Source organism: Bacillus sp. J33 (assembly GCF_000518885.1).
GTDB lineage: Bacteria > Bacillota > Bacilli > Bacillales > Cytobacillaceae > Cytobacillus.
The window spans coordinates 90,645-148,315 of the sequence record NZ_KI912519.1 but is presented as its reverse complement, the minus strand read 5'-3'; the positions used below and the strand labels follow the sequence as shown (position 1 = coordinate 148,315).

At 41.9% G+C, this 57,671-nt stretch carries 50 protein-coding genes (2 of these 50 cut by a window edge); 49 read left to right on the top strand and 1 reads right to left on the bottom strand.

The genetic code is table 11. The features are described 5' to 3' along the window. From L634_RS0130185 to ftsY, 10 genes are all read left to right on the top strand, one after another. Positions 1-1,143: the 3' portion of a DAK2 domain-containing protein gene (locus L634_RS0130185; protein WP_026585583.1), read on the top strand. Its footprint begins 534 nt before the window's first position; only the last 1,143 of its 1,677 coding nucleotides appear in the window; its start codon lies off the left edge, out of view; its stop codon occupies positions 1,141-1,143. Between the two features lie 287 nt (positions 1,144-1,430). Beyond that, positions 1,431-3,479 (top strand): ATP-dependent DNA helicase RecG, encoded by a 2,049-nt coding sequence (gene recG, locus L634_RS0130180; RefSeq protein ID WP_026585582.1) that lies wholly within the window; start codon positions 1,431-1,433, stop codon positions 3,477-3,479. 381 nt (positions 3,480-3,860) lie between these two features. Further along, positions 3,861-4,421, top strand: coding sequence for a transcription factor FapR (gene fapR, locus L634_RS0130170; RefSeq protein ID WP_026585581.1), 561 nt, complete (start codon positions 3,861-3,863; stop codon positions 4,419-4,421). A 20-nt stretch (positions 4,422-4,441) separates the two neighbouring features. Further along, positions 4,442-5,446 carry a phosphate acyltransferase PlsX gene (gene plsX / locus L634_RS0130165; protein WP_026585580.1) on the top strand — a complete coding sequence of 335 codons (1,005 nt, stop codon included), beginning with the start codon at positions 4,442-4,444 and terminating at the stop codon, positions 5,444-5,446. A gap of 102 nt (positions 5,447-5,548) precedes the next feature. Continuing rightward, on the top strand, positions 5,549-6,496 hold the full coding sequence (gene fabD, locus L634_RS0130160) for an ACP S-malonyltransferase (protein ID WP_026585579.1): 948 nt from the start codon (positions 5,549-5,551) through the stop codon (positions 6,494-6,496). Then, positions 6,493-7,236: a 3-oxoacyl-[acyl-carrier-protein] reductase gene (fabG, locus tag L634_RS0130155; RefSeq protein WP_026585578.1), complete on the top strand. Its 744-nt coding sequence runs from the start codon at positions 6,493-6,495 to the stop codon at positions 7,234-7,236. The genes fabD and fabG overlap by 4 nt, the downstream gene beginning before the upstream one ends. Before the next feature lie 90 nt (positions 7,237-7,326). Continuing rightward, positions 7,327-7,560, top strand: coding sequence for an acyl carrier protein (locus L634_RS0130150; protein ID WP_026585577.1), 234 nt, complete (start codon positions 7,327-7,329; stop codon positions 7,558-7,560). 347 nt (positions 7,561-7,907) lie between these two features. Beyond that, positions 7,908-8,651: a ribonuclease III gene (gene rnc / locus L634_RS0130145; RefSeq protein WP_026585576.1), complete on the top strand. Its 744-nt coding sequence runs from the start codon at positions 7,908-7,910 to the stop codon at positions 8,649-8,651. Between the two features lie 270 nt (positions 8,652-8,921). Next, positions 8,922-12,488, top strand: a complete 3,567-nt coding sequence (smc, locus tag L634_RS0130140; protein WP_026585575.1) for a chromosome segregation protein SMC — start codon at positions 8,922-8,924, stop codon at positions 12,486-12,488. Positions 12,489-12,564: 76 nt separating this feature from the next. Further along, complete coding sequence (gene ftsY / locus L634_RS0130135) at positions 12,565-13,566, top strand: signal recognition particle-docking protein FtsY (protein ID WP_026585574.1); 1,002 nt, start codon at positions 12,565-12,567, stop codon at positions 13,564-13,566. A gap of 207 nt (positions 13,567-13,773) precedes the next feature. On the opposite strand, the gene L634_RS32095 is transcribed toward ftsY, so the two are convergent. After that, on the bottom strand, positions 13,774-15,276 hold the full coding sequence (locus tag L634_RS32095) for an NCS2 family permease (protein ID WP_198029848.1): 1,503 nt from the start codon (positions 15,274-15,276) through the stop codon (positions 13,774-13,776). A gap of 456 nt (positions 15,277-15,732) precedes the next feature. Between L634_RS32095 and L634_RS0130120 the strand changes: the two genes are divergently transcribed. The 39 genes from L634_RS0130120 to fliJ all read left to right on the top strand — a co-directional run. Then, positions 15,733-18,117 (top strand): hypothetical protein, encoded by a 2,385-nt coding sequence (locus L634_RS0130120; RefSeq protein WP_026585573.1) that lies wholly within the window; start codon positions 15,733-15,735, stop codon positions 18,115-18,117. Beyond that, on the top strand, positions 18,114-19,049 hold the full coding sequence (locus L634_RS0130115) for an ABC transporter ATP-binding protein (RefSeq protein ID WP_026585572.1): 936 nt from the start codon (positions 18,114-18,116) through the stop codon (positions 19,047-19,049). The genes L634_RS0130120 and L634_RS0130115 overlap by 4 nt, the downstream gene beginning before the upstream one ends. Then, positions 19,046-19,894, top strand: a complete 849-nt coding sequence (locus tag L634_RS0130110) for an ABC transporter permease (RefSeq protein ID WP_026585571.1) — start codon at positions 19,046-19,048, stop codon at positions 19,892-19,894. Before L634_RS0130115 ends, L634_RS0130110 begins: the two co-directional genes overlap by 4 nt. Before the next feature lie 87 nt (positions 19,895-19,981). After that, positions 19,982-21,562, top strand: a complete 1,581-nt coding sequence (locus tag L634_RS0130105; RefSeq protein ID WP_232233873.1) for a hypothetical protein — start codon at positions 19,982-19,984, stop codon at positions 21,560-21,562. A 5-nt stretch (positions 21,563-21,567) separates the two neighbouring features. Continuing rightward, complete coding sequence (locus L634_RS0130100; RefSeq protein WP_026585569.1) at positions 21,568-22,572, top strand: AAA family ATPase; 1,005 nt, start codon at positions 21,568-21,570, stop codon at positions 22,570-22,572. Further along, positions 22,572-23,438: a DUF58 domain-containing protein gene (locus L634_RS0130095; protein ID WP_026585568.1), complete on the top strand. Its 867-nt coding sequence runs from the start codon at positions 22,572-22,574 to the stop codon at positions 23,436-23,438. The genes L634_RS0130100 and L634_RS0130095 overlap by 1 nt, the downstream gene beginning before the upstream one ends. A gap of 7 nt (positions 23,439-23,445) precedes the next feature. Further along, positions 23,446-25,218 (top strand): vWA domain-containing protein, encoded by a 1,773-nt coding sequence (locus L634_RS0130090; protein WP_026585567.1) that lies wholly within the window; start codon positions 23,446-23,448, stop codon positions 25,216-25,218. Next, positions 25,202-27,991: a VWA domain-containing protein gene (locus L634_RS0130085; protein WP_026585566.1), complete on the top strand. Its 2,790-nt coding sequence runs from the start codon at positions 25,202-25,204 to the stop codon at positions 27,989-27,991. Before L634_RS0130090 ends, L634_RS0130085 begins: the two co-directional genes overlap by 17 nt. 453 nt (positions 27,992-28,444) lie before the next feature. After that, positions 28,445-28,777 carry a putative DNA-binding protein gene (locus L634_RS0130080; RefSeq protein WP_026585565.1) on the top strand — a complete coding sequence of 111 codons (333 nt, stop codon included), beginning with the start codon at positions 28,445-28,447 and terminating at the stop codon, positions 28,775-28,777. Positions 28,778-28,790: 13 nt separating this feature from the next. After that, entirely contained in the window at positions 28,791-30,143 is a 1,353-nt protein-coding gene (ffh, locus tag L634_RS0130075) for a signal recognition particle protein (protein WP_026585564.1), read from the top strand. A gap of 408 nt (positions 30,144-30,551) precedes the next feature. After that, positions 30,552-30,824 (top strand): 30S ribosomal protein S16, encoded by a 273-nt coding sequence (rpsP, locus tag L634_RS0130070; protein WP_026585563.1) that lies wholly within the window; start codon positions 30,552-30,554, stop codon positions 30,822-30,824. A gap of 11 nt (positions 30,825-30,835) precedes the next feature. Next, positions 30,836-31,066, top strand: coding sequence for a KH domain-containing protein (locus tag L634_RS0130065; protein ID WP_026585562.1), 231 nt, complete (start codon positions 30,836-30,838; stop codon positions 31,064-31,066). A gap of 423 nt (positions 31,067-31,489) precedes the next feature. Beyond that, positions 31,490-31,876: a YlqD family protein gene (locus L634_RS0130060; protein WP_026585561.1), complete on the top strand. Its 387-nt coding sequence runs from the start codon at positions 31,490-31,492 to the stop codon at positions 31,874-31,876. Between the two features lie 14 nt (positions 31,877-31,890). Next, the gene (gene rimM / locus L634_RS0130055) at positions 31,891-32,412 is read left to right on the top strand and encodes a ribosome maturation factor RimM (RefSeq protein ID WP_026585560.1); all 522 of its coding nucleotides are present in this window, start codon (positions 31,891-31,893) and stop codon (positions 32,410-32,412) included. Further along, positions 32,412-33,161: a tRNA (guanosine(37)-N1)-methyltransferase TrmD gene (gene trmD, locus L634_RS0130050; RefSeq protein WP_026585559.1), complete on the top strand. Its 750-nt coding sequence runs from the start codon at positions 32,412-32,414 to the stop codon at positions 33,159-33,161. Before rimM ends, trmD begins: the two co-directional genes overlap by 1 nt. Positions 33,162-33,417: 256 nt before the next feature. Then, complete coding sequence (rplS, locus tag L634_RS0130045; RefSeq protein WP_026585558.1) at positions 33,418-33,762, top strand: 50S ribosomal protein L19; 345 nt, start codon at positions 33,418-33,420, stop codon at positions 33,760-33,762. 219 nt (positions 33,763-33,981) lie between these two features. After that, positions 33,982-34,533 carry a signal peptidase I gene (gene lepB, locus L634_RS0130040; RefSeq protein ID WP_026585557.1) on the top strand — a complete coding sequence of 184 codons (552 nt, stop codon included), beginning with the start codon at positions 33,982-33,984 and terminating at the stop codon, positions 34,531-34,533. After that, the gene (locus tag L634_RS33700; RefSeq protein WP_157452485.1) at positions 34,523-34,678 is read left to right on the top strand and encodes a hypothetical protein; all 156 of its coding nucleotides are present in this window, start codon (positions 34,523-34,525) and stop codon (positions 34,676-34,678) included. The genes lepB and L634_RS33700 overlap by 11 nt, the downstream gene beginning before the upstream one ends. A gap of 95 nt (positions 34,679-34,773) precedes the next feature. Then, complete coding sequence (gene ylqF, locus L634_RS0130030) at positions 34,774-35,646, top strand: ribosome biogenesis GTPase YlqF (RefSeq protein ID WP_026585556.1); 873 nt, start codon at positions 34,774-34,776, stop codon at positions 35,644-35,646. A gap of 281 nt (positions 35,647-35,927) precedes the next feature. Further along, positions 35,928-36,707, top strand: coding sequence for a ribonuclease HII (locus L634_RS0130025; protein ID WP_026585555.1), 780 nt, complete (start codon positions 35,928-35,930; stop codon positions 36,705-36,707). Positions 36,708-36,718: 11 nt separating this feature from the next. After that, positions 36,719-38,623 (top strand): hypothetical protein, encoded by a 1,905-nt coding sequence (locus tag L634_RS0130020; RefSeq protein ID WP_026585554.1) that lies wholly within the window; start codon positions 36,719-36,721, stop codon positions 38,621-38,623. Continuing rightward, on the top strand, positions 38,620-38,916 hold the full coding sequence (locus tag L634_RS0130015; RefSeq protein WP_026585553.1) for an EscU/YscU/HrcU family type III secretion system export apparatus switch protein: 297 nt from the start codon (positions 38,620-38,622) through the stop codon (positions 38,914-38,916). The genes L634_RS0130020 and L634_RS0130015 overlap by 4 nt, the downstream gene beginning before the upstream one ends. A 313-nt stretch (positions 38,917-39,229) precedes the next feature. Continuing rightward, the gene (gene sucC / locus L634_RS0130010; RefSeq protein WP_026585552.1) at positions 39,230-40,390 is read left to right on the top strand and encodes an ADP-forming succinate--CoA ligase subunit beta; all 1,161 of its coding nucleotides are present in this window, start codon (positions 39,230-39,232) and stop codon (positions 40,388-40,390) included. A 125-nt stretch (positions 40,391-40,515) separates the two neighbouring features. Next, positions 40,516-41,418, top strand: a complete 903-nt coding sequence (gene sucD, locus L634_RS0130005; RefSeq protein WP_026585551.1) for a succinate--CoA ligase subunit alpha — start codon at positions 40,516-40,518, stop codon at positions 41,416-41,418. A 147-nt stretch (positions 41,419-41,565) separates the two neighbouring features. Then, positions 41,566-42,441 (top strand): DNA-processing protein DprA, encoded by an 876-nt coding sequence (gene dprA, locus L634_RS0130000; protein ID WP_026585550.1) that lies wholly within the window; start codon positions 41,566-41,568, stop codon positions 42,439-42,441. A gap of 776 nt (positions 42,442-43,217) precedes the next feature. Beyond that, positions 43,218-45,293, top strand: a complete 2,076-nt coding sequence (gene topA / locus L634_RS0129990) for a type I DNA topoisomerase (RefSeq protein WP_026585548.1) — start codon at positions 43,218-43,220, stop codon at positions 45,291-45,293. Between the two features lie 407 nt (positions 45,294-45,700). Beyond that, a complete protein-coding gene (trmFO, locus tag L634_RS0129985; RefSeq protein WP_026585547.1) occupies positions 45,701-47,008 on the top strand; it encodes an FADH(2)-oxidizing methylenetetrahydrofolate--tRNA-(uracil(54)-C(5))-methyltransferase TrmFO in 1,308 nt (435 codons plus the stop codon). A 63-nt stretch (positions 47,009-47,071) separates the two neighbouring features. Beyond that, positions 47,072-47,974, top strand: a complete 903-nt coding sequence (gene xerC, locus L634_RS0129980; protein WP_026585546.1) for a tyrosine recombinase XerC — start codon at positions 47,072-47,074, stop codon at positions 47,972-47,974. Positions 47,975-48,293: 319 nt separating this feature from the next. Continuing rightward, positions 48,294-48,836: an ATP-dependent protease subunit HslV gene (gene hslV / locus L634_RS0129970; RefSeq protein WP_026585544.1), complete on the top strand. Its 543-nt coding sequence runs from the start codon at positions 48,294-48,296 to the stop codon at positions 48,834-48,836. Between the two features lie 18 nt (positions 48,837-48,854). Further along, positions 48,855-50,261: an HslU--HslV peptidase ATPase subunit gene (hslU, locus tag L634_RS0129965; RefSeq protein ID WP_026585543.1), complete on the top strand. Its 1,407-nt coding sequence runs from the start codon at positions 48,855-48,857 to the stop codon at positions 50,259-50,261. A gap of 135 nt (positions 50,262-50,396) precedes the next feature. Further along, positions 50,397-51,176 carry a GTP-sensing pleiotropic transcriptional regulator CodY gene (gene codY, locus L634_RS0129960; RefSeq protein ID WP_026585542.1) on the top strand — a complete coding sequence of 260 codons (780 nt, stop codon included), beginning with the start codon at positions 50,397-50,399 and terminating at the stop codon, positions 51,174-51,176. Positions 51,177-51,585: 409 nt separating this feature from the next. Next, a complete protein-coding gene (gene flgB, locus L634_RS0129955) occupies positions 51,586-51,981 on the top strand; it encodes a flagellar basal body rod protein FlgB (RefSeq protein WP_026585541.1) in 396 nt (131 codons plus the stop codon). A 2-nt stretch (positions 51,982-51,983) separates the two neighbouring features. After that, on the top strand, positions 51,984-52,433 hold the full coding sequence (flgC, locus tag L634_RS0129950) for a flagellar basal body rod protein FlgC (RefSeq protein ID WP_026585540.1): 450 nt from the start codon (positions 51,984-51,986) through the stop codon (positions 52,431-52,433). Between the two features lie 12 nt (positions 52,434-52,445). Continuing rightward, positions 52,446-52,751 (top strand): flagellar hook-basal body complex protein FliE, encoded by a 306-nt coding sequence (gene fliE / locus L634_RS0129945; protein WP_026585539.1) that lies wholly within the window; start codon positions 52,446-52,448, stop codon positions 52,749-52,751. A 173-nt stretch (positions 52,752-52,924) separates the two neighbouring features. Continuing rightward, positions 52,925-54,517, top strand: coding sequence for a flagellar basal-body MS-ring/collar protein FliF (fliF, locus tag L634_RS0129940; RefSeq protein ID WP_026585538.1), 1,593 nt, complete (start codon positions 52,925-52,927; stop codon positions 54,515-54,517). 12 nt (positions 54,518-54,529) lie between these two features. After that, positions 54,530-55,546, top strand: coding sequence for a flagellar motor switch protein FliG (gene fliG, locus L634_RS0129935; RefSeq protein ID WP_026585537.1), 1,017 nt, complete (start codon positions 54,530-54,532; stop codon positions 55,544-55,546). Next, positions 55,530-56,315 (top strand): flagellar assembly protein FliH, encoded by a 786-nt coding sequence (fliH, locus tag L634_RS0129930; RefSeq protein WP_051428447.1) that lies wholly within the window; start codon positions 55,530-55,532, stop codon positions 56,313-56,315. The genes fliG and fliH overlap by 17 nt, the downstream gene beginning before the upstream one ends. Beyond that, positions 56,312-57,628 carry a flagellar protein export ATPase FliI gene (gene fliI / locus L634_RS0129925; protein WP_026585535.1) on the top strand — a complete coding sequence of 439 codons (1,317 nt, stop codon included), beginning with the start codon at positions 56,312-56,314 and terminating at the stop codon, positions 57,626-57,628. Before fliH ends, fliI begins: the two co-directional genes overlap by 4 nt. A 4-nt stretch (positions 57,629-57,632) precedes the next feature. Next, a protein-coding gene (fliJ, locus tag L634_RS0129920) for a flagellar export protein FliJ (RefSeq protein WP_026585534.1) crosses the window boundary here: on the top strand, positions 57,633-57,671 show its 5' end (the start). It continues 405 nt past the right edge of the window; the window shows 39 of its 444 coding nt (coding positions 1-39); it begins with the start codon at positions 57,633-57,635; its stop codon lies off the right edge, out of view.

Below are 57,671 nucleotides of genomic sequence, written 5' to 3'. Positions count from 1 at the left end.
CTAAAAGAAGTAGGAGTAGTAGACAGCGGCGGCCAAGGCCTTGTTTTCGTTTATGAAGGCTTCCTTGCAGAGCTTAAAGGCGAAAAGCTACCGGATACACCGGCTGCCCTTCCTAAAATGGACGACCTGGTAAGCGCCGAGCACCACAAAAATGTGCATGGTTTTATGAATACTGAAGATATTGAATTCGGTTATTGTACAGAATTTATGGTGAAGTTTGAAAGTGAAAAACTTTCTGCGAACCCTTTCTCAGAAGAAAAGTTCCGTCAGGATTTAAGCCAATATGGCGATTCTCTTCTGGTGATTGCCGATGACCAGCTAGTTAAAGTACATATTCACTCGGAACAGCCTGGAGATTGCTTAACTTACGGCCAGCGCTACGGCAGCTTAATCAATATGAAGATTGAGAATATGCGCCAGCAGCATACAAACTTGGTTGAGGACGTCCAGACTCCTTTAGCTGCTGAAGCAAAGCCGAAAGAAAAGCTAGAGTATGGAATCGTTACTGTATCAATGGGCAGCGGAATCGCCGATCTTTTCCGCAGCATTGGAGCACATGCAGTCATTGAGGGCGGCCAAACGATGAACCCAAGCACGGAGGATATCGTAAAAGCCATCAAAGAAGTGAATGCGAAGAAAGTCATTATTTTGCCAAACAATAAAAACATTATTATGGCTGCCCAGCAGGCTGCGGAAGTTACAGAGGAAGAAGCTGCAGTTGTACCTTCCAAAACTGTTCCCCAAGGTATGGCGGCACTTCTTGCCTTTAATCCAAGTGCAAGCCTTGGCCAAAATGAGGAATTGATGACGGATGCCCTTCAGCATGTAAAAACAGGCCAAATTACATTTGCTGTCCGCGATACCAGCATTGACGGCCTTGAAATTGAAAAAGATGATTTTATGGGCATAGCGGATGGGAAAATCGTTGTAAAAAACAAAGATAGAGTGCAGGCCGCCAAAGGGCTTCTTGATCAGATGATTGACGAAGACTCTGAAATCCTAACCATTTTAAAAGGGGAAGATGCGGCAGAAGAAGAGGTAGATGCACTTATCAGCTATATTGAAGAAAAGTATGAAGATATTGAAGTGGAAGTACATGATGGAAAACAGCCGCTATATTCTTTCATCTTTTCAATTGAATAACAACTATTAAAGCGAGGGCGCTGCCTTCGCTTTTAACCGTTTTAAAGCTTTTTCTGCTCTCCATGCTTTAGGGTGCAATGTAAATGTGCCGGGAATCTTCTGAAGACTGCTACTACCAGTGACATGTCCAAAGCTGCCCAGGAGTGATTTACTTATTTGCACATTCCAATTAAAATGTGCTAGTTATAAAGTAGGCGTAAATTATGCCTCCGGAATTGAAGAAACTGCGCAGGGAGGGTTGGCGGCATGCTAAAGAAAAAAACTTATTGGTGTGCTGCTCAAAAAACGTGAATCAAAACTTAATCCAGTCTGTTACGGCTGTTAAAGGAATCGGTGAGGAAACGGCAGAATCACTGGCCGAAATGAATATACTGACTGTCAGGGACTTGCTTGAGCATTTTCCGTACAGGTATGAGGATTACAGGCTTAAGGACCTTGCTGAAATAAAGCATGATGAAAGAGTGACCGTGATAGGGAAGGTTCATAGTGAACCTTCCCTGGCCTATTACGGCAGGAAGCGTTCCAGGCTGACTGTCAGAGTTCTTGTTGACCGATATTTGATACAAGTTATCTTGTTTAATCAGCCATATTTGAAAAATAAAATTGCTCTAAATGAAACGGTGATAGTCACCGGCAAATGGGACCAGCATCGGCAGGTCATTACGGCAAATGAATTGAAAATGGGGACAGCTTCAAATAACAAGGATTTCGAGCCTGTTTATGCTGTTAAAGGAAAAATCACCGTAAAGGGATTCAGACGTTTTATCAATCTTGCTTTCTCACAGTACGGAACTGATATAGAAGAAACATTGCCTGAACGCTACTTATTGCAGTATAGACTCTTGAATAGAAGAGATGCAATGCGGTCTCTTCATTTTCCAGCAAACGATGATGAGCTGAAGCAGGGAAGGCGGCGGTTTGTTTATGAGGAATTCTTCTACTTTCAATTAAAAATGCAAGCGCTGCGAAAGATTGAGAGGGAGCAGTCAAAGGGGATTGTACAAGCTTATAATCTTCCTAGATTAATGGAATTTATAGAATCTCTACCATTTGCATTAACCAATGCCCAAAAAAGGGTTGTCAATGAAATCCTGGCCGATATGAAATCTCCGTACCGGATGAACAGGCTTTTACAAGGGGACGTCGGATCCGGGAAAACGGCAGTTGCGGCTATCGCACTATTTGCCAGCAGGACTGCAGATTTTCAAGGGGCTCTAATGGTTCCGACTGAAATCCTTGCAGAACAGCACGCAGAATCTTTAAAAGCCATGCTTGAACCGTTTCATCTGCGCTGTGAGCTGCTGACCAGCTCAGTAAAAGGTAAACGGAGAAGGGAAATTCTTCAGGAGCTTAAAGATGGGGAGATTGATGTTCTTATAGGGACACACGCACTCATCCAGGAGGAAGTTGAATTTAATAAGCTGGGACTTGTCATTACTGACGAGCAGCACAGGTTTGGCGTGGGACAGCGCCGGATACTCAGGGAAAAAGGAGAAAATCCGGATGTGCTGTTTATGACTGCCACACCAATTCCGAGAACTTTGGCTATCACTGTCTTTGGGGAAATGGATGTATCCATAATCGATGAAATGCCTGCGGGAAGAAAAGCAATTGAAACATATTGGGCAAAGCCTGAAATGCTGGACAGGGTCCTTGGTTTTATGGAAAAGGAGCTTTCAGCTGGCCAGCAAGTCTATGTAATATGTCCTCTGATTGAAGAATCAGACAAACTGGATGTCCAAAATGCTATAGATGTCCATGCGACTCTAATGCATCATTTTCATGGCAGGTATGATGTCGGCCTCATGCATGGAAGGCTGCATCCAGATGAAAAAGAAAATGTGATGAAAGCATTCAGCAAAAATGAAATACAAATACTTGTTTCAACCACGGTTGTCGAGGTTGGTGTAAATGTACCTAATGCAACCATGATGGTTATCTATGACGCAGAACGGTTTGGGCTTGCACAGCTCCACCAATTAAGGGGCAGAGTTGGCAGGGGGGATAAGCAATCATACTGTATTCTCCTTGCTGATCCAAAATCGGAAGTAGGAAAAGAACGTATGAAAATCATGACAGAAACAAATGATGGATTTGCCCTAAGTGAAAAGGATTTAGAACTCAGAGGTCCCGGAGACTTTTTCGGAAAAAAACAAAGCGGACTGCCTGAATTTAAAGTGGCAGATATGGTCCATGATTACCGGGCGCTCGAAACTGCCAGAAACGATGCAGCATCGCTTGTCGAATCAGATGAATTCTGGCATTCGGATGAATACCTGCCATTGAGGGATTACCTGAAGGAAACGGGAGTACTCGAAGGCGAAAAGCTGGACTAAAAGGGCTTGGTTCTATTAATGGCAGCAGCGGCTGGTGTTTTTATAGGCGCTGGGGAAACGTAAATGAATCGCATTAAACTGCTTGAAATAGGGCAATTCCTCCGAAGTGGCGGGAAGTGGCTCCAAAGCACTCAATGGATACAGCTTCTGCGAGGAAAATAGTGAAGAAGCAGCATTAATTAATTCGCATGAAACACTTTTCTAATAAATCGAGATGGATATGTATAATCCCCCTAAAAAGCAACATTATTGATAGAAATTCCAATCCTTCTAATGACGAATGAAAGCAGATTGCAGTAAAGTTCTGTCTTGCAATCTGCTTTTTTTGATTATATACTACTATTAGTACCTAGTCTTAATATCTCGGACGGTGGGATCTTAATGAAAAGAAATAAAAAAGAACGCCAGCATTTATTAACGGACACAATAAAAGAGAATCCTTTTGTCACAGATGAAGAGCTTGCAGAGAAATTTTCGGTGAGTGTCCAGACAATCAGGCTCGACCGCCTTGAATTATCTATCCCGGAATTACGAGAAAGAATTAAGCACGTAGCTGAGAAAAGATTTGAGGACGAAGTCCGTTCTTTGCCTATAGAAGAAATAATCGGTGAAATAATAGATATTGAATTGGATAAAACCGCAATATCCATTTTTGATGTAAAAGAAGAGCATGTTTTCAAGCGTAATCAAATAGCCCGCGGGCACCATATGTTTGCACAGGCCAATTCGCTGGCGGTGGCTGTAATAAATGATGAACTTGCTTTAACTGCAAAAGCAAATATTCAATTTACAAGGCCAGTTAAACTGAATGAACGTGTAATTGCAAAAGCAAAAGTTATTGCCATCGATAAAGACAGCGGAAGAACGATTGTCGAGGTAAACAGCTTTGTCAATAACGAACTGGTTTTCAAAGGCGAATTTGATATGTTCAGAAAAAAATAATCACTAAAGGATGAATCATCATGAAAATTGCTATTGATGCAATGGGAGGCGACAATGCTCCAAAGGAAATAGTAATTGGAGCAATGAAAGCTGCAGCAGAGTACAAAGATGTGAACATAACCCTTGTGGGGGACGAGTCTAAAATAAAGGAATACCTCTCTGCTAATGAACGAATTGAAATTTTACATACAGATGAAGTCATTTTGCCGGATGATGAACCAGTAAAGGCTGTACGGAGAAAGAAAAATGCTTCAATGGTGCTCTCAGCGCAGCTCGTTTCAGACGGCAAAGCAGATGCGTGCATTTCAGCTGGCAATACAGGCGCACTTATGGCAGCTGGCCTTTTTGTAGTAGGCAGGATCGAAGGGATCGAGCGGCCTGCATTATCACCAACCCTGCCAACGATTGGCGGGGAGGGTTTCCTTCTCCTTGATGTAGGGGCGAATGTGGATGCGAAGCCAGAACATCTTCTTCAATATGCCATCATGGGATCCATCTATACAGAAAAAGTACGGGGAGTGTCCAATCCAAGAGTCGGTCTTTTAAATATTGGGACGGAAGAGAAAAAAGGCAATGAACTGGCTAAAACCACCTTCGATATGTTGAAAAATGCGGATATTAATTTTATTGGAAATGTGGAAGCGCGCGACTTGCTTGAGGGTGTTGCCGATGTCGTCGTAACAGACGGTTTTACCGGAAATATGGTGCTTAAAACCATTGAAGGTACAGCACTTTCGGTTTTTAAAATGCTAAAATCAGCATTAACAAGCAGCTTTAAAACGAAGCTGGCTGCTGCCGCATTAAAGCCGGATTTATATGAGCTTAAATCAAAAATGGATTATTCGGAATATGGCGGCGCGGGATTATTCGGACTAAAGGCGCCGGTTATTAAAGCTCATGGCTCCTCTGATGCAACTGCTCTATTCAGCGCGGTAAGACAGACCAGAAATATGGTTGAGAACAATGTTGCCGAAACGATTAAGGCAGCAATTGAGAAGGAAGCTGGCAAAAACACTGTTAAATAATTGGCTGTGATAAAGCTCTTTGAAGTTTTTTACGCTGTAGCGCAAATCAGCTGGCAAATTTAACAGAACCAATAATAAACAATTAACTTGGGGGGAATCACTTTGGGTAAGATCGCCTTCTTGTTCCCGGGTCAGGGATCACAGACAGCTGGAATGGGAAAATCATTAGCAGAGCAAGATGAAAAGGTAAAATCCTTCTTTGAAAGTGCTGATCAAAAGCTTGGCTTTTCGCTTTCATCACTTATTTTTGAAGGGCCACAGGAAAAACTGACTTTAACAACAAATGCACAGCCTGCACTTCTGACTACAAGCATTGCAATATTGGAATACTTTAAAAGGTCTGGCTTAAAACCTGATTATGTGGCTGGCCATAGTCTTGGAGAATATACAGCGCTTGTTGCAGCTGAGGCAATTTCCTTTGAAGACGGTGTATATGCCGTCCGAAAAAGAGGAGAATTTATGGAAGAAGCTGTTCCGAATGGTGAAGGAACCATGGCTGCAGTTTTAGGACTTGACAGGGACAAGCTTACTGCAGTCACGGAAGAGGTAAGCAAAGGCGGGAATCAGGTTCAGCTTGCAAACCTGAATTGTCCTGGACAGATCGTGATTTCAGGTTCAAGAGCGGGTGTTGAACAAGCTTCCGCAAAAGCTAAGGAAGCAGGTGCCAAGCGCGTTCTTCCTTTAGATGTAAGCGGGCCTTTCCATTCTGAGCTAATGAAGCCGGCTGCGGAAAAGTTTAAACAAATCCTGGATGAGATTGAAATTAAGGATGCCGCTGTACCTGTTATTGCAAACGTTACTGCCTCTGAAATGACGTCTGCTTCCGAAATTAACAGCAGATTGATTGAACAGCTATATTCTCCTGTACTCTGGGAGGATACGATCCGCAAAATGGTTGACCTTGGAGTGGATACATTTATCGAAATAGGACCTGGTAAAGTGCTGTCTGGATTAGTTAAAAAAGTTGACCGTTCCCTTAAGACTTATGCGGTTTCAGATGCAGAAACTTGTGAGGCAGTGACAGAGTCCCTGAAGGAGGAATTAAGATGAAGCTAGAAGGAAAAGCTGCTTTAGTTACTGGAGCTTCCCGCGGGATTGGAAGGGAAATCGCTCTTGGCCTTGCCAGGCAGGGTGCAGATATTGCCGTTAACTATTCAGGCAGTGAACAAAGAGCAAATGAAGTAGTCGATGAAATTAAAGCGTTAGGCAGAAATGCATTCGCTGTCCAGTGTGATGTTTCCAACGGTGAATCTGTGGCTAATATGGTAAAAGAAACTGTTGAAAAGTTTGGCAAGCTTGATATTCTTGTTAATAATGCAGGTATTACGAAGGACAACCTGCTTATGAGAATGAAGGAAGACGAATGGGATGATGTCATAAACATTAACCTTAAAGGTGTTTTCCTTTGTACTAAAGCTGTTACAAGGCAAATGATGAAACAGCGCAGCGGACGCATAATTAATATTTCCTCAATTGTTGGTGTTAGCGGAAATCCTGGACAGGCTAACTATGTGGCTGCCAAATCAGGAGTTATTGGCCTTACAAAAACATCAGCAAAGGAGCTTGCATCCCGAGGAATCACGGTTAATGCCATTGCCCCAGGTTTTATCACAACGGATATGACTGATAAGCTGAACGATGAAGTTAGAGATCAAATGCTCAAACAAATTCCTTTGGCGCGTTTCGGCGACCCGGCTGACATTGCAAATGTTGCCGTATTCCTTGCTTCTGAGGACAGCCGCTATATGACAGGCCAAACCCTTCATGTTGATGGCGGAATGATTATGTAATTGTAACAGGCTTGTAATGCAAATTTTTTTATAAAACCTTTCAATTAAGGCTAAAAATACTCTATAATACTTGAGGGGAGGTGAACAAGCATGGCAGAAGTATTAGAACGTGTAACAAAGATCATCGTAGACCGTCTTGGTGTTGAAGAATCTGAAGTGAAATTAGAGGCTTCTTTCAAAGATGATCTTGGTGCTGATTCCCTTGATGTAGTAGAATTAGTAATGGAATTGGAAGATGAGTTCGACATGGAAATTTCTGACGATGACGCTGAGAAAATCGCAACAGTCGGTGACGCTGTAAATTACATAAAAGCTAACCAATAATCGTTAGGTCAACCAACCCTGCAGTGAGGGAAACTCCCTCGCTGCAGAAAATTTTATCAGTGGATGTTTACTGTCCGTTGTTACCTGTTCCAAAGGCCATTGACAGCTTTCGGGTAGCTGTGGACAGTAAATATGTTTCAGCAAAAGCTCCGTTTTAATAACGGGGCTTTCTTCTGTGAAAATGGACTTATCTATTTTTATTTGAAACAGAGGGTTCAAAGCACCGGAGTTTCTTTGCGTTTTTTAGGTTTATTACGTAAACTTAGGGAAGACAATAGTAAGGTTCTATCCTCAGCAATTTCTTGATATAGAACGAGAATATAATATTTAAGCAAGGTGGATGCATTATGCGCAGTAATAATAAAGACAAGGAAAGAAAATCATTTCGCGCAATTGAAAAGCAATTTAAAGAATTTCAGGAAAAGATCGGAATTAAATTTGATAATGAAAAGCTTTTAAAACAAGCTTTTACCCATTCATCTTATGTGAATGAGCATCGGAGAAAACCCTATGAAGATAATGAAAGACTGGAATTCCTGGGCGATGCTGTCCTTGAATTGACTGTTTCGAAGTTTCTTTATCTTAAATATCCAATGATGAGTGAAGGAGAATTAACAAAATTGAGGGCAGCTGTTGTTTGTGAACCATCCCTGGTCTCTTTTGCTCATGCTTTATCCTTCGGAAACCTTGTCCTGCTTGGAAAAGGCGAAGAAATGACAGGCGGTAGATCTCGGCCAGCCCTGCTCGCAGATGTTTTCGAAGCTTTTATTGGCGCATTATATTTGGATAAAGGGTTGGATACGGTTGTCAGCTTTTTGGATAAAGTCGTTTTTCCAAAGATTGATTCAGGTGCTTTTTCGCATGTGATGGATTTTAAAAGCCAGCTTCAGGAGCTGGTGCAGCGTGATGGTGCTGGTGCCATTGAATATAAAATACTTCAGGAAAAAGGGCCTGCACATAATCGTGAATTTGTTTCCACAGTTTCCTTAAATGGCAGGGAGCTTGGGACAGGCACAGGCCGTTCAAAGAAGGAAGCTGAACAGCATGCTGCTCAAATGGCTCTTGAAGTATTGAAAAACCATATAAAGTGAACCAAATTCCAGAGTCAGTAAGTATACAGCAGCGCTGTAAACAACAGATATTACGAACCTGGTTGGTTCAACTTTTTCTCCGAAAGAATCAAAGGTATGTTTTTTACTTTATTTCACGAATCGGGCCTTATGGGCAGTTATGATCCGCTAATAATATATAGAGGAAAATATGCTAACAGCTATTAGTAGGGTTTACTGCCCGTTAGACTGCGATCAAATAAACTCTGACAGCAAAGAATAAGTACTCAAGGAGACAGAGGGGGAGCAAGGTTGTTTTTAAAACGGCTCGATGTAGTTGGATTTAAGTCATTTGCTGAGAGAATAACAGTGGATTTTGTCCCTGGTGTAACTGCTGTTGTAGGCCCGAATGGCAGCGGCAAAAGCAATATAACGGATGCTATACGCTGGGTTTTGGGCGAACAATCGGCTAAATCCCTTCGCGGCGCTAAAATGGAGGATGTCATTTTTGCAGGCAGTGATTCACGCAAGGCACAAAATTTCGCTGAAGTCACCTTGACACTTGATAACGGTGATCAGGGATTGCCGGTTGATTACAGTGAAGTTAGCGTGACACGAAGGGTATACCGTTCAGGCGACAGTGAATACTTAATTAACAAGCAAACATGCAGACTTAAAGACATTGTAGATTTATTTATGGATTCCGGCCTTGGGAGAGAAGCCTTTTCGATCATAAGCCAGGGCAGAGTTGAAGAAATCTTAAACAGCAAAGCAGAAGAACGCCGAACGATTTTCGAGGAAGCGGCAGGCGTACTGAAATATAAAACAAGAAAGAAAAAAGCGGAAACCAAGCTATCTGAAACACAGGATAATTTAAATCGTGTTAATGATATTTTACATGAGCTGGAAAGTCAGGTAGAGCCTCTGAAAATGCAGGCTTCCATTGCCAAGGATTATTTGCAGCAGAAGGAAGAGCTGGAAAAAATAGAAGTTGCACTTACTGTCTATGAGATAGAAGACCTGCATTCAAAATGGGAGCAGCTTTCGCGCCAGCTTGAGCAGCATACTGAGGACGAAATGAAGCTCTCGGCGGTTTTACAGAACAAAGAGGCGAAAATCGAAGAGTTAAAAGATCATATTGCTGCTATTGATGAGTCGGTAAATGACTTGCAGGAGGTGCTTCTTCATGCCAGTGAAGAGCTTGAAAAGCTTGAAGGCAGAAAAGAGGTACTGAAGGAACGAAAGAAAAATGCAAACCAAAATAAAGACCAGCTCCAAAGAAATTTGGAGGAGCTATCCTTAAAAATAACCGATTTAAAAGAGAAAAAAGAAAAACAAGCAGCTCTGAAGGAAGAGGTAAAGGCTGAGGCGCTTAAGCTTCAAAAAGCTTTAAAAAATAAGCAGGAACAGCTCAAGCTATTCAGTGAAAATACAGAAGAAAAGATCGAATCGCTTAAAAGTGATTATATTGAAGTACTAAACAGACAAGCAGCTTCAAGGAATGAACTGCAAAATATTGAACAGCAGCTAAGCCAGCAGGGAGAGCGCAGCTCCAAGCTTGAGACAGACAATGAAAAGTACATTTCAGAGCGCAAGAAAATTGAAGAGAAAAAGCAATCCATTCAATCCAATCTGGAAAAACTGCAGAAGGAATTAGAAGATCAAGTGCATCTGTTCCGCAATGAAGACCGCAAGCTTGAATCGCTGAAAAACAACTATCAAAAGCAGGAAAAAACCTTGTATCAGGCATACCAGTACATGCAGCAGGCTAAATCAAGGCAGGAAATGCTTGAAGAAATGGAAGAAGACTATTCCGGGTTTTTCCAGGGCGTAAAAGAAATCCTGAAAGCCCGCGGCGATAAGCTTCAGGGGATTGAAGGAGCAGTGGCCGAGCTAATTCAAGTTCCAAAGGAGTACGAAACAGCGATTGAAACGGCACTTGGCGGAGCCATGCAGCATATCATCGTACAAACTGAACTGGATGGACGAAATGCGATTCAATACTTAAAAAAGAACTCATTTGGAAGAGCGACTTTCCTCCCGTTAAGCGTAGTTAAAGGGAAAAAGTTAAATTCTGGCCAATTGCAATCTATTAAAGGACATCCTGCGTTTATTGGGGAAGCTGCTTCACTTATTCAGTTTGAAGCCAAGCACCAGCCTGCCGTTGATAATTTGCTGGGCAATGTTGTTATTGCGAAGGACTTAAAAGGTGCCAATGAGCTGGCAAAGCTGCTTCAGTATCGAGTGAGGCTTGTAACGGTCGATGGAGATGTGGTCAACCCTGGCGGCTCCATGACTGGAGGAGCTGTAAAGCAGAAAAGCTCTTCGATTCTATCCCGTAAAGGTGAACTTGAAGAGCTGAAAGACCGGATAGCAGACATGGAATCTAAAACTGCTAAACTGGAGAAGCAAGTTAAACTCCAAAAAAGCGATATTGTAAAACAGGAAAGCCATATCGAAAAGCTTAGAAAAATTGGTGAAGAGCTTCGGTTAAAGGAACAAGCTGTAAAAGGCGAGCTTCTGGAAGTGGAATTTGAAGAGAAAAGCATTAATGAGCGGCTGTCTCTTTATGATTTGGATAAAGCACAGTTTTCTGAGGACAGGGAAAGGCTTTTGAAAAGAAAGAATGAGCTTTCAGGTTTGTTGGAAGAGCAGCAAAAACAAATTGCCAATTTGGATCAGGAAATAAAAGAATTAACTCTTCGCAAAAATACACAGCAAACTTCAAAGGAAACCCTCTTGGCTGAAATTAATGAACTGAAGATCAGCTTTGCTTCAAAATCCGAGCAATTGAACCATGCAGAGGATAAGCTCGCAGCAGTATTGGCAGAACTCAGTTCCAATGAAGAAAAGCTAAAGACGGTGAAAGAGGATCTGGAACTCTTATCTTCCGAAATGACCAATAGTACGTCCGGTGAACAGCATTTGGAGGAATCTGCACAGCAGAAACTCAAAGAAAAAACGGAAACTCTTGAATTAATCGCTTCAAGGCGGGATGAACGCTTAAAGCTTCAAACAGCTTTGGAGGATCTTGAGCTGGAAACCAAAGAATTGAAGCGCCAGCACAAAGGGATGGTAGAAGTGCTGAAAGATGAGGAAGTCAAGCAAAACCGTCTTGATGTAGAACTCGAAAACAGGCTAAACCATTTAAGGGAAGAATATTTGCTGTCCTTTGAAGCGGCTAAAGACGAATACCCGCTATTAATTGAAGTGGACGAAGCCCGCAAAAAGGTAAAACTTATAAAGCTTGCTATTGAAGAATTGGGCTCTGTAAACCTTGGCGCAATTGATGAGTATGAACGCGTCTCTGAGCGCTATGAATTTCTGCTGGAACAAAAAACAGATCTGCAGGAAGCGAAGGATACTTTATTCCAGGTTATTGATGAAATGGATGTTGAAATGAAAAGGCGATTTGAAGAAACCTTCGAAGGGATCCGTTTCCATTTTGAGTCCGTTTTCCAATCTTTATTCGGTGGCGGAAAAGCAGACTTAAGACTGACACAGCCGAATGATTTATTAAATACTGGCGTGGAAATCGTGGCCCAGCCCCCAGGGAAGAAACTGCAGAACCTTGGCCTGTTATCAGGCGGAGAAAGAGCGCTAACTGCAATTGCACTCTTGTTCTCAATTCTGAAAGTCCGTCCGGTTCCATTCTGTATCCTTGATGAGGTTGAGGCAGCGCTTGATGAAGCGAATGTACAGAGGTTCAGCCAGTACTTAAAGAGGTACAGCGATGAAACACAATTCATCGTTATTACTCACCGGAAAGGAACAATGGAAGAAGCAGATGTTCTTTATGGTGTTACGATGCAGGAATCTGGAGTTTCCAAGCTTGTTTCGGTCCGGCTTGAAGAAACGAAAGAATTGATTCCTCAATAGTATACTTTTTGTGGATCAGCTTTTTATTAGCTGTTCCACACTCATACATATTTAGCCCTCAAAAGGAAGTGAGAAAATGAGTTTTTTTAAAAAGTTGAAAGAAAAAATTACAAAGCAAACAGACACAGTTACCGAAAAGTTTAAGGATGGATTAACGAAAACCCGTGATAACTTTTCAAATAAGGTAAATGACCTTGTTGCCAGGTACCGCAAAGTTGATGAAGAATTTTTTGAGGAACTGGAAGAGATCCTGATTCAAGCAGATGTCGGCTTTGACACTGTTATGGAATTGGTGGAAGAGCTTAGGATTGAGGTAAAGCGCAAAAATATCCAGGATCCGCGCGAGGTGCAAGCTGTTATTTCAGAAAAGCTTGTGCAAATTTATGAAAGCGCTGGCGAAGCCTCTCCAGAATTGAATATTCAGCCTGATGGGCTTACGGTGATTCTGTTTGTTGGAGTAAATGGTGTAGGAAAAACGACTACAATCGGAAAGCTTGCCCATAAGTTTAAGCAGGAAGGCAAAAACGTATTGCTTGCTGCAGGCGATACATTCCGTGCCGGGGCGATTGAACAGCTTGAAGTGTGGGGAGAACGCGTCGGTGTGGATGTAATCAAGCAGGGGGCAGGTTCAGATCCAGCTGCTGTCATGTATGATGCAGTTCAATCTGCGAAGTCGCGCAAAGCGGATATCTTGATTTGCGATACAGCAGGGCGACTGCAAAACAAGGTCAATTTAATGAAGGAATTAGAAAAGGTTAAGCGTGTCATTGAAAGGGAAGTACCAGGTGCTCCTCACGAGGTGTTGCTCGTGCTGGATGCTACAACAGGACAAAATGCCATGATCCAGGCGAAAACCTTCAAGGAAGCAACAGATGTTTCCGGTATTGTCCTTACAAAGCTTGATGGTACTGCAAAAGGGGGCATTGTTCTGGCAATTAGAAACGAGCTGGAAATCCCGGTTAAATTTGTAGGGCTTGGAGAGAAAATGGATGACCTGCAGGAATTCAATGCAGAACAATATGTATACGGCCTATTTGCTGACTTGGTAGAAAAAGAAGCAGAAGAGGAAGAAGAATAAGAAAGTACAAACAGCCGGAGTTTTTTCCGGCTGTTTTCTTTGTACGCCCGGGAAGGGTGCAGTCTATAGGGGGCAAGTCAGGACCTGTAAAGGTATTTGTCCTGCCTGCGAGTCCCTAAACCGTCTCTTTGAAACTAAAAATTGATCTGAACCACTATTCGATGAGGAATAAATACACGCTTTGGCCATGTTATACAGTATTACAAGTTAGTCTGAAAGAAAGCTGTTTTGTTTTTTCTCTGCATTAGCATTGGAGAAAATATAATAGACAAAGAAAAGCCCCATGATGATATAGCCCAGAGCAAAGTCATTTGCTGCACCAAAAGCGAGTGATGGAGCATGCATCAGCCCGAAGAAGGAGAATAATGCTCCAATAAATGAAAATAAACTTGCCTTTTTATAATTTCGATCAATGATAGAAACGGCAATTGCCCCAAGGATTATACCGGTAAACATAGCTCCCTGGCCAAGTGGGACAATTCCTGAAGAGACGCCTTCCACAACCTCTGCAGCCTTACCGTTAAAACGGGTCATCGTGTAGTTAGCGAAATAAGGGAGCATAGCCAGCGCAATAGCTGGATAATATTTTACTTCGTTTGATTGGTAGGCAGTTGCAACCATTGAAATGCCGACAAATACAAGTATAGGCGCAATTACGGCTACCGGAATAATAGCAGACATTGCGGCTATTAATCCAAACATCGCGGCTCCTATATAAACAATTGAATTAAGGATGCTGTATCCCCTGCCAGCATTCATCCATTTTGAACCGACAGAAGCAATATAGACAGTTGTTGGGAAAGCTCCTCCAAATAGGGCGCCAATCATAGTGCCAACCCCATCGACAGCCTGGCATTCACGCACATCATAGCTATCCCCGGCGGCAGACATCGCCTCAACATTATTCATGGTTTCGATAGCATTATAAATGGTGATGGGAAGTACTACGGCGAAAAGGGCAATGAGAGGACCAAACAGAAAGGACATTCCTTCAAAGGAGCCTAGAGTTGGAAGGATAGGATAAAAGCCGACATGGGACAGGCCTTCTGTAATTTTGGCTGTGTCTGCCTGCCCTAGAGAATAGGCTAATACTGTTCCAAGAATAATAGCGAATAAGGAGGATGGAATTTTAAAAGGCATGCTGATTTTCCCAATAATACCAACAATAATAATGGCTAGGACAAGCAGTCCTACAACAGGCAGTTCAAAGGTCTTAAATAACATCTCACCTGCAATGAAAGTAAGTGCTACTCCGGCAAGGGCACCGAGCATTGATGCACGCGGAAGGTTGCTGCGTATCCAATTCCCGGAAAGACTTACTATAACTTCAATAATTCCACTGATTAAGCAAGCCGCCAATCCGATTTTCCATGCTAATTCTGGATCATTTGTTAATTCCTTGGCTGGCAGCAAAACCCCAAAAAGAAAAATAAACATAACAGGCGTACTAATTCCATATGAAAGTGCAGTTACATCTGTTCTGCCTTCCTTTTGAGCTAAACGGTTTGCTGAATAAGCATAGTATAAATTCCCAACTAATACAGCAATAGCTGCACCAGGTATTACCTTTCCAAAAACAATGTCTTCAGGAAATCCCATTCCCAGCATGCTGACAGCAATAACGACAAAATTGGCAAGATTATTTTGAAATAGGGCAAAGAAAGCGTCGGTATCCTCTTTTTTATACCAGGGGTAGTGAACTTTATTCATGTTCAACAGTATTCCTCCTTTTTCTATGGTGATAATTTAATTTTGTAAATCAGGGAAACCTTCTCTTACTTCATTGGTTGTACAATAAATATTATTGTATTTTATGTATGAATATTCTGAATAATTAGTTGTTTATTATCATTAGTTGCTTATTATATTGACAAATGGATATTTGGGTGTAAAATTACACTGATTATTATGATAATTGTTTAAATACTGACAATTGAACAATTATTTGAATCAACAAATACTTGGCTTTCATAAAGACTTTTAAAGTTTGCAGGAACTTTTTGGTTTTTTTCTCCGTCTTTATTTATGGAAGCAAACATCGTTTTTATTTGCCTTTATAAATAGCAGGCAAGTGTAAAAGGTTGTTTTTAGTACCCGGATAAACAAAAAGATATAGTTATTCTGGGTTTAATCGATGTTTTATATTTTTAATTGGGGGAGATTGGGTTGCACACAAAATTAAAGGTGTTCGTTTTGGCTCTTTTATGTTTATTGCTGTTAGTTAATCCCTTGCAATCTGCAGCAGCGGCAAACGCAGAAATAAGGGTAACTGTTGATGAAGGTTTTGACGGTAAAGTAAAAAGGGGAAAAGGTTTTCCTCTCCGGATTAAGCTGGAAAATGGGGGGGGATCATTTAGCGGTGATTTGTTAATAAGCTATCATCCTTCCTACAATACAGGCGGTGCAGTTACAGTGGATGTCGAGCTTCCTGCAGGGACGGCTAAGGAATATCTGGTCTCCATTCCTGGCATTACAGAGGACCATCCCGCCATGTATCAAAATATTCCTTCACTGGCTCTATATGAAGGGGATTGGAAAGACGGGAAAAAAGTTAGTTTCAAAGGCGAAGATACTTTAAAGCCAAAGTTTGTAGATATGAATTCCAAAGTAATGGGTGTCTTGAGCGAAAAATATGACCGTTTAAAAGAGCTTAGGACACTGCCTTCCATGTCTGCTCAGTTGATTGAGCTAGAGAAAGAAGAAATTCCAAATAGGGCAACAGGCCTCGAAACACTTGATTATTTGCTGATAGATGAATATAAAATTTCTCAGCTGAATGAACAGCAGCAAAAGGCCATCAAGGATTGGATATACAACGGAGGGGTTTTAATTGCCGGGGCAGCTCCTGATGCTAGCCAATCCTATGGAGACCTATATTCTCTGCTTCCAATGAAATTTAATAGTGAGTCAGTTGGCGCCTCTGATTTCCTGCAGGGCACTAAGGCTGAAAAACCTGAATTTAAAGAGATGAACTTATTTACAGGTCCGGTAGATAAAGATTCTTCTGTCATTGCAAAAAGCGGGAATCTCCCTGTGGCAGTAAAGAAGGAATTTGGAAGCGGTATAATTTTGCAAACAGCTTTTTCGCTTGGAGATGAACCTTTATCTTCATGGGAAGAATACAGCACATGGTTTTCCGCTTTTGTAAAAATGCATGCCTCCAGTACGGGTACAGGGTCTAATCCATATGCACAGGATTACCTGGATCAGCTTTATTGGGAATTTGCGGAAGCAACTGAATTTTTTCCAGCCTCGAATTTCTCTATAGGGCAGTTAATAGGACTTTTTGCCGGTTATATTATTTTAATTGTGCCCGTTTTATATTTCGTTTTGAGAAAATTTGATAAGAGAGAGCATTCATGGTGGATTATTCCTTCTATTGCCTTTTTAATGGCAGCTGCTGTTTTTGGAATGGGGGCAAAAGATAGGATTTCACAGCCGCAGCTTAACCAAATGGGAATTTTCAAGGTTAATAATCAGCTGTTAACCGGCTATCAGGCTACAACTCTATTATCCAATAAAAGCGGAGAGTACACACTCTCTATGCCGAAAGGTGAACTAAATGCAGTAGTGCATTCAAACAATTCGTCCACGTTTGATCCGCTGCGAGGCGGGATCATGGCTGAAAAAGTAAAGAATAATGAAGTTATTTTCCCTGTGGTGGAGTATTGGTCATCTAAAACAATTTACGGAAAGGCTCAGACGGAAATAACCGGGAAATTCACAGCGGACCTGACTCTTAAGGACCAGCGTTTAACAGGGACTGTTAAAAATGAGTTTGAATACGATTTTGAAGAATTGACTATTTGGTCTGGTAATCAGGCCATTGAATTGGGGCCGATTAAGAAAGGCGAAACGATCAATGTTGATAAAAAGACTAATCAGTCTCTGCTTTCAAGGCCATATGGAGGCAGTTTTAGCGGTGCTTATCCAGCCAATCGGCAAAATGATATTGATCAATTAAGAAAAGAAAGGCTCGAATATGCATCTTCCACATTTTTGCTTGGAGATGTAACTCAGCCAGTGCTTGCGGGGACAACAAAAGACGCAGTCATTGATGTAACGATCGAGGGAAAGAAAGAAAAGCAAAATAATACAAATCTAATTCTTCAGCCATTTGAGGCTATAAATGAGTTTTCTGGTTCCTTTACGCTGAAAGATGGAATGTTGGCAGCCGACTGGAATGTAATTCAGGGCCAAATTTATGAAAAAGGAATGGGCGGCTCCCATTCAGAAATCATGCTGGAGGACGGAGAATACGAATATGTCCTTAGTATGCCAAAACAGCTGGCAGAAAAAGCATATAAACTTGAAGAAATCTCTATAAGAATCAATAGCCATGGAGTGCAATATGCACTAAAGAAACATAAAGCTGATGAGTGGCTTCCAATTGCACCGGATCAGTCCAGTATAAAGCTGACAAGTAAAGATGACTTAAGCCAGTATATTTCAAAAGAAGGCAAAATAATACTGAAGCTTAACAAATCAGCACAAGGTGACCCATATGTTCAATTGCCTGCTATTACGATAAAGGGGGATGCGGCAAAATGATTGAAATGATTGATCTAACAAAAAGATATGGAAAATTTACTGCCCTTGATTCGTTAAATTTAACTATTGAAAAAGGCAGTGTTTTTGGCTTTGTCGGGCAAAACGGCGCAGGAAAATCCACAACCTTTTCCATTTTGGCAACCCTGCTGGCTCCAACTTCAGGATCTGCTTATGTAAATGGATTTGATGTCCAAAAAGAGCCCAAGCTAGTGAGAGAGCAGATTGGGTATATGCCTGATTTTTTTGGGGTTTATGATCAATTAAAGGCAGATGAATACCTCCATTTCTATGGGGCCAGCTACGGCATTCCGTTTGCTGAAAGGGAGAAGCTGATCCCGCAGCTTCTCGACCTTGTAAATTTGTCACATAAAAGAGATTCCTATGTGGACCTTTTATCTAGGGGGATGAAGCAGCGTCTTTGTCTGGCAAGATGCCTCATTCACGACCCTGAAGTATTAATCCTTGATGAACCTGCATCAGGTCTCGACCCGCGTGCGAGGGTGGAGATGAGGGAAATATTAAAGGAATTGAAGAGTATGGGGAAAACGATTTTAATTTCATCTCATATTTTGCCTGAGCTTGCAGAAATGTGTGACACAATCGGCATTATCGATCAAGGCAAATTAGTGGCACAGGGGGCAGTTTCCGATATTCAGGCTCAGCTGAGAGGGGAAAGGCTGATCATTGTAAAAGTCCATGCAGAGGCAGAAAAGGCAATCTCTTTTTTTGAAGATGATCATCATGTATCCAAGCTGGCTTTATTGGAGGATGGGTTATCATTTCAATTTAAATACAAAGGAACACCTGAAGAGCAAACAGCCATGCTGAAAAAAGCCATTTTACAAAATTTGTCCATTACCAGCTTCGCTGAAATGGAAACGGATCTTGAGGATGTCTTTATGGAAATTACCAAGGAGGTTGAGCTGACATGAAAAATTTAGTCGTAAATCCAGTGCTGAATAAGGAATTTAAGCTCCGTTTCCGCAGTTTTAAAAGCTATCTTGGGGTCCTCTTTTATCTGTTGGCATTAGGGCTGATCATTGTCGGTTTTATATTTATAGAATCCTTGTCAAATAACATGCAGGGCTTTTTTAAACCAGACCAGAGCCGGACGATGTTTATGGTACTATCGATTCTTCAGCTCGCCTTAATTCTTTTTATTACTCCCGGATTAACTGCAGGGGTAATCAGCAGTGAGAGGGAGAGGCAAACATTGAATATTATGCTGACTACAACCCAAAGCTCAGCAAGCATTATTTTGAGCAAGCTTATTTCTTCTATTTCCTATCTGATTTTGCTGATTGCGGCAAGCCTGCCGCTTTATAGCTTTGTGTTTTTATTTGGAGGCATCTCGCCTGGGCAACTGCTTAGGACCATGGGCTTTTATTTATTCACAATACTTGCCTTCGGAAGCCTTGGGGTTCTTTTTTCAACGCTTATTAGAAAAACAATTGTATCAATGGTTACCACCTATGGAGTTACTCTGTTTTTAGCAGGGGGAACGGCGTTTCTGGCTTTAATCTTTATGCAGCTAACCAATGCATATAGCAATACTGCCATTCAGCCTGAAAATCCTCTGGCATATTTTCCGGCTATGCTTAACCCGGTTATTATTTTAGTCGGCACTTTTGAGCCGGAAATTACAAATGAAATTTCGAGATCTACTGGCATTGAGTTTCCATTGTGGATTTCATATTTAATCTCATATACCGTGATTTTCATTGGAGCTGTGCTTATTAGCATTAAAAGGCTCCGTCCCAACATGAAAAAGGGATAGGTATAGCTGGGCTTGTTCGGGCAATTCTCGTTAATGCTCCCAAGGGAGCTGGGATTGCCCTTAATTTTTAATAAGGGAATGAAATTCATGGAGGATCGCAATCAATATCTAAGATTATTAAAACCCATTAAGAGACAATTGCTGCTTAAGCTGATTGTTAAGGAATTTCAGGTAATGCTGCTGTCGGCGGCTATTTTATCTTTTCTTTTGATTGCTGCAGCACGGTTTATGCCAATTCCTTTTCTGCGATACTATTTCCTGCTGATTCTATGTCTATCTGTGGCAGGTGCAGCTTATCGAATCTGGAAAAAACGTCCAGGCATATTAGAAGCTGCAGCTCTTTACAACGGTTTTGTACCAGATGATAGGGTTATAACTGCATATTCTTTTTTGGAGGATGAGGGAATTGTAGCCAGGTTACAGCTTTGTGATACAGTAAAGCACATGAAAAAAGTCCATCAGGAGGTTTTAGGCAGGAAGAAGGGTTTCTTAAACCCGAAACCCCTTTTATTGTTTTTTTCTTTTCTTGCTTTAGCTTTACTGCTATATATAATTCCCGGTGAGAAATTGGAAATGGCACAAAAACAGGAGAAGGAAATCAAAATAGTAGAAAAAGCAAAAGATGAGCTCGAGAAAAAAGTCAAAACGGAAAAGAATCCTGAGGTCAAAAAGGCTTTAGAAGAAGCCATAGATAAAATAGCCGGAAAGAAATCGGCTGAAGAAGCTTTAAAGGAAATGGCAAAACAAAAGAAAAGTCTGGAATTAAAAGCGCTTAAGGAAAAAGAAAAATCAATTGCACTGGAAAATATGAAGTCTGACTTGAACAAAAATGGCTTGGATCCATTAAGCCGCATGCTCGATCAAAAAGATTTGGCTTCCTTTGAGAAGGAATTGTCAAAGCTGGACAAACAGAAGGGAGAACTAAGCAAAGAACAAAGAAAAGCCTTAAGTGAGCTTACTGGCAGTGATGAACCCCTATCGGAAGAAGAACTCTCAAAGCTGCTGGAACAGCTTGAAGAATCACTGGAAGCAGAAGAGCTTTTAAAACAGCTTGCTGCAGCACAGCAAGCACTTGAGAGTTCAGGGCTGGCCCTGCAACAGCAAATGGCTGCCAACGGGATGCCTCCTGGGCGTATAGCATTTGCTCCTCCTGGCCAGCCAGGCAGTCAAAGCTCAAGTTCTAATACACAGCAGCAGGGACAGCAGAAAAATACTTCCGGTCAGAAAAACAACCAAAATCAAACTGGCAATAACTCATCAAACGGAAATGGCAGCGGTTCAGGCTCAGGTAGCGGTTCAGGCTCAGGTAGCGGCTCCGGTTCAGGAACAGGCTCAGGCAACGGCTCCGGTTCAGGAACAGGTTCAGGGAACGGCTCGGGCAGCGGTGCAGGCCTAGGGCAGGGATCCAGAGACCTTCTTACAGTTCCAAGCCATATGGATGGAAAGCAAACCATTGAAAATGACAATGGAATCCTAGGAGAAGGAAATTCAGGACAGCAGTTTGAAGGGGAGGGTCCAGTTTTAAAAGGCAGTTTAAGGCCGTACAGTGAAGTTTTTGGAAATTATGAAAAAGCATACCGTACGAGTACCGATCGATATAAACTTCCAGCTGATTTAGAAGAAATCGTAAAAAATTATTTTACAAGTATAGATCCTGACAAGGAGTGACTTCAATGTCTGTAATAGAAGAAAAAGAGCAGCAATTTGCAGAAGCAGCTGAGATCATCACAAAAGTAAAAACTGAAATTCAATCATTCATAGTCGGTCAGGAAGAAGTGGTTGAACATGTATTATGGAGTATATTCGCAGGGGGGCATGCACTCCTCGAGGGCTTGCCGGGCCTCGGTAAAACCATGCTAATTAAAACAATTTCAGAGGTGCTCGACCTTAAGTTTTCCAGAATACAGTTCACCCCTGATATAATGCCATCCGATATAACGGGGACAATGCTGCTCCAGCCTGATGAAGCAGGGAGACAAATATTCAGTTTTCATCAAGGGCCGATCTTTGCCAATATTATCCTCGCGGATGAAATTAACAGGGCAACACCAAAAACACAGAGTGCCCTTCTGGAAGCAATGGGGGAAAAAACGGTAACCATAATGGGAGAAACTAAAAAGCTGGAAAAGCCTTTTTTTGTGCTGGCAACTCAAAACCCGATTGATATGGAAGGAACATATCCGCTGCCAGAGGCGCAAACAGACCGATTCCTATGCAAGGTAAATGTTAAATATCCAACAAAAGAAGAATTGAAAGAAATTGCTTTAAGAACAACTGGTCCTCAAAAAGCTTCGTTAAAAAAAGCGGCAGGTCTGGAAGAGGTTATTGGACTTCAAAAGCTTGCAAAAGAAATTCTTGTCTCTGATGAGATTCTAGATTATGCAGTTTGGCTGATCTCTGCAACCCACCCAGATTCAGAAGAGGCTCCGGATTCAGTGAGGAACTTTGTCCAGTACGGGAGCGGGCCCCGCGGCCTTCAAAGCTTAATTAATATGGCAAAGGCAAGAGCAATGTGTTCCGGACGGTTTCATGTTTCAATCGGAGATATAAAAAACGTCGCACACCCTGTCCTGCGGCATCGCCTGATTTTAAACTTTGAAGGGGAAGCAGCTGGTGTCAATGCAGATTCGATCATCGGGGAATTAATAAATGAGCGAGCACGGGGAGAAAAAGGGTGATGAACAATCGACAGGCTCTTCTTGGAAGGCTGCAGAAAAGAAAGGTAGTTGTGAAAACAAGAAAAAGGGGTATTCATTCAGGTTCCCGCCAGTCCAATAAATTCGGTTCCTCCATGGAGTTCTCTGATTTTAGGGCTTATCAGCCCGGTGATGATATCCGCCAAATTGATTGGAATGTATACGGAAGAACCCAAAAGCATTATATTAAACGCTTCTTGGATGAGCAGGAGCTTTCCATTGCTGTTTACCTTGATGCAACTTCTTCGATGACAAAAATCACATCCAAATGGGAGTATGCAAAAGGGCTGGCTGCAGCGCTGAGCTTTATGATCCTTTCCGGCGAAGACCGTCTTTTATTTTCTGCTGCAGCTTCTTCAGGCACACAGCTGGTGAAAAGGAAAGGCTCAGTATACAGCAGGCGCACCTTTTTAGAAATCCAAAACCTTGAAGCAGGCGGATTGTCCCAAAACTTTCTTGGCTGCTTAAAAGATAATTTATCCAAACAGCAGCAGCTTGCCATTTTAGTAGCTGATGGTTTTGAGCCGATCAATGAGTGGGAAAGCCTCTTCAGGAAACTGAAGGGATTAAAACAGGAGTTTTGGCTGTTCCAAGTACAATCGAATGAGGAGCTGGCCCCCTCTTATTCTGGGGATTTGAAGTTAATAGACAGTGAAACAGGTACTGCTGTAAATGTCAGTATGAATACTTCTATACTAGCCAACTACAAAAATCGGCTAGAGCAGCATAATAAACAGCTGGAGGATTTATGCAAAAGGTTTGGCGGCCAGTATATTTTTGCTCCTGAATCCAGGGGGCTGCAGACTGTGCTTTTCCGGGATCTTTATGTGAAAGGGCTGGTTAGGTGACTTTAAAATGCAATTTTTAAATCCTATCTATTTTAGTTTAAGCATCTTTATAGGTGCTGTTGTTTTATTTTATTTTTTTCGAAAACAGTACAAGGAAAAGACTATTTCATCCAATATGCTTTGGGAGCAGGTATTAAACGAATGGCACGCTTCTCCATGGCTGAAAAAGCTTCAGCAGAACCTCTTATTCTGGCTGCAAATATTAGCTCTGCTGTTATTGATGCTGGCGCTCGTACGTCCATTTTGGGTGGAAGATGCAATAAAGGGAGAACACCTAATCATCATTGCTGATCCTTCTGCATCTATGTCAGCAAAGGAGGGGGAATTTACGCGATTTGAAAAAGCAAAGAAGGAAATGCTGGATTTAACGGGAAAGCTAAGCGGCCAGGAGGTAACTCTTATTAAAGCAGGAGAGAAAAATGAGATTTTGTTAAGCAGGGAAGATGACCCAAAAGCAATAAGGGAAATCATTAAAGATTTGGAGCTTACTTATGAGCATGAGAATATGGAAAAAGCTCTTCTTTTGGCAGGGTCATTAACTTCTGGCAATGATACAGCTATCCATATTTTTTCTGATGCAGTTTCTCCTGGAATGTTAAAAGGGAAAATGGATGGCCTGTATACCGTTGTACATAACATAGGAGAAGACAAAATGAATGTTTCGCTGCAATCCTTTGGGACTGCAGCTGTTGGTGAGGAAATTTCAGCTGTGGCAGTGATAGAAAACCAGTCTTCCAGAAAAATAGATACAGGGTTTACTGTGGGCAATGGTGGAGAAGTTTTGTTTGAACAAAAGCTCTCATTAAAAGCCAATGAGCAGACAACTGTCCAGATCCCGAGCCTTCCTGAAAAACCTTATTATGAGGCTGCTATCTCTATAAAGGATGGCTATAGTGCTGATAATTTAGCCACTTCTATTTTTACAGACCCCAAACCCAAGGTATACACGATGGGAAATGTAAACCCATTTGCTGTAAAGGGCTTTCAAACCATTGGGGCAGAATTGCTTCAGACAGACTCGAAAGCAATCAGCGGTTTGGAATTAGAAGGGGTAGTTCTGGCCGAAGGGACTGCCTTATCCGAACTTCCCCAGCAGCCGCTTATCTTTTTCAATAGCAGCAAAGAAAAAATAAAGCTTGAAAAAGGAGCTGCGGTTGAAGATGATACTCTCCTTGAATATGTTGATTTTGACAAAGTGTATATCGACTCTGCTGCCGCTCCTTTGGATGGTGAATGGGAAACTGTTGTGAAAAGTGGAAGCATTCCTTTAATACAAAAAGGGATGCTGAAGGGACAGCCGCTTATTATTGTGAATTTTGATTTGGCAGATTCAGACTGGCCTCTTCAGCCAGGTTTCCCAATCTTTTTGTATAATGCATACCAGTGGTTATCCAAGCAGACAGATTTTCTGGGATATTTCAGCGCTGGGGAAGAGAGATGGATTAATATTAACGGGGGCAAAGGCAACTGGGAAATTTTTAATAATGGAGATGAAAGCCTCTACTCCCTGGATTTAGAAAAAGAAAGTTTCAAAGCACCTTTATTACCGGGAACTTACCAGGCTGTTTCAGGAAACCAAATATATTATTTTTCAGTGCTGCTCGATGAACGGGAAAAAAACGCAAAAGCGGAAGAGCCTTTCACTATGAATGAAAAATCATCTGAAAAAGCCAGTATTACCCAAAGGCCAAATGAAAAGCTCTGGTTCTGGCTGGCATTAATGGCCTATATTCTAATCACTTTGGAATGGGAGGTATATCGACGTGGGAATAGAGGTTAAATATCCCTTCCTGTTTTGGCTGTTTCTTCCTGCGGCATTACTGGTCTTTTTGTATCTCCGGAGGCACCGGTCGGAAGGTTATGAGAAGTTATGGATTGCCGGGATCAGACTGGTCATTTTCGCATTGTTAATATTTGCGCTGACCACTCCGCAGGTTCTCCTGCCAATAAAGGGTGAGACCGTAATATTCCTTGCCGACCGATCTGCGAGCATAGGTGCAGATGAAGAATCTCTTGCCTGGGTAGAAAATAGCGTCAGCAATAAGAAAAGTGAAGATCAATATGCTGTTGCTGCATTTGGTAAAAACGTAGTTCTCGAACAGAATCTTGGAAGGGATAGTGATGTCGTTTCCCAATTTAATGGGAAAGCGGATGAATCGCAAACTAACCTGGAAGCAGGTTTGCAGTTTGCTGCATCACTTGTACCCAGGGATTCTGCCGGAAGAATTGTGCTTCTGTCTGATGGCAATGAAACTTCCGGAAGAAGCCTAGAAATGGCCCCTGTTTTAAAAAACCGGCAGATAGAAGTCGACCATGTTTTGTTAGAAACAGCATCAGGAGAAGATGCTTCGATTTCAGATTTATCGGTGCCAGCGTCCCTTTACCTGGGGGAAGAAGCTCCGATTACGGTTGAAGTGACAAGCAACTCAAGTAAAAAAGCAGACATTAGGCTTTCTATAAACCATAAAGAAATTTTGAAAGAATCCGTACAAGTTCATGAAGGCAAAAATATTTATACGTTTTCTCATAAAGCAGAGACTGCCGGGCTAACGGTATATAAGGCGGAAATCGCTGCTGAGCAGGATACCTTTGCCGAAAATAATGAAATGAACTCAGTTGTAAACGTAAAAGGGGCTCCCAAAGTACTGATTGTGCAGGGAAAGGAATCCGGGAATATTGAGGAGCTATTAGAGGACTCAGGTTTAGAAGCAGACACGGTACTCCCTGAAAAGCTTCCTACTGTCCTTTCTGGGTATTTGCAATATCAGTCCATCATTTTTAATAATGTTCCCGCCACTGTTATCTCCGAGAATCAAATGAATCTAATGGAGAAGGCAGTAAAAGAATTTGGCACCGGCTTTCTCATGTTTGGCGGTGAAGAAAGCTTTGGGTTAGGAGGCTATTTTAAAACACCAATCGAAAAGCTGCTTCCAGTTGAAATGGATATTAAAGGCAAGAAAGAAATGCCATCATTAGGGCTTGTATTGGTTATGGACCGGTCGGGAAGCATGGCGGGAAATAAAATTGAACTGGCCAAAGAGGCGGCTGCTCGTTCGGTAGAACTTCTCCGGGAGGAAGATACGCTTGGATTTATCGCATTTGATGATCGGCCGTGGGAAATTCTTGAAACAGAGCCGCTGAAGGATAAAAAGAAGGCGATTGACAAAATTAGATCCATAACCCCCGGGGGAGGAACTGAAATTTTCACCTCCCTTGAGCAGGCCTATAGGGAACTGGAAGATTTGAAGCTTCAGAGAAAGCATATTATTTTGCTGACAGATGGACAATCGGCTGCAGATGGAGATTATGAGATTTTAATCGAAAGCGGCAAAGAGAAAAATATTACCCTTTCAACAGTTGCACTTGGGCAGGATGCTGACAGAGCCCTTCTTGAAGACCTTGCAGATATGGGGTCAGGCCGATTTTACGATGTAACCGATTCATCTGTCATTCCCAGCATATTATCGCGCGAAACTGTGATGGCTACAAGAACCTATATTGAAGATTCTCCTTTCTACCCCAGCATACAGCCATACCCTGACTGGTCGGTATTATTTGATAAAGGTGTTCCGCAAATGAATGCCTATATTGCTACTACAGCAAAGACACGTTCCCAGGTTCCGGTATTAAGCAAGAAAGAAGACCCGGTACTTGCTGAATGGCAATACGGCATGGGAAGAACGATCGCATTCACATCCGATTTTTCCGGTAAGTGGTCAGGAGACTGGGCCCGGTGGGAAAAGTGGCCAATTTTTATTAATCAGCTTGTCACGAAAACTTTGCCTCAATATGATAGCGAACCGTATAGGGTGTCGGTTGAAAAGAGGAATGGAAGTACAATCCTTAGCCTTGAATCTGCAAACAGCAAGACGCTGCCAATAGAGACATCAATTGTCTCGGAAACTGGTGAGCAGATAGAGGCAAATACAAGGATAATCGCTCCAGGGAAATATGAGGCAATCATGCCTGAAAACGCCGGAATGTACTTTCTTAATATTAAACAGACAGACCACAATGGGAATGTGCATATCCATCAGACCGGTTTTACTGTCCCTTACTCAGATGAGTATTTGCAAAAAGGAGTAAATAAGGAGCACTTAGAGGAACTTTCCAAGCTGACAGGTGGCAAAGAACTTGAGAACGAAAAAGAAAGTTTCCGTCCGCTTATGAATTCTGCCAGTACCAAACAGCCAATCAGCGAATGGCTGATTCTGGCAGCTTTCCTGTTGTTCTTTACTGAAATAGCCATAAAGCGGTTTGGTTTAATATCTCTTATAGCAGGTAAGATAAAGAAAAATAGAAAAAGGGCGGATCAAGTTCAACCCCAAAAAACTGAGAGGATCAAAAACCTAAAGGCTGTCAGGGAAAAGCCTGCTAAATCTGAACAAGCTCCAGTCCAAAGGGGAGCACTTGAACAAGAAAGGCATCCGAAGAAAGAAGAAAAGAAAAAGAAGAAGCGAAGCCCTGCGAAACAGACGGAAACACTTACACCAAAAGAACGGGAAGAGCGCATAAAAAGGCTGCTGGATGCAAAGAACAAGAAAAATATGTAAAAAACAGAGCGGATATGCTCTGTTTTTTACGTGTTAGAGTATAAATTCGCTTGTAACAGGGTTTTTGTTTAAAGTTTGTTAGTTTTTGAAGGCGAACTTAGTTTGGCCAACTGAGTTGATTGCAGCAGAGGGCACTTGACTCCAGCGGAAAAAGAGGGAAGTGTGAGACCCCGCAGGCGAAGCCGAGGAGGATCGCATCGCTCCCCGCGAAAAGCAAGTGTCCCGTACTGAAATCAACGGGCAAATTTATAAACTAAAACAACCATCAGAGCCTGTGCAAAAAATCTTTAATTTATCATCGATAAAGCACGTTATCCCAACGAAAATCTCTTCATATCAACGGAACGCAAAAATAGAACTTGGCCAGTATGTAAAGATATTTTCTTGACATGCTAAACACTTCTATGTAAACTTACTTTGTAAAGGCTTTTCACTTAACAAGGGGGAATAGGGATGCTCGAAAAGACAACGAGGATGAATTACCTCTATGATTTTTATCAATCGTTGTTAACTCCTAAGCAGAGAAGCTATATGTCCCTTTACTACCTGGATGATTTTTCGCTTGGAGAGATTGCCGAGGAATATGAAGTTAGCCGGCAAGCGGTTTACGACAACATTAAGCGTACAGAAGCAATGCTTGAAGAGTATGAAGAAAAGCTGTTACTATTTCATAAATTTCAAGAGCGCAGCAAGCTGATTGCAAACATGAAAGAAATGCTGAAGGAAGGTCCGCCTTCTGCTGAGGCATTGAAAGAAGCAGTAGCAAAGCTTGAGAAATTAGATTAGGAGGCGGCATATAATGGCATTTGAAGGATTAGCCGACCGACTGCAAAATACAATCCAGAAGATCCGCGGAAAAGGCAAAATCAATGAAGCGGATGTAAAAGAAATGATGCGTGAAGTCCGTCTCGCCCTTTTGGAAGCGGACGTGAACTTCAAAGTCGTCAAAGAGTTTGTCAAAAAAGTAAGCGAACGCGCTGTCGGCCAGGAAGTATTAAAGAGCCTGACCCCAGGCCAGCAGGTTATTAAGGTTGTTAAAGAGGAATTAACGGAACTGATGGGCGGAGAACAGAGCAAGATTGCTGTTTCTAATCGTCCTCCGACTGTCATTATGATGGTCGGCCTGCAGGGTGCCGGTAAAACGACCACAACCGGAAAGCTTGCGAATCTGCTTCGCAAAAAGTACAACCGCAATCCTTTGCTTGTGGCTGCGGATATTTACCGCCCTGCTGCTATTAAGCAGCTCGAAACACTGGGCAAACAGCTGAATATGCCGGTTTTTTCTCTTGGCGATCAAGTCAGCCCTGTTGAAATTGCCAAGCAGGCCATAGCGAAGGCGAAAGAGGATCATAATGATTATGTTCTCATCGACACAGCGGGAAGACTGCATGTGGACGAAGCGCTAATGGATGAGCTTAAGCAGATCAAAGAGCTTTCGAAGCCAGATGAAATATTCCTTGTGGTTGATGCCATGACTGGCCAGGATGCAGTTAATGTAGCACAAAGCTTCAATGACCTGCTCGGTCTGACAGGGGTTGTGCTGACAAAACTGGACGGTGATACACGAGGCGGAGCGGCTTTATCCATCAGGTCCGTAACAAACACGCCAATTAAATTCGTCGGTCTTGGCGAGAAACTGGATGCGCTTGAAGCGTTCCATCCAGAGCGGATGGCTTCCCGTATTTTAGGCATGGGAGACGTCCTTTCCTTAATTGAAAAAGCTCAGGCCAATGTGGATGAAGAAAAGGCTAAAGAGCTTGAGCAAAAAATGCGCACAGCTTCATTCACATTTGATGACTTTTTGGATCAGCTCGGACAAGTCCGCAACATGGGGCCTTTGGATGAGCTTCTTAAGATGATGCCTGGTGCCAACAAAATAAAAGGCTTGAATAATATTCAAATCGACGAGAAGCAAATTACTCACGTTGAAGCGATTATTAAATCGATGACTAAGGAAGAGAAAATTCATCCGGAAATCATCAATGCAAGCCGCCGCAAACGGATTGCCAAAGGGAGCGGAAGAACTGTACCTGAAGTAAACCGTCTGCTGAAGCAATTTGAAGATATGAAAAAGATGATGAAGCAGATGACTGGCATGCAGCAGAAGGGGAAGAAAAAAGGCGGATTCAAGCTTCCTTTTAATCCTTTTTAGTCATGTCTGGCTCCAGCGCCTAACCCCCTCGAGGGTCACAAGCTTGTCCTTTTGCGGCTCCTAGGGACTCGAGGTCATTTTCAGAAGGAAGAACACCTTCTTACAGGAACGATCTTATGCCTGTCGTCCCTGGGCAGTCGCCTCCACTTTTCGGGCAATCCTCCCAAAAAGGCAAAGAACGCCTTTCCGGAAGGCTCGTCTTGTGCTTGAGGCCCGCAGGATGCGGGTCATGCAGACGTTGCCACAGGATGTGGCGTTCTTAGTCTGCGTTCCTTCGTGGGCAAGGCGCTTGCGCTTTTCTAGTCAGCAAGCTTTTTCATAGATGTAAAGAAAAAAACCTTTACAAACTAATTAACTATCTGTTATTATACTATCTTGTGTGAAACTATTCGGAGGTGCTTATTTAAAATGGCAGTAAAAATTCGTTTAAAGCGTATGGGTGCTCACAAAAACCCTTTCTATCGTATCGTTGTAGCTGATTCTCGTTCTCCTCGTGACGGACGTTTCATTGAAACAGTAGGAACTTACAACCCGGTTGCTCAACCAGCAATCGTTGACATCAATGAAGAGTTGGCTCTTAAATGGCTACAGACTGGTGCTAAGCCATCTGATACAGTGCGCAACCTTTTCTCTAAGCAAGGCATTATGGAGAAATTCCATAACGCTAAAAACGGTAAGTAATTCATTATAAGATGAAAGAGCTTATCGAAACGATTGTTAAGCCCCTTGTTGATTTTCCGGAAGATATTCAAGTGAATGTCCAAGAAGAGGATCAACGCGTAACCTATCAGCTTTCTGTCAACAAGAATGACATGGGGAAAGTAATTGGGAAGCAAGGGCGCGTTGCGAAAGCAATTCGGACCGTTGTTTATGCAGCTGGTTCAACAGAGCAAAAAAAGATCTTTTTAGAGATCATTGAATAACTATACAGTTCCGGCCGTCAGTGGCCAGTTCTGTATATTGCCAAAAAAAGGAGGGGTTTCCCCTCCTTTTTTTACAATTTGGCTGTGTTAAAGCTTATTGTTGGTTTTAGCACCCTGTTGATTGGAGGGGGAAGGTACTAATCCCGCGAAAATGCTATCGCATTTTCTTCGTGCGGTGTTCATTCGAGGAAGCTTATTCAATGTCCTGCGGGAGAAGCGTGTCAGCGGGAGACCCCGCAGGTGCGAATGCACCGAGGANGCTCCCGGACCGCCCGCGGAAAGCGAGTGCCTTGTGCTGAAATCAACAGGCAAATTTAACAGAGCCTACAATTTAATAATTTAAACACATCGCCAACTAGAATCGACATGATTGTCAGAAAGGCCGTTTATGTTTTCGGCTAATGCGTTTGGGAGGCGCTGTATATGAAAATTATTCAATCCGTAACAGTCAAACAGGTATTGACAGAAAACAGCAAAAAAGAATTGCTTGCAGGCTATGCGGCCAAAAAACAGCAGCTGCAAAAAGAGTGTGATCAGCTGAGGTTTGAGCTAAAGAGACAGGAAAAAACAAAAAAAATCCATCCAGCCAGTTTAATCAAGCATTTTGAAAAAGAAATTCAAACGAGGCAGGAAAAAGTCAAACTGCTCGATTTTCAAATAGAACAATTACATATGCTACCACTAGGAAGCGAATTGAAAGAAAAGGAAGTCCAGGCGATTATCGAGGTTGAAGAAGGGTCTCGCTGGGAAGACATAGAAAAAGGGAAAACAATCATCATAAAAGATGGTATTGTTGATGAAATCCGCTAGAGGTGATAATTAACATGCAGAAATGGTTCAACGTCGGGAAGATTGTAAACACCCATGGCATTAAAGGAGAGGCAAGAGTCATTTCAAAAACAGACTTTGCTGAGGAAAGGTATAAGCCTGGAAACAAACTGTATTTATTTATGCCGGACTCAAAGGGAGAACCGCTGGAATTGACGGTGAAATCCCATCGAACCCATAAGTCATTCGATCTGCTAACCTTTGAAGGGTATGAAAATATTAACCAGATTGAAAAAATGAAGGGCGGCATATTAAAAGTATCCGAGGACCAGCTTGGAGCTCTTGAGGAAGATGAATTTTATTATCACGAAATTATTGGCTGTACAGTTAAAACGCTGGAAGGTGAAGAAGTAGGTAAAATCAAAGAAATCCTTTCGCCAGGAGCCAATGATGTATGGGTCATTAAAGGAAAAGGCGGCAAGGAGATTCTGATTCCATATATTGAAGATGTTGTCAAAGAAGTAGATGTGAAAGAGAAGCGAGTAGTAATCAATGCGATTGAAGGGCTGCTTACATGATGAAAATCGATGTTCTTACTCTTTTTCCAGAAATGTTTGATGGGATTTTAGGCCATTCCATTTTAAGAAAAGCGGCTGATAACGAAGCGGTGGAATATAATGTCGTAAACTTCAGGGACTATGCAGCCAACAAGCATAAAACTGTGGACGACTACCCTTATGGCGGGGGAGCGGGCATGGTGCTGAAGCCACAGCCTATTTTTGATGCTGTTGATGACCTCCGAGGCAAGGGGGACACAGAACCGAGGGTGATATTGCTTTGTCCTCAGGGTGAGCGCTATACGCAGCGGAAAGCGGAAGAGCTGGCTGAATTGGACCATTTAATCTTTGTGTGCGGCCATTATGAAGGATACGATGAAAGAATACGGGAACATGTGGTAACCGATGAGATTTCAATCGGGGATTTTGTCCTTACAGGCGGCGAGCTGGGAGCAATGGTCGTAATCGATAGCGTCGTACGCCTGCTCCCGGGTGTTTTGGGCAACGAAGAGTCCCATATAAAAGACTCGTTCAGCACAGGGTTCCTTGAGCACCCTCATTATACCCGCCCTGCTGACTTCAGGGGCATCAAGGTCCCAGACGTTTTAATGTCAGGGAATCATCGCTTAATTGAAGAATGGAGAGCCAAGGAATCGCTAAGAAGAACTTATATGAGGCGACCTGATCTTCTTGAAAATGCTGAATTAACAAAAGAACAGAAAAGATGGCTTGAAGAAATAAAAGCAGAAAGGCTTGATCACAAGGGGTAGGTTCTCCTTCCAAAAGATTATTCTTTTTAGTGGTGCGATGTTTATTCAGTGATGCTTATTCTATATCCTGCGGACCCAAGTGTAAAAGAATCAAATTTATTAAAAAAGAACGCAAATAACATTGAAGTTGCTGTCCAGGTATGGTATGATACTTTTTGTGACTAAGGCTGAACTAGTTCAGTCGGTGTCTGATAACGATGTTCCGCTGCAAGCAGAAAGGTTGTGCAAGAGCATCTGTTGAGAGGAGTTGAAAACGATGCATAAATTAATTTCAGAAATCACAAAAGAACAGCTTCGTACTGACCTTCCGTCTTTCCGTCCTGGTGACACTGTACGTGTACACGTAAGTATCGTCGAAGGAAACCGTGAGCGTGTTCAGGTATACGAAGGAGTTGTGATTAAGCGTCGTGGTGGTGGAATCAGCGAAACTTTCACAGTTCGTAAGATTTCTTACGGTGTAGGCGTAGAGCGTACATTCCCTGTACACACACCAAAGATTGCGAAGCTTGAAGTTATCCGCCGCGGTAAAGTCCGCCGTGCGAAACTTTACTACTTGCGTAACCTGCGCGGTAAAAAAGCTCGTATTAAAGAAATTCGTTAATAAAGAAATGAAGGAGCTTGATTATCAAGCTCCTTTTTCTTTCATAAAGCAAAAAAGCTTTCTGGCCTTATAATATTACATAAATGTTAAATAATATATAAATAAGATTCCCATCGTGTTTATTGAGGCAAATTTTTGTAAAATAAAAATAGAAAAGACTTCCTGAGGGACAGGCAGCCTAAAAGGATTATTTTTGACTGAAGAATGGTGGGGAATTGAATGGCAAAGAAGAAAAATGAGTTGTGGGAATGGACAAAGGCGCTTGTGATCGCAGTCCTGCTAGCGGCAGTTATAAGATATTTTTTATTTGCGCCGATTGTGGTTGACGGCTTGTCCATGATGCCTACTTTGCATGATCAGGACAGAATGATTGTGAACAAATTCAGCTATAAAATTGGAGAGCCGGAGCGATTTGATATTATCGTTTTCCACGCGCCGGAAAACAAAGACTACATTAAAAGAGTGATTGGGCTCCCTGGCGATAAGATTGAATACAAAGATGATACGCTTTATGTTAATGGCAAGGCGTATGAAGAGCCTTATTTAGATGAGTATAAAAAGCAGGTTATAGATGGACCATTAACGGAACCGTTTACCCTAAAAGAGAAAATCGGGCACGAGACAGTGCCTGAGGGCCATTTGTTTGTGATGGGCGATAACCGCCGTTTCAGCAAGGACAGCCGCCATATTGGAGCTGTTCCCATTGAAGAAGTATTAGGTGACGCTGGCATTATTTATTGGCCTATAGAAGATATTCGCATTGTTAATTAAAATGGCTGTGTTAAAGCTTATTGTTGATTTTAGCACCCTGTTGATTGGAGCGGAAGGTGCAAGATTCCTGCGGGAGAAGCGTGTAAGCGGGAGACCCCGCGGAAAGCGAGTGCCTCGTGCTGAAATCAACGCGCAAAATTTATAAGTAAAAACAACAAATTATGATAAATAGCCAAAAGAAAAGAAGCCAGGGGCTGCCCTGGTTTTTAAACAGATCATTTAAGCAGGGAGGTGCCAGCCATGACTATCCAATGGTTTCCTGGCCATATGGCAAAAGCCCGAAGGCAGGTTACAGAAAAACTAAAGCTTGTAGATATAATCTTTGAGCTGGTTGATGCAAGAATTCCGTATTCATCCCGCAATCCGATGATTGATGAAATTATCCAGCACAAACCGCGCCTTGTTTTGCTCAATAAAGCCGATATGGCTGATCGAGAAGCAACTAAACAGTGGAAAAAACATTTTGAAGAACAGGGCATCAGAGCCCTTGCGATAAATTCGCAGGCAGGACAAGGAATGAAGGAAATCGTTTCTGCCTCTCAGGAAATTCTCCAAGAGAAATTTGACCGCATGAAAGCAAAGGGTGTCAAACCAAGAGCGATACGGGCGATGATTGTTGGAATTCCGAATGCAGGCAAATCGACTTTAATCAACCGGCTTGCCAAAAAGAATATCGCAAAGACTGGAAATACTCCAGGGGTGACAAAGGCACAGCAGTGGATAAAAGTGGGGAAGGAACTGGAGCTTCTTGATACTCCTGGGATTCTTTGGCCGAAATTTGAAGACCAGGAAGTGGGTCTAAAGCTTGCTTTGACTGGGGCAATCAAAGATACTATATTAAATCTCCAGGATGTAGCAGTTTATGCACTTCGTTTCCTTGGGGAAAGATATCCTGAACGGCTAAAGGACCGGTTTCAGATCGATGAAATACCTGAAGATATTGTAGAGCTATTTGATAAAATCGGAAAGCTCCGCGGCTGTCTAATGGGCGGGGGAGAAATTGATTATGATAAAGTAACTGAATTGGTAATCAGAGAATTCCGTTCAGAAAAGCTGGGGCCAATCACATTGGAGCTGCCTCAGGAAATGGCTGAGAAGAATAAAGCCGAATAGCCTATGAGGCCTTCTTTATTTTGAAGGCCTTTATTTTTTTGGAAAAATGCCGATACATAATCTAAGAAATAGGTTCTGTTAAACTTGCCTGTTGATTTCCTATCCAGGTGCTCAGCGAACCGAGGGCGGACCGACGCTCTTCCCGCAGGACATTGAATGAACATTTTGTTGTAAGAAAGTGCGTTTGCGTTTTCGCGGGATTAGCATCTTCCGCTCCAATAAACAGAGTGCTAAAATCAACATTCAGCTTTAACACAGCCAAGAAATAAAAGGAGAAAGAAATGGCTAGATTGACGATTCGCCAAATAGAGGAGAAACTCAATTCAATTAAAGAACAAAATGATCCATTTATGCTTTCTATAAAAGAAGATGACAGAAAAGGCGTACAGCAGCTTTTATCAAAATGGCATTCACGGCAGCAGCTTCAGAAAAAAATCCGGGAAAAACATATTGAAATGACACAATATGAGAATCAATATCGGGCTCAAGGGTTTAAATCAATTGCCGGAATTGATGAAGTGGGAAGAGGTCCCCTCGCTGGACCAGTCGTTGCCGCAGCAGTCATCCTGCCAGAAAACTTCTTTTTGCCGGGCCTTGATGATTCAAAAAAAATCTCAGAGCAAAAAAGGAATGAATTTTATGGAGTAATAAAGGCTAAAGCTGAAGCAATCAGCATTGGCATAATTGAGCCGGAGGAGATTGACCGAATTAATATATTTGAAGCAACAAAAAAAGCAATGCTGACAGCGGTAGCAGGATTGAGCCCAAAACCTGACTTTCTCCTGGTAGATGCAGTTAAGCTTTTAACGCCTTATCCGATGGAAGCAATAATTAAAGGAGATGGCAAAAGTATCTCGATTGCTGCTGCATCAATTATTGCTAAAGTTACAAGAGATCGCTTGATGGCAGAAATTGGAGCCGGCTGCCCGGAATATGGGTTTGCCCAAAATATGGGCTATGGGACAAAAGAGCATCTTGAAGCCATAAAAACAAACGGCATAACTCCGCATCACCGAAAAAGTTTTTCTCCGGTCAAGGATTATATTGCAGAAAGCGAATAGAAGGTGAAGGCATGAAGCCCTCTGAAATAATCCGGGATTTAATAGGGCAAGACAAGAGCTATTCAGGAAAATCTAAAACCTTTATGCCAGGGCAAATTATTAACGGGAAAATAACAAAGCTATTTCCTAATCAGACAGCAGAGGTTCAATTAGGCTCTCATAAAGCAATTGCTCATCTGGAAATGTCTTTATCGGCAAACAGCAGGTACTGGTTTAAAGTTCAGCCTGGTGATGGGGTCCTGCGGCTTAAGGTTATGGATTCAGGAGGCCTAGCGAAAAGGGAATCACCAATTGAGAGCCTGCTTAGTCAGCTTGGATTGACTGCATCGAAAGAACATAAAATGCTGGTACAGTTTTTTCTAAAGGAACAGCTCCCTATTACAGCAGATACGATACTGCTTGTTTCCGATCTGCTTAAGGATGGAGAACCGCTTGAAGGTTTGCTTCGTGCAGTAAAAGAGCTGATGGTCAGGCAATTGCCATTCACAAAAGAGGTTGTCTTGTCGCTGTCAACTGCCTTGGACGGGGAACCGCTAACAGACCTTATGGGAAATTTGATAGAAAAGCTAAAACAAAATGAACTTTCTCCCAGGGGCCAGAAAGTAAGCAGCCTATTAAATGAATTATCAAAGACTATACGGGAAAAATCTGGTCAAGCCGCAGCAGAAAAACTTGCGTCCGCCTGGCTATTTCCAAAAAACGAGGCGAACTCACAAGCAGCTTTCAATATCATGAAAGCTTTTAAACTTGTTGCGGAACACGCTAGTGAGACAATAGAATTAAAGAAGGCAATAGATGGATTGAGCTTACATAGCAATAGTCCAATAAAGCCTTTGATTGGGGATGCTTTAAAGGAATTGCTTCAATCTAATCAAACAGGCAGCAGGCAAGAGTTTATACTAAGTCTGGCGAAAATTGGCAGGATGATTGGCGGCACACAAGGATTCCCCAGTCAAACTCAAATTTTAAACGAGATACAAAGAATGCTCATTCATGCTCGAATAGGACGACTCTCCATTCCTGTTGAAGAGAATAGGATCCTGCCCCTTATAAAAGGTGTATTGCTTATAAAAAGAGATGTTGACCTCACGGTATCAGGAGTCGGATTATCATCAATTTTCGGTGAAAGTAAGCTTAAACAAGCATCTGTAAACCTGGGAAGCTATTTGGCAGGGGAGACCGGATTGCTTGAAGCAAGACTGCAAACACAGGAAAGAACGCTATTATCAGACTTGAAAACCAGCATTCAGACTGACACCCCCTTAAGGTACGATCAGCAAAACATAAAAAGCCACTTAAAAATTCTTATTCATACACTAGGGTTATCCTATGAACATGATCTGGCTAAATTTCCAGAGATGCCAGGGGATGAAGCTGCTGGCAAGTTGAACATGCTTAAACCGCTGCTAATAGGCCTTTTAAACGAAGAACTGCCGTTCTCAGTAAAAGATGCTGCCGAAAGGCTACTGCATAAAATAACAGGCTTCCAGGCCCTCTCACAAGAAACAGGACCGCAGCAGCATCTTGTGCTTCAGCTGCCCGTTGCATTATGGGGGAAAGTGACCGATTTGACAATGCAATGGAGCGGAAGGAAAACAGATAAGGGAGAAATTGATCCGAGCTATTGCCGGGTCCTATTCTATTTAAATCTGGAGTATTTGCAAGAAACCATGGTTGACATACATATCCAAAACAGGGTTATGAATATCTCTGTTGTTAACGGCCATGAGTCTCTGAAGCCACTTTCAGCTCCACTTATTGCAAAATTAAGAGAAAATTTGGATAAGCTGAACTATAAATTGTCCTCGGTAACCTTCCAAAAGCCGGATAAAGATGGAAGCTCTATGGCTAAACGAAAACCAATAACATTTGTTGGACAGCCAAGCCATTTCACGGGAGTGGATTTGAAAATATGAAAAGTGGGGAAAGTAGTTCTAAAAAAGAAGCAGTAGCCCTTACGTATGATCCCAATGTGGAAGCATCTCCAAGAATTTCCGCAAAGGGAAGAGGTCTGGTTGCTGAAAACATTCTTGCTAAAGCCAAGGAACACAACATCCCGGTGCAGGAGGACCCAACTCTGGTAGAACTGCTGGGGAAACTGGATATGAATGAAAGAATACCTGAAGAACTCTTTCAGGCTGTTGCTGAGGTCTTTGCATTTATTTACAGGACAGACCAAGCAGCGGGCGATATGCATGGGGAGAAATAATTTATTTTAAGAAACCAAATAAAAAATAGTGATTAATTTATGATAGCGTTTCCATTGGTGAAGCTGTCGGAAAACAATTAATATTTAATGATAGAAAACTGCTCAGTCGGGCGGTTTTCTTTATTTCAATAAAATAATTTCATGATTATTTATGCCTGAAATTACTGTGCTTATAGGGGTTTTTTTGCTTTTTAATATTTTTAATTTTTAAAGAAATATAATATTTTAGAGTAAATGGTAGACAAGGGTAGTGTCATTTTATAAAATGAAAGCGCAGTCTATATTTTTGAACAGTTAGATAGGAGGATGGGAAATGAATATACATGAGTATCAAGGTAAAGAAGTCCTCAGACAATACGGGGTAGCAGTTCCGAACGGAAAAGTTGCATTTACGGTTGAGGAAGCTGTTGAAGCTGCCAAAGAACTTGGCACTGAGGTTTGTGTTGTTAAAGCTCAAATCCATGCTGGTGGACGAGGAAAAGCTGGCGGTGTAAAAGTTGCCAAAAATTTAGAAGAAGTACGTACATATGCAAGTGAAATTTTAGGAAAAACACTTGTGACACACCAAACTGGCCCAGAAGGAAAGGAAGTAAAGCGCTTACTTATCGAAGAGGGCTGTGACATTAAAAAAGAATACTATGTTGGTTTAGTATTGGATCGTGCAACTTCCCGCGTTGTATTAATGGCTTCTGAAGAGGGCGGCACTGAAATTGAAGAAGTGGCAGAAAAAACTCCTGAAAAAATCTTCAAGGAAGAAATCGATCCAGTCCTTGGTCTGACAGCATTCCAGGCCCGCAGAATTGCTTTCAATATCAATATTCCAAGCAAACTAGTGGGACAAGCTGTCAAGTTTATGATGGGCTTATACAGAGCGTACATTGACAAGGATTGCTCAATCGCTGAAATCAATCCGCTTGTTGTTACTGGCGACGGAAAAGTAATGGCATTGGATGCGAAATTAAACTTTGATTCAAATGCTTTATATCGCCAAAAAGATATTCTGGCGCTTCGCGACCTAGAAGAGGAAGATCCAAAAGAAATTGAAGCTTCAAAATACGATTTAAGCTACATTTCCCTTGATGGAAATATCGGCTGCATGGTTAATGGTGCAGGATTGGCGATGGCCACTATGGATATCGTTAAGCATTACGGCGGAGACCCTGCTAACTTCCTTGATGTTGGGGGCGGAGCAACTGCCGAGAAAGTTACAGAGGCTTTCAAAATCATCCTTTCTGATAAAAACGTAAAAGGTATTTTTGTTAATATCTTTGGCGGAATCATGAAATGTGACGTCATCGCTACTGGTGTAGTGGAAGCAGCGAAACAAGTAGGCTTAAGTGTGCCTTTAGTTGTACGTTTGGAAGGTACAAATGTAGAATTGGGCAAGAAAATCCTTGCTGAATCCGATATTGATATCATTGCAGCTGAATCAATGGCTGACGGCGCACAAAAAATCGTTACATTAGTAGGTTAAAACTAAAAATTGAGCGGCCGTTCAGGTACCGGCAGCATAAAGCCAGACAGGAGCAGTTTCCTATGATTGGCTTTAGCACCGGGAACCCCTGAAGGTCACTCGTTAGACCAGAAAGGAGAATTAACGTGAGCGTATTTATTAATAAGGATACTAAAGTTATTGTTCAAGGGATTACTGGTTCGACTGCCCTTTTCCATACAAAGCAAATGCTTGAATACGGAACTAAAATTGTCGGCGGTGTAACTCCAGGAAAAGGCGGTACCGAAGTAGAGGGTGTTCCCGTTTTCAATACTGTAGAGGAAGCAGTTAAAGCAACAGGTGCCAACGCTTCAGTAATCTATGTTCCGGCTCCATTCGCAGCAGATGCGATTCTTGAAGCGGTTGATGCAGAACTTGATCTTGCAATCTGTATCACCGAACATATTCCTGTGTTGGATATGGTAAAAGTTAAGCGTTATATGGAGGGCAAGAAAACTCGCCTTGTTGGGCCTAACTGTCCAGGTGTTATTACTCCTGAAGAGTGCAAAATTGGTATTATGCCCGGATATATCCATACTAAAGGGCATGTTGGGGTTGTTTCCCGTTCTGGAACATTGACCTATGAAGCAGTACACCAGTTATCTCAGGCTGGCATCGGTCAATCTACTGCAGTTGGTATTGGGGGAGACCCAGTTAACGGAACAAACTTCATCGATGTATTAAAGGCATTCAACGAAGACCCTGAAACATACGCTGTAATCATGATTGGTGAAATCGGAGGAACAGCTGAAGAAGAAGCTGCAGAATGGGTTAAAGCAAACATGACTAAGCCTGTTGTAGGCTTCATCGGCGGACGCACTGCACCTCCAGGAAAGCGTATGGGCCATGCCGGCGCCATCATTTCCGGAGGAAAAGGAACTGCTGATGAAAAGATCCGTGTTATGAACGAGTGCGGAATCCAAGTAGCAGATACTCCATCCGTAATGGGTGAAACTTTAATTAAGGTATTAAAAGAAAAAGGCCTTTATGATAAGTGTAAAACTCATTAATCTATAATTAATGGGTAATTACACCTGTATCACTGTAAGAGTAGTCCCCCGGTATAATGGGGGACTATTTCTACATCGCAAGTCCCCGCTAAATTCCCATCTCTACTTTCTAATCTTCAATTTAAAAATCAACTCAGGAGGTTTTCCATGGAAGAATTCAATATGAGGCTTGCCCATTTGCACCATTGCAAGGGTGTAAGCTGGAAAATGATTTTAAACATCCTTAAAAAAGATCCCCAATTGAAATCTCTTTACAATGAATCTTTTTACCGTTCAGCTTCGCCATTGTTTAATAGTCATGATGCCCTTTCAGAAGCTCTTCGTGACCTGCATTCTGAACAGATACATGAGCAAATCCGCCAATACTCCCCTAATGACATTAAAATTATCACTCTTTTCGATGAAGAATACCCTGATTTATTAAAAGAAACATACCAGCCTCCCTGGGTTATATATGCGAAAGGAGATGTTAGACTATTAAAAATTGGGCCCCATCTTGCCGTAGTCGGTTCCAGGCAGGCGACTGAGTATGGCGAAAGAGTAATTCAGCATTTATTTCCGAAGCTAATAGAAACCGGCATAATTATTGTGAGCGGACTGGCAGCCGGTATAGATGGAATTGCACACAGAGAGGCTATAAAACATGGAGGAAGAACAATTGGTGTTATAGCAGGAGGTCTATTTCATATTTACCCCCAGGCTAATCAAAAGCTTGCTTATGAGATGATGGAAAATCATCTTGTCGTCTCTGAATATCCGCCTAACACAAGGCCATCGCGGTGGCAGTTTCCAATGAGGAACCGCATAATCAGCGGGATTAGCAGAGGAACCTTGATCATACAGGCTAAAAGCAAAAGCGGCTCTCTCATAACCGCTAACTATGCAGTCCAGGAAGGCAGGGATGTTTTTGCAGTCCCGGGAAGCGTCTTAAGCGCCTATTCAGCAGGTTCTAATGAATTGATCCAGCAAGGGGCCAAGCTTGTTAAAACTGCTGAAGATATTCTGGATGAATTCATGTACTAAAAAATGGAAGAAAGTAAGTCTTGATTCTTACCGGTGGGCCCTCTTTCCTGCAATAAAAATCTTTTTTTTACGCTGTTTGCTAAAATTTGTTGCTTTTCAGGGCTAGCTAAGGTTAACAAACTGAGTTAATTGGAGCGGAGGGAATTGATCCTCGAAAATGCATTCGCATTTTCTTGCGGCGAGGTGTTTATTAATGGATTCTTTTTCAATGTCTTGCTCAGAAGAGAGGGAGTGGGAGATCCCCCATACGAAGCCGAGGAGGCTCACATTCCTCCCCGCGGGGAAAGCTTGAGTGCCCGCATTGGAAATCAACGGGCAAAATAAAAACAACAATTTATGAGAAATGTGCCCTTTTTTTATAAGTTAATTTAAAGGATTTTTTACAAAAGGGTTGAAATTCTATTAAAACTGTTATACATTTTGCAACAGGTATCTGAAAGGAAATCACACCGTGTGCATTTTGGGATTTTCTGGTTAATCGTTGTAAACGGTTTCGAAAAAAGTCCGTTTATGTTTGACAAACCTGAATAGAATGTAGAATAATAATGAATATTTCACGGAGATGTACAGTAAAGCTGGTTAAAAGGGAACTGGCATACTAAAAATAAAACGAAAAATAATGTTTGATCCGGAGTGGCAATACCGTCATCCGGAAATGGATATATAAATGGCCATTCAGCCAAAGACGCAAAGATCAATCTTTATATAAGGCGAGCAGAAGTCCTTCAAAATTGATTTTGCCTGAATGAAAAATTCCCTCTCAAGGAGGACTATTGATGTCAGAGTTTCTTGTAATCGTCGAATCACCTGCTAAGGCGAAAACGATTGAACGTTATCTAGGAAAAAAATACAAAGTGAAAGCTTCCATGGGGCATGTTAGGGATTTGCCTAAAAGCCAAACCGGAATAGATGTGGAAAATAACTTTAAACCAAAGTACATAACCATTCGGGGGAAGGGTCCTGTTTTAAAGGAACTTAAGTCTGCGGCCAAAAAGGCTAAGAAGATTTACCTCGCGGCTGACCCGGATCGTGAAGGTGAGGCTATTGCCTGGCATTTGGCACATAGCTTGGATATGGATGTTAATTCTGAATGCCGTGTTGTTTTTAACGAAATTACAAAGGATGCAATAAAAGAATCTTTTAAGCATCCAAGGGCAATTAATATGGACCTGGTAGATGCACAGCAAGCAAGAAGGATGCTAGATAGGCTGGTTGGTTATAACATAAGCCCATTACTATGGAAGAAAGTGAAAAAGGGCTTAAGTGCAGGAAGGGTCCAATCCGTTGCGGTACGATTAATAATCGACCGTGAGAAAGAAATCAAGAGCTTTGTACCAGAAGAGTACTGGTCCATTGATGGGGAGTTCTTAAAAGGAAAAACAGCCTTTGAGGCAGCTTTTTACGGATTGGAAAATGAAAAAGTTGAATTAAAGTCTGAAAGCGATGTCCAGGATATACTAAGGAAAATGAAGGGCAATAAATTCGAAGTCGCTTCTGTTACAAAAAAAGAACGAAAGCGGAACCCAGCTGCTCCATTTACGACGTCATCCCTGCAGCAGGAAGCTGCAAGAAAATTGAATTTCCGGGCTAAGAAAACAATGATGCTTGCCCAGCAGCTTTATGAAGGCATTGATCTTGGAAAAGAAGGAACGGTCGGTTTAATTACCTATATGAGAACAGACTCGACACGAATTTCCGAACTTGCCCAAAACGAAGCAGCTGAATATATTCAAAGCTCATACGGTAAAGAGTTTTTGCAGAGCGGAAAGAAAAAAGAGAAGAAAAACAGCAATGCCCAGGATGCCCATGAGGCCATCCGCCCGACAAGTACATTAAGATCACCTGCAAGCTTGAAAGAATATTTGTCGCGGGATCAGCTTCGATTATACAGGCTCATATGGGAGCGATTTGTCGCAAGCCAAATGGCTCCAGCGATTATGGATACTATGAGTGTCGACCTTAAAAACGGAGAAGTGATTTTCCGTGCTACTGGCTCCAAGGTGAAATTCCCAGGCTTTATGAAGGTCTATGTAGAGGGAACGGATGACCAGTCTGAAGAAAAAGATAATATGCTTCCTGACTTAAAGGAAGGGGATGAGGTGCTTAAGAAGGATATCGAACCAAAACAGCATTTTACTCAGCCTCCCCCTAGATACACGGAAGCAAGGCTGGTAAAAACTCTTGAAGAACAGGGCATTGGGCGTCCTTCAACTTTCGCGCCGACTCTGGATACCATCCAAAAGCGGGGATATGTCGCCTTGGATAATAAGCGTTTTGTTCCTACTGAGCTCGGAGAAATTGTTCATGAGCTGATGATGGAGTTTTTCCCGGAAATCCTTGATATTGAGTTTACCGCGAAAATGGAAAAAGACCTGGACTATGTGGAAGAAGGCAAAGTGAATTGGGTCCAGATCATTGATGAATTTTACGGGGACTTTGAAAAGCGCCTGGAGAAGGCGGAAAAAGAAATGCAGGAAGTTGAAATCAAGGATGAACCTGCAGGGGAAGATTGCGAACTGTGCGGAAGTCCGATGGTTTTCAAAATGGGCAGATACGGCAAGTTTATGGCCTGCAGCAATTTCCCGGATTGCCGAAACACCAAACCGATTGTTAAAGATATTGGAGTCAAGTGCCCGAAATGCAAAGAAGGAAATATAATAGAAAGAAAAAGCAAAAAACGCAGGATCTTTTACGGCTGTGACAGATTTCCGGATTGCGACTTTATTTCATGGGATAAGCCGCTGCCAAGAAGCTGTCCGAAATGTGACAACCTTCTTGTTGAGAAAAAACTCAAAAAAGGTGTCCAGGTTCAGTGCGTAGAATGCGACTACAAAGAAGAAAAGCAAAGTTAAGGGTGGGCTTAAACGCTCACTCTTTTCTATTGCGGGTGGGGAATCCAGAATATTTCCAGTTGGAGGCTTTTGTTTTTAAAGCTGTCCAGCTCCAGTGCCTACCCACTTGAGGTCACAAGCCAACCTTCCCAGAAAGGCAAAGAACGCCTTTCCGTGAGGCTCGCCTTGTGCTTGAGGCCCGCAGGATGCGGGTCATGCAGACGTTGCCACAGGACGTGGCGTTCTTAGTCTGCGTTCATTCGTGGGCAAGGCGCTTACGCTTTTCTTATAGGCATGAAACTTTTTTATTTTTAAATCGTATTGTAAAATGGCAAAATGTATAAGAACAGGGTAAAGTAAGAGAGACTGTTTTTAAATATAATTAAATTGGGTCATTTTGAACATAAGTATTTGTGGAGGTTCGTATTATGTCAGATATAGCAGTAAATGTAATAGGTGCAGGGCTGGCAGGCAGTGAGGCTGCATGGCAGCTTGCAAGCAGAGGGATAAAGGTTCGATTATATGAAATGCGGCCTGTTAAACAGACTCCAGCACATCATACAGATAAGTTTGCAGAACTTGTTTGCAGCAACTCTCTTCGTGCCAACACTTTAACGAACGCTGTTGGTGTCCTAAAAGAAGAAATGCGCAAGCTTAATTCAGTCATTATCGATTCTGCTGATAGCAGTGCAGTTCCTGCTGGCGGTGCACTTGCTGTTGACCGCCATGATTTTGCTGCGCGAGTTACGGAACAAGTTAAAAACCATCCAAATGTTACTGTAATAAATGAGGAAGTTACGGATATCCCGGAAGGTCCAACTGTTATCGCTACCGGGCCCCTTACCAGTGAAGCTTTATCAGGGAAGCTGAAAGAACTGTCAGGGGAAGATTACCTATACTTTTACGATGCAGCAGCGCCGATTATTGAAAAAGATTCGATTGATATGGACAAAGTTTATTTGAAATCCCGCTATGATAAGGGAGAAGCTGCATATTTAAATTGTCCTATGACAGAAGAAGAGTTTGACCGTTTTTACGAAGCGCTGACATCAGCTGAAACAGTGCCATTAAAAGAATTTGAAAAAGAGATATTCTTTGAAGGCTGCATGCCAATTGAGGTTATGGCAAATCGCGGAAAGAAGACAATGCTCTTTGGCCCTATGAAGCCAGTAGGTTTGGAAGATCCCAAAACAGGAAAAAGACCATATGCAGTGGTACAATTGCGCCAGGATGATGCGGCAGGAACGCTTTATAACATTGTTGGTTTTCAGACTCACTTGAAATGGGGTCCGCAAAAAGAAGTAATCCGTTTAATACCGGGTCTCGAAAATGCTGAAATTGTACGATACGGAGTAATGCACCGCAATACTTTTATCAACTCTCCAAAAGTGCTGCGAGCCACTTACCAGTTTAAAAACAGAGACGATTTATTTTTTGCGGGACAGATGACTGGCGTTGAAGGTTATGTAGAATCGGCAGCCAGCGGACTAGTGGCGGGAATTAATGCAGCAAGGCTTGTGAGAGGGGAATCTCCTATTGAATTCCCTCCTGAAACGGCAATTGGCAGCATGGCACGTTATATTACAACGGCAAACCCAAAGAATTTTCAGCCGATGAATGCAAACTTTGGTTTGCTTCCTGATCTTCCTGTAAAGATAAAAGGGAAAAAGGAAAGAAATGAAAAACATGCTGAAAGAGCATTGGAAACAATTCAGAACTTTGTGAAAAATTTGTAAATTATATTGCATGGGCTATTGAATTGTGATACTATTTAGTAGCCCTTGCGAGGTGAATAAATAATGCCCGAAAATGTGAACGTTTCTTTAAAGTTGTTTATTGAATATTTACAAATTGAAAAAAACTACTCACAATATACAATTGAACATTATCATCATGATATTAGGGAATTTCTTATGTTCATGTCTGAACAAGCAATACCGAATTTGGAGACTGTGGATTATCAGGATGTCCGGGTTTTTTTGACCATGCTGTTTGAAAAAAAAATGGCACGAAAATCGGTAGCCCGCAAGATATCAAGTATAAGGAGTTTCTTCAGGTTTTTGCTAAGAGAGGACCTTGTGGCTGAAAATCCTTTTGCCCTAGTCTCTATTCCGAAAGCAGAAAAGAAGCTGCCTGAGTTTTTCTATGAAGAAGAATTGCAGCAGCTTTTTGAAGCATGTGATGACAGTACCCCGCTTGGAGAACGCAATAAAGCGCTTCTTGAGCTTCTATATGCAACAGGTATGCGAGTAAGCGAGTGCAGCCGGATTCGGCTTAAGGATTTGGATATGTACCTGTCTACTGTTCTTGTGCAGGGCAAGGGCAGCAAGGAACGCTATATCCCATTTGGCAGTTTCGCACACGATGCACTTGAAAGGTACATAAATGGCGGGAGAAAAAAATTGCTGTCTAAAGGCAGTTCCTCTGAGAATTTGTTTCTTAATGCACGCGGAGGGCCGCTGACAGCAAGAGGCATAAGGGAAATTCTTAATAAGCTGATTGAAAAATCCACTTTGACGGGGAAGATACACCCTCATATGCTGCGCCACACATTTGCCACACACTTAATGGCCAATGGAGCTGATATGAGAACCGTCCAAGAACTGCTTGGGCACGCATTTTTATCTTCAACCCAGGTCTATACGCATGTAACAAACGAATATTTAAAGAAAACATATTTGGCCCATCATCCTCGGGCTTGACAGGTGAAGTATAATATAGCTGATTGATTTGCTGTTAAAAAAAGCTTTCCTTACGAGGATTTTTGATTATGCACCCTAATGATAGGAGCGTAAAGAGCGGGATTCTCGAATATGTATTCGAATTTGCTCCATACAGTGTTTTATTCAAGAATGATTGTACAATGTACCTGCGGGATGAGCGTGTTGGGGGGGGAATCCTCATAGGCGTCTTGCTCCTAGGGGGCTTACCGCCTGCGGAAAGCATCTCTTGGAGTGAAAATCAGCACTCGAATAAAAGTGTCTAAAACTAAAAGCATATGCTCCAAAGGAGGAGTCTTTCATGTCTGAATTTCATGCTACAACAATATTTGCTGTGCATCATAATGGAGAATGTGCGATGTCCGGCGACGGCCAGGTTACCTTCGGAAATGCGGTTGTGATGAAACACACTGCACGAAAAGTAAGAAAGCTGTTTAATGGAAAAGTGCTTGCTGGATTTGCAGGCTCAGTAGCTGATGCATTTACATTATTTGAAATGTTTGAAGGAAAGCTGGAAGAATACAATGGAAATCTTGAGAGAGCTGCTGTAGAACTTGCTAAACAGTGGAGAAGCGATAAAGTTTTGCGCAAGCTCGAAGCGATGCTGATCGTTATGAACACGGATAGTTTGCTGCTGATTTCAGGTACGGGTGAAGTCATTGAACCGGATGATGGGATATTGGCTATTGGTTCAGGAGGCAACTATGCACTGGCAGCTGGACGCTCTTTAAAAAGATTTGCAGGCGAGCATCTATCAGCCAGAGAAATAGCAAAGGCATCCCTGGAAATGGCTGCTGAAATATGTGTTTATACAAACAATAATATCATTGTGGAAGAACTCTAATAAAAGGAGTGCTGTTACATGGGTAAAGGAACAAATTTGACTCCCCGCCAAATCGTTGAGCGGCTTGACCAGTTTATTATTGGACAAAAGGATGCAAAAAAGGCTGTAGCCATAGCTCTTAGAAATCGTTATCGCCGGAGTCTGCTTGAAGAAAAATTGCGTGATGAAATTAATCCTAAGAATATTTTAATGATTGGGCCTACTGGTGTGGGCAAGACAGAAATTGCCCGCCGGATGGCAAAATTAGTGGGTGCACCTTTTGTAAAAGTGGAAGCAACAAAATTTACTGAAGTAGGGTATGTGGGAAGAGATGTTGAATCAATGGTCAGAGACCTTGTGGAAACATCCGTAAGGCTAGTCAAAGAAGAAAAAATGGCGAGTGTTAAAGAGAGAGCGGAAGAAAGTGCTAATCGCCGCATTCTTGAACTGCTTGTACCAGGCGCCAAAAAAACAGCTAATTATAAAAATCCTCTAGAGATGCTTTTTGGAGGTGGAAATGATCAGCAGCAGCAGGATACTTACCAGGCAGAAGATATAAATCTTCAGGAAAAACGCAAGATTGTAAAGGAAAAGCTTGCGCTCGGTGAATTGGAGAATGAGGTCATCACGGTAGAAGTAGAAGAACAGCAGCCATCCATGTTTGATATGCTTCAGGGATCGGGTATGGAGCAGATGGGCATGAATATGCAGGATGCTCTTGGCAGTCTTATGCCAAAACGCAGGAAAAAAAGAAAGCTGACTGTACGTGAGGCAAGGAAGGTCTTAACAAATGAAGAAGCCCAAAAGCTGATTGATATGGATGAAGTCAGCCAGGAGGCAGTATACCGTGCAGAACAGTCAGGGATTATATTCATTGATGAGATTGATAAAATAGCCAGCAAAAACAGCGGAGGTTCTACAGCTGATGTTTCAAGAGAAGGAGTTCAAAGGGACATCCTGCCGGTTGTTGAAGGTTCCACAGTAGTAACCAAATACGGTTCTGTCAAAACGGACCATGTTTTATTTATTGCAGCAGGGGCATTTCACATGGCAAAACCTTCTGATCTGATTCCTGAACTGCAGGGGCGTTTTCCAATTCGTGTGGAGCTGACAAAACTTACAGTAGAAGACTTTTATAAGATTTTGGTTGAGCCTGATAATGCCCTTATTAAACAATATGAAGCATTATTGGTAACTGAAGGTATACAAATTGAATTTTCTGACGATGCTATTCGTAGGATTGCTGAATTTGCATTTGATGTAAACCAAAATACTGATAACATTGGAGCAAGACGTCTCCATACGATTATGGAAAAGCTTCTTGAAGATTTATCTTTTGAAGCGCCAGATATCACAATGGAAAAAATTACAATTACTCCTCAATATGTAGAGGAAAAGCTGGGAGCCATTTCACGGAACAAAGATTTAAGCCAGTATATTCTTTAATGATAGGATTTGTTTGAATGTTCATCCTAAAGGGTAGACGAAAAAAGAATTCTGGTATGAAATAATGACCACAATAAGCAATAAGATATTTATCAAAATATATGTTAATGGTTGTAGCAAATAGGAGGAAATACAATGGATTTATTAACAAAAACAAGAAAAATTAATGCAATGCTCCAAAGAGCAGCCGGAAAACCGGTTAATTTCAAAGAAATGTCAGAAACACTAAGTGATGTAATTGAAGCGAATATCTTCGTAGTAAGCCGAAGAGGCAAGCTTCTTGGATTTGCTGTAAACCAGCAGATTGAGAATGAGCGTATGAAGCAAATGCTGGCTGATCGCCAATTCCCTGAAGAATATACGAAAAACCTTTTTAATATCCAGGAAACTTCTTCTAATCTGGATGTAGAAAGTGAATACACTGCATTCCCAATCGAAAATAAAGACCTCTTCGCTAATGGTTTAACTACTATTGTACCAATTATTGGCGGGGGTGAGCGTCTTGGAACACTGATCCTTGCCAGATTGCAGGAGCAGTTCCATGATGATGACTTAATTCTTGCTGAGTATGGTGCAACGGTTGTCGGCATGGAAATCCTTCGCGAAAAAGCAGAAGAAATTGAAGAAGAAGCACGCAGCAAGGCAGTCGTGCAAATGGCTATTAGCTCCCTTTCTTATAGTGAACTTGAAGCCATTGAACATATTTTTGAAGAGCTTAACGGCAACGAAGGTCTTCTTGTAGCTTCAAAAATTGCCGATCGTGTTGGCATTACACGTTCAGTAATCGTAAATGCTTTGCGAAAGCTTGAAAGTGCTGGGGTTATTGAATCCCGTTCCCTTGGAATGAAGGGTACTTATATTAAAGTCCTGAATGATAAGTTCTTGATTGAACTAGAAAAACTTAAGTCAAATTAAAGAAAAACCCGTCAAAATGACGGGTTTTTTTATTGCAAATTTATTACAAAGAGGAGCTGGTAAATAAATGTAATTAACGAATTGGCTATAAGTCTAAATACTCATACATCGCCAAATGTTTATTAATATCGTTAGGTCTGAAAGACCTATAATAAATTAAGCAGAAGGGATACAAAAATAGGGAAGTATAGTATTCCTAACATTTACCAAAAAACACGTATAACTTTCTGCATATTTTAAAAATTTGTCGAAAATAGGACTAAAGAATCATTAAAATTAACATGATGTACATAGACATATTATTTCATATTCATTACAATAATGTTTATGATGACATAATTTGTCCATTATCACCAAGTTTCTACAAAAATTGCCAGGTGAGTGGGCTGTGAAATTTGAGGTGTGAGCTATGAAACTATTTTCAGGAACCATTTCCACAATTGAACGTGCTTTAGATTACTCCTCCTTGAAGCAAAAGGTAATCTCGCAAAATATTGCAAATGTGGATACACCAAACTATAAAGCTAAGGACGTAAATTTCAAAGAGGTTTTTCAGCTGGCTTTAATTGGCTCGATGGAAGCCAATAAAAGCGATGTTAGGCATTATGATTTTAAGGGGAGGACATCCCCTTTACCGGGTGAAGTAACCAGAAAGAATGTTTCATATAACCATAATGGTAACAGTGTAGATCTTGATAAAGAAATGTCAGATCTAGCGACAAATCAAATTTACTACAATGCAATGATTGAAAGAATGAGCGGGAAGTTTTCAAGTCTGCAGACTGTAATTAGAGGAGGGAAGTAGTAATGTCTATATTTCATAGCATGAACAATACCGCCTCGGCACTGACTGCCCAAAGGCTGCGAATGGATGTTATTTCTTCCAATATGGCAAATGCAGACTCCACCAGGAGTGTAAACGGGGAAGGTCCATACCGAAGAAAGTCAGTTGTTCTGGAGCCGAGGGAAGGCCAATTCTCCTCCTACTTAAATATGGCAATAGGAAGAGGAAGCAGCTCCGCCGGCAACGGAGTGAAGGTGTCCAGAATTGAAGAAGATAGAGAAACACCGACTAAAATGGTTTACGATCCTTCGCATGTTGATGCAGATGCAAATGGATACGTGGAAATGCCAAATGTGGATCCACTAAGGGAAATGGTTGATTTAATTAGTGCAACGAGATCATACGAAGCCAACGTAACTGTTTTCAATGCCACAAAAGGAATGATGATGAAAGCGCTGGAAATAGGCAAATAGGGAGAGTCTAGAATGAACAAAGTTACTTTTATGCCTGTAATGCCTTTAAAACCGACTGAAAAAACAGAGACCTATACATATACACCATTCGAAGCGCAGCAAAGTTTTTCGTCGGTATTAAAACAATCAATTGAAAAAATTAATAATGTGCAAATCCAGTCAGATGTGATGACTGAAAAGCTGGCAAGGGGAGAGAACATTGATCTTCACCAAGTAATGATTGCCTCTCAAAAAGCCAGCGTTACTATGCAGGCTGCCCTTGAAATTCGAAATAAAGCAATTGAAGCTTACCAGGAAACAATGAGAATGCAAGTTTAATAGAACAGTGGGAAAAAACCTTTCAACTATTGTACAGAGAATTGCAAAATTGAAAAGCGGGCACCCCTGATTAAAGGGCAGGCTTTTCAATTTTTTAATGTTTAACATACGATTAAAGCTAAAAACTTGTGAATTACGGTTATTAGCTTAGACAGAATAACCGGGGGATTGTGATGAATGAGTCATTTCAGAGATATGTAGTAAAAGTAAAAGAATATTGGGGAAGCAGAACAAAAAAACAGAAAAGTATTTTAATTGGCTCTGCAGCATTCTTTATTTTGCTGATAACGGCTGCATCGATTCTTGCAACCAGGACAACGCTTGTTCCTTTATACAGCAATCTAACCCCATCGGAAACGGGCACGATCAAGGAAAGTCTTGACGGCAGAGGGATCCAATCAGAGATAACGGATGGAGGGACAACTATTAAAGTACCTGAAGAGGTAGTTGATACTTTAAAGGTTGAGCTTGCAGCCGAAGGAATTCCTAAGTCAGGGAGTATTGATTACTCATTCTTCAGCCAAAATGCGGGAATTGGCATGACAGAAAATGAATTTAATGTACTTAAGCTGGATGCGATGCAAACAGAGCTTGCTAACTTGATGAAAGGGATCGATGGAGTTAATGATGCAAAAGTGATGATTAATCTTCCTGAGAAAGGGATTTTTGTGAATGACCTTTCTGAAGAAGCTTCTGCCTCCATTGTCCTTAATACTAAACCAGGGTATCAATTTGAAGAATCACAAATTCAGGCGCTGTACCATCTCGTTGCCAAAAGTATACCAAATCTTCCTACTGATAATATCGTCATTACGAACCAGTTTTTTGAGTACTTTGATTTAAAAAATAACCAAGATTCTTCACCTGGCAGTACGTTTGCTGCGCAGCATGAAATAAAAAAAGAAATTGAGCGAGATGTACAGCAGCAGGTGCAAAATATGCTCGGCACGTTGATGGGACAGGATAAAGTAGTTGTCTCTGTGACAGCCGATATTGACTTTACCCAAGAAAATAGAGAAGAAAACCTAGTTACGCCAGTAGATGAGGAAAACATGGAAGGTATTGCAATCAGTGCCCAGAAAATTACTGAAACGTTTACAGGGAATGGTGAGGCAGCCGGTGGAAATCCGCAAGGAGAAAGCCCTGCCGACTCACTTGGTTCTGAATATCTCGAAGGAAATACATCCAATGGCGATTATGAACGTATAGAAGAAACCATTAACAGCGAAGTAAATAAAATACGCAAAGAAATTGTTGAAAGCCCATATAAAATTAGGGATTTAGGGATTCAGGTAATGGTTGAACCGCCAACAGCGGATGATCCGGCTTCGCTTCCGCAGGAAAGAATCAACGATATTACACAAATGCTTAGCACCATTGTACGTACGACTATTAATAAAGACGCAGCAGAAGCTGAATTAACAGACGAAGCTATTCAGGATAAGATTCTCGTTTCTGTTCAGCCGTTTAATGGCAAAGTTGAATTCCCTAACGAAACGGTTACTCAACTTCCTTGGTGGGTTTATGCAGTTGGGGGTGTACTTCTTTTAATAATTGCCATATTAATATTCCTTTTTGCAAGATCAAGAAAGAAACAGAAACAAGAAGAAATCGTTACGGAGGAACAGGAATCTTTCCACGTTCCTGATGTAAATGAAGAACATGAAACAGAAAGTACGATGAGGCGGAAACAGCTTGAAAAAATGGCGAAGGAAAAACCGGAAGACTTTGCAAAACTCCTTCGCACCTGGATCGCTGAAGATTAAGGAGGATAAAAAATGCCAAAAAAAGAGCAAAAAGTGTTATCCGGTAAACAAAAGGCTGCTATTCTTCTTATTTCCCTTGGTCCGGATGTAGCATCTTCCGTTTACAAGCATTTAAGCGAAGAAGAAATCGAAAAGCTGACCTTGGAAATCTCAGGGGTCCGAAAAGTAGATTCCTTTGCCAAAGAAGAAATACTTGAAGAATTCCATCAAATAGCTCTGGCGCAGGATTATATTTCACAAGGCGGTATCGGATACGCGAAAACAGTCCTTGAAAAAGCCCTTGGAACGGAGCAGGCTTCCGCCATCATCAATAGGCTTACGTCTTCTCTGCAGGTAAGACCATTTGATTTTGCAAGAAAAGCGGATCCAGCCCAAATTCTGAACTTTATTCAGAATGAACATCCACAAACGATTTCCCTAATACTGTCTTATTTGGATCCTCCTCAGGCAGGGCAGATTTTATCAGAACTGCCACAGGAAATGCAGGCGGATATTGCAAGGAGAATTGCTGTAATGGATAGCACTTCTCCGGAAATTATAAATGAAGTTGAGCAGATTCTTGAAAGGAAGCTATCCTCTACCGTTACTCAGGATTATACACAAACAGGCGGAATTGAATCTGTTGTTGATGTGCTTAACGGTGTTGACCGCGCTACAGAGCGAACCATATTAGATGCATTGGAAATTCAGGATCCTGAACTTGCTGAGGAAATCAAGAAGAGAATGTTTGTGTTTGAAGACATTGTTACACTTGATAGCCGTGCAATCCAGCGTGTGATCAGGGATTGCGAAAGTGAAGACCTTATGCTTTCACTGAAGGTTTCCAGTGAGGAAGTGAAAGAAATTGTCTTTAAAAATATGTCCTCAAGAATGGTTGAAACCTTTAAGGACGAGATGGAATACATGGGTCCTGTAAGGCTGAGGGACGTTGAAGAAGCTCAGTCAAGAATTGTAAGCATCATTCGGAGACTGGAAGAATCAGGTGAGATCATCGTAGCTCGAGGCGGGGGAGATGATATTATTGTCTAGATTGATAAAATCACTCCCTTCCAATCAAATACAAGTGGAAAAGAAAGTCATTTCAATTAGAATGATTGACAGCCATAAACAAGTGGGAGATCAGGAGCCTGAGGAGTATTTTAAAAAAAAAGAAGCGCAAATCGATGCAAGGCTTGCAGGAGCACGCCAGGAAGCTGAAGCCATTCTGGAGGCTGCCAAAACAGAAGCCGAAAAAATCCATCAGCAAATGAAACAGCAAATGGAAGAGCTTGAACATGAAAGAAAAGCTGCCTTAGAGGAAGCCCGCCAGCAAGGCTATGCAGCTGGAATGGAAGATGGTAGGCAAAGCGGCTTAGAAGAATATAAGCGTTTAATCCATTCGGCAAAAGAAGTTGTTAATTCTGCAAGACTTGATTATAAGATGCAAATAGAGTCATCAGAACGAACCATTTTAGATTTGGGCTTAAAAGCGGCCGGGAGAATACTTGGCCAAGTTCTTGATCAGGACAGTAAGCAATTTCTTTCTATTGTAAAAAGGGCCCTTAAAGAAGCTAGGGAGTATAGGGAGATTCAGCTTCATGTAAATCCTGTTCATTATGATCTGCTCCTATCTCATAAGGCAGAGCTGATTAGGGTCTTTCCAAAAGAAACAGATTTATATATCTATCCAGATGAGGAACTCAGCCAAACAAGCTGCATTATAGAATCTGTCAATGGAAGAATCGAAGCAAGCGTGGATAGCCAGCTAGAAGAAATTAAGAGAAGGCTTTTCGAACTTCTGGAGAGTGAAGAGCAATGAAGCTGGAGCAATTGATTGACAAAATTGATCAAATAGATAGCTATAAGCGGTTTGGAAGAGTTAAGAGAGTCGTTGGGCTAATGATTGAATCACAGGGACCTGAAAGCTCAGTTGGGGATGTTTGCTGCATCCATATCGGCAAAGGCCGACCCAGAAAGATTCAGGCTGAGGTTGTCGGCTTCAAAAATGAAAATGTGATTCTGATGCCCTACACCGATATTCAGGATATCTCTCCCGGCTGTTTGGTGGAAGCATCCTCCAAGCCGCTTGAGGTAAAAATAGGACCTTCATTGATAGGACAGGTTATCGATTCATTGGGACAGCCTCTTAATGGCTCCCAGCTTCCTAAAGGCCTTACACCTGTATTAACTGAGCAGTCACCTCCCAATCCGCTGAAAAGGCCGCCAATCTCAGAACCTATTGAGGTAGGAGTACGATTGATTGATAGTTTACTGACAGTAGGAAATGGCCAAAGAGTTGGGATCTTTGCCGGGAGCGGTGTGGGTAAAAGTACACTCTTAGGAATGATTGCCCGGAATACCAATGCTGATTTAAATATTATTGCTCTCATAGGTGAACGGGGCAGGGAGGTCCGCGAATTTATTGAGAGGGATTTGGGCCCGGAAGGTTTGAGCAGATCCATTGTAGTGGTGGCAACATCCGATCAGCCAGCTTTATTGAGGATTAAAGGTGCCTATACAGCAACAGCAATTGCAGAGTACTTCAGAGATAAGGGCATGAATGTCATGCTTATGATGGACTCGGTAACACGGGTGGCAATGGCGCAGCGGGAAATTGGCCTTGCAGTTGGCGAACCGCCAACGACAAAAGGCTATACACCATCTGTATTTGCAATTCTCCCTAAGCTGCTTGAGAGAACAGGAACAAATGAACATGGTTCCATAACAGCATTTTATACAGTATTGGTTGACGGGGATGATATGAATGAGCCGATTGCAGATACGGTAAGGGGAATACTCGATGGGCATTTTGTTTTAGATAGGACACTTGCCAATAAAGGACAATATCCTGCAATAAATGTGCTTAAGAGTGTCAGCAGGGTTATGAACAGCATTGCAGATTCAGAACATATCAAATCAGCAGAAAAAATAAGGGAATTGTTAAGCACCTATATAAATTCTGAGGATTTAATTAATATCGGGGCATATAAGCGAGGATCTTCAATAGAGATTGATGAGGCCATAAGGGCTTATCCATCCATTATCTCTTTCTTGAAACAAGAAACGCATGAAAAAATTTCTATCTTGGAAAGCATTGATCAATTAAAAGGAATAGCTGGAAAAGGAGAATGACAAAGTGCACTACGAATTTAAATTCAACAAAATTCTTCGCATA

Excerpts from the sequence above, each read along its gene's own strand:
- topA (WP_026585548.1), top strand. The coding sequence starts at position 43,218 with ATGTCAGAGTTTCTTGTAATCGTCGAATCACCTGCTAAGGCGAAAACG.
- rpsP (WP_026585563.1), top strand. The coding sequence starts at position 30,552 with ATGGCAGTAAAAATTCGTTTAAAGCGTATGGGTGCTCACAAAAACCCT.
- fliF (WP_026585538.1), top strand. The coding sequence starts at position 52,925 with ATGAATGAGTCATTTCAGAGATATGTAGTAAAAGTAAAAGAATATTGG.
- flgB (WP_026585541.1), top strand. The coding sequence starts at position 51,586 with ATGAAACTATTTTCAGGAACCATTTCCACAATTGAACGTGCTTTAGAT.
- ylqF (WP_026585556.1), top strand. The coding sequence starts at position 34,774 with ATGACTATCCAATGGTTTCCTGGCCATATGGCAAAAGCCCGAAGGCAG.
- ftsY (WP_026585574.1), top strand. The coding sequence starts at position 12,565 with ATGAGTTTTTTTAAAAAGTTGAAAGAAAAAATTACAAAGCAAACAGAC.
- L634_RS32095 (WP_198029848.1), bottom strand. The coding sequence starts at position 15,276 with ATGAATAAAGTTCACTACCCCTGGTATAAAAAAGAGGATACCGACGCT.
- fliE (WP_026585539.1), top strand. The coding sequence starts at position 52,446 with ATGAACAAAGTTACTTTTATGCCTGTAATGCCTTTAAAACCGACTGAA.
- trmD (WP_026585559.1), top strand. The coding sequence starts at position 32,412 with ATGAAAATCGATGTTCTTACTCTTTTTCCAGAAATGTTTGATGGGATT.
- fapR (WP_026585581.1), top strand. The coding sequence starts at position 3,861 with ATGAAAAGAAATAAAAAAGAACGCCAGCATTTATTAACGGACACAATA.
- L634_RS0130020 (WP_026585554.1), top strand. The coding sequence starts at position 36,719 with ATGAAGCCCTCTGAAATAATCCGGGATTTAATAGGGCAAGACAAGAGC.
- L634_RS0130090 (WP_026585567.1), top strand. The coding sequence starts at position 23,446 with ATGCAATTTTTAAATCCTATCTATTTTAGTTTAAGCATCTTTATAGGT.
- L634_RS0130060 (WP_026585561.1), top strand. The coding sequence starts at position 31,490 with ATGAAAATTATTCAATCCGTAACAGTCAAACAGGTATTGACAGAAAAC.
- hslU (WP_026585543.1), top strand. The coding sequence starts at position 48,855 with ATGGGTAAAGGAACAAATTTGACTCCCCGCCAAATCGTTGAGCGGCTT.
- L634_RS0130095 (WP_026585568.1), top strand. The coding sequence starts at position 22,572 with ATGAACAATCGACAGGCTCTTCTTGGAAGGCTGCAGAAAAGAAAGGTA.
- xerC (WP_026585546.1), top strand. The coding sequence starts at position 47,072 with ATGCCCGAAAATGTGAACGTTTCTTTAAAGTTGTTTATTGAATATTTA.
- fliG (WP_026585537.1), top strand. The coding sequence starts at position 54,530 with ATGCCAAAAAAAGAGCAAAAAGTGTTATCCGGTAAACAAAAGGCTGCT.
- L634_RS0130110 (WP_026585571.1), top strand. The coding sequence starts at position 19,046 with ATGAAAAATTTAGTCGTAAATCCAGTGCTGAATAAGGAATTTAAGCTC.
- L634_RS0130015 (WP_026585553.1), top strand. The coding sequence starts at position 38,620 with ATGAAAAGTGGGGAAAGTAGTTCTAAAAAAGAAGCAGTAGCCCTTACG.
- sucC (WP_026585552.1), top strand. The coding sequence starts at position 39,230 with ATGAATATACATGAGTATCAAGGTAAAGAAGTCCTCAGACAATACGGG.
- L634_RS0130065 (WP_026585562.1), top strand. The coding sequence starts at position 30,836 with ATGAAAGAGCTTATCGAAACGATTGTTAAGCCCCTTGTTGATTTTCCG.
- rplS (WP_026585558.1), top strand. The coding sequence starts at position 33,418 with ATGCATAAATTAATTTCAGAAATCACAAAAGAACAGCTTCGTACTGAC.
- L634_RS0130150 (WP_026585577.1), top strand. The coding sequence starts at position 7,327 with ATGGCAGAAGTATTAGAACGTGTAACAAAGATCATCGTAGACCGTCTT.
- hslV (WP_026585544.1), top strand. The coding sequence starts at position 48,294 with ATGTCTGAATTTCATGCTACAACAATATTTGCTGTGCATCATAATGGA.
- fliH (WP_051428447.1), top strand. The coding sequence starts at position 55,530 with ATGATATTATTGTCTAGATTGATAAAATCACTCCCTTCCAATCAAATA.
- rnc (WP_026585576.1), top strand. The coding sequence starts at position 7,908 with ATGCGCAGTAATAATAAAGACAAGGAAAGAAAATCATTTCGCGCAATT.
- rimM (WP_026585560.1), top strand. The coding sequence starts at position 31,891 with ATGCAGAAATGGTTCAACGTCGGGAAGATTGTAAACACCCATGGCATT.
- L634_RS0130025 (WP_026585555.1), top strand. The coding sequence starts at position 35,928 with ATGGCTAGATTGACGATTCGCCAAATAGAGGAGAAACTCAATTCAATT.
- flgC (WP_026585540.1), top strand. The coding sequence starts at position 51,984 with ATGTCTATATTTCATAGCATGAACAATACCGCCTCGGCACTGACTGCC.
- codY (WP_026585542.1), top strand. The coding sequence starts at position 50,397 with ATGGATTTATTAACAAAAACAAGAAAAATTAATGCAATGCTCCAAAGA.
- L634_RS0130105 (WP_232233873.1), top strand. The coding sequence starts at position 19,982 with ATGGAGGATCGCAATCAATATCTAAGATTATTAAAACCCATTAAGAGA.
- fabG (WP_026585578.1), top strand. The coding sequence starts at position 6,493 with ATGAAGCTAGAAGGAAAAGCTGCTTTAGTTACTGGAGCTTCCCGCGGG.
- ffh (WP_026585564.1), top strand. The coding sequence starts at position 28,791 with ATGGCATTTGAAGGATTAGCCGACCGACTGCAAAATACAATCCAGAAG.
- plsX (WP_026585580.1), top strand. The coding sequence starts at position 4,442 with ATGAAAATTGCTATTGATGCAATGGGAGGCGACAATGCTCCAAAGGAA.
- lepB (WP_026585557.1), top strand. The coding sequence starts at position 33,982 with ATGGCAAAGAAGAAAAATGAGTTGTGGGAATGGACAAAGGCGCTTGTG.
- dprA (WP_026585550.1), top strand. The coding sequence starts at position 41,566 with ATGGAAGAATTCAATATGAGGCTTGCCCATTTGCACCATTGCAAGGGT.
- fliI (WP_026585535.1), top strand. The coding sequence starts at position 56,312 with ATGAAGCTGGAGCAATTGATTGACAAAATTGATCAAATAGATAGCTAT.
- L634_RS0130100 (WP_026585569.1), top strand. The coding sequence starts at position 21,568 with ATGTCTGTAATAGAAGAAAAAGAGCAGCAATTTGCAGAAGCAGCTGAG.
- L634_RS0130080 (WP_026585565.1), top strand. The coding sequence starts at position 28,445 with ATGCTCGAAAAGACAACGAGGATGAATTACCTCTATGATTTTTATCAA.
- trmFO (WP_026585547.1), top strand. The coding sequence starts at position 45,701 with ATGTCAGATATAGCAGTAAATGTAATAGGTGCAGGGCTGGCAGGCAGT.
- L634_RS0130115 (WP_026585572.1), top strand. The coding sequence starts at position 18,114 with ATGATTGAAATGATTGATCTAACAAAAAGATATGGAAAATTTACTGCC.